Annotated in this window: 54 protein-coding genes and 3 tRNA genes (2 of these 57 only partly in view); 19 read left to right on the top strand and 38 right to left on the bottom strand. The window is 60.1% G+C overall.

The window, feature by feature from the left end; translation table 11 throughout:
• The 16 genes from lpxC to ACR0ES_RS05350 all read right to left on the bottom strand — a co-directional run.
• On the bottom strand, positions 1–721 hold the 5' portion of the coding sequence (gene lpxC / locus ACR0ES_RS05425) for a UDP-3-O-acyl-N-acetylglucosamine deacetylase (protein ID WP_480869803.1). It extends 200 nt beyond the left edge of the window; 721 of the gene's 921 nt are visible here — the first part of the coding sequence; its start codon is at positions 719–721; the stop codon falls past the left edge of the window.
• Positions 722–934: 213 nt separating this feature from the next.
• Positions 935–2,539: a cell division protein FtsZ gene (ftsZ, locus tag ACR0ES_RS05420; RefSeq protein WP_480869801.1), complete on the bottom strand. Its 1,605-nt coding sequence runs from the start codon at positions 2,537–2,539 to the stop codon at positions 935–937.
• A gap of 348 nt (positions 2,540–2,887) precedes the next feature.
• Positions 2,888–3,307 carry a hypothetical protein gene (locus ACR0ES_RS05415; protein ID WP_480506264.1) on the bottom strand — a complete coding sequence of 140 codons (420 nt, stop codon included), beginning with the start codon at positions 3,305–3,307 and terminating at the stop codon, positions 2,888–2,890.
• Entirely contained in the window at positions 3,294–4,628 is a 1,335-nt protein-coding gene (ftsA, locus tag ACR0ES_RS05410; RefSeq protein WP_480475961.1) for a cell division protein FtsA, read from the bottom strand. The genes ACR0ES_RS05415 and ftsA overlap by 14 nt, the downstream gene beginning before the upstream one ends.
• An 8-nt stretch (positions 4,629–4,636) precedes the next feature.
• Positions 4,637–5,644, bottom strand: a complete 1,008-nt coding sequence (locus ACR0ES_RS05405; RefSeq protein ID WP_480475959.1) for a cell division protein FtsQ/DivIB — start codon at positions 5,642–5,644, stop codon at positions 4,637–4,639.
• Complete coding sequence (locus tag ACR0ES_RS05400; protein ID WP_480869799.1) at positions 5,632–6,549, bottom strand: D-alanine--D-alanine ligase; 918 nt, start codon at positions 6,547–6,549, stop codon at positions 5,632–5,634. The genes ACR0ES_RS05405 and ACR0ES_RS05400 overlap by 13 nt, the downstream gene beginning before the upstream one ends.
• Positions 6,550–6,657: 108 nt before the next feature.
• On the bottom strand, positions 6,658–7,596 hold the full coding sequence (murB, locus tag ACR0ES_RS05395; protein ID WP_480869797.1) for a UDP-N-acetylmuramate dehydrogenase: 939 nt from the start codon (positions 7,594–7,596) through the stop codon (positions 6,658–6,660).
• Positions 7,593–7,886 carry a hypothetical protein gene (locus tag ACR0ES_RS05390; protein WP_209504519.1) on the bottom strand — a complete coding sequence of 98 codons (294 nt, stop codon included), beginning with the start codon at positions 7,884–7,886 and terminating at the stop codon, positions 7,593–7,595. The genes murB and ACR0ES_RS05390 overlap by 4 nt, the downstream gene beginning before the upstream one ends.
• A gap of 24 nt (positions 7,887–7,910) precedes the next feature.
• Positions 7,911–8,177 carry a DUF2484 family protein gene (locus tag ACR0ES_RS05385; protein ID WP_480869795.1) on the bottom strand — a complete coding sequence of 89 codons (267 nt, stop codon included), beginning with the start codon at positions 8,175–8,177 and terminating at the stop codon, positions 7,911–7,913.
• Positions 8,174–8,422 carry a DUF2484 family protein gene (locus ACR0ES_RS05380; RefSeq protein WP_480869793.1) on the bottom strand — a complete coding sequence of 83 codons (249 nt, stop codon included), beginning with the start codon at positions 8,420–8,422 and terminating at the stop codon, positions 8,174–8,176. Before ACR0ES_RS05380 ends, ACR0ES_RS05385 begins: the two co-directional genes overlap by 4 nt.
• A gap of 75 nt (positions 8,423–8,497) precedes the next feature.
• Positions 8,498–9,907, bottom strand: coding sequence for a UDP-N-acetylmuramate--L-alanine ligase (gene murC / locus ACR0ES_RS05375; RefSeq protein ID WP_480537423.1), 1,410 nt, complete (start codon positions 9,905–9,907; stop codon positions 8,498–8,500).
• Complete coding sequence (locus tag ACR0ES_RS05370) at positions 9,904–11,001, bottom strand: UDP-N-acetylglucosamine--N-acetylmuramyl-(pentapeptide) pyrophosphoryl-undecaprenol N-acetylglucosamine transferase (RefSeq protein ID WP_480869791.1); 1,098 nt, start codon at positions 10,999–11,001, stop codon at positions 9,904–9,906. The genes murC and ACR0ES_RS05370 overlap by 4 nt, the downstream gene beginning before the upstream one ends.
• On the bottom strand, positions 11,001–12,164 hold the full coding sequence (gene ftsW / locus ACR0ES_RS05365; RefSeq protein ID WP_209504524.1) for a putative lipid II flippase FtsW: 1,164 nt from the start codon (positions 12,162–12,164) through the stop codon (positions 11,001–11,003). Before ftsW ends, ACR0ES_RS05370 begins: the two co-directional genes overlap by 1 nt.
• Before the next feature lie 189 nt (positions 12,165–12,353).
• Complete coding sequence (locus ACR0ES_RS05360; RefSeq protein ID WP_480545752.1) at positions 12,354–13,967, bottom strand: S8 family serine peptidase; 1,614 nt, start codon at positions 13,965–13,967, stop codon at positions 12,354–12,356.
• Positions 13,968–13,988: 21 nt separating this feature from the next.
• Entirely contained in the window at positions 13,989–15,155 is a 1,167-nt protein-coding gene (locus ACR0ES_RS05355; RefSeq protein ID WP_480869789.1) for a phosphatase PAP2 family protein, read from the bottom strand.
• Between the two features lie 28 nt (positions 15,156–15,183).
• Positions 15,184–17,007, bottom strand: coding sequence for an adenylate/guanylate cyclase domain-containing protein (locus ACR0ES_RS05350; protein WP_480869787.1), 1,824 nt, complete (start codon positions 17,005–17,007; stop codon positions 15,184–15,186).
• 839 nt (positions 17,008–17,846) lie between these two features.
• Here ACR0ES_RS05350 and ACR0ES_RS05345 point away from each other — a divergent pair.
• Entirely contained in the window at positions 17,847–19,028 is a 1,182-nt protein-coding gene (locus ACR0ES_RS05345) for a BaiN/RdsA family NAD(P)/FAD-dependent oxidoreductase (protein ID WP_480869785.1), read from the top strand.
• A 24-nt stretch (positions 19,029–19,052) separates the two neighbouring features.
• Here ACR0ES_RS05345 and ACR0ES_RS05340 read toward each other — a convergent pair whose 3' ends face one another.
• From ACR0ES_RS05340 to mraZ, 9 genes are all read right to left on the bottom strand, one after another.
• Positions 19,053–19,427, bottom strand: a complete 375-nt coding sequence (locus tag ACR0ES_RS05340; protein WP_480475937.1) for a glycine zipper family protein — start codon at positions 19,425–19,427, stop codon at positions 19,053–19,055.
• A gap of 109 nt (positions 19,428–19,536) precedes the next feature.
• Positions 19,537–20,934: a UDP-N-acetylmuramoyl-L-alanine--D-glutamate ligase gene (gene murD, locus ACR0ES_RS05335; RefSeq protein ID WP_480869783.1), complete on the bottom strand. Its 1,398-nt coding sequence runs from the start codon at positions 20,932–20,934 to the stop codon at positions 19,537–19,539.
• A gap of 149 nt (positions 20,935–21,083) precedes the next feature.
• A complete protein-coding gene (gene mraY, locus ACR0ES_RS05330) occupies positions 21,084–22,166 on the bottom strand; it encodes a phospho-N-acetylmuramoyl-pentapeptide-transferase (protein ID WP_480506250.1) in 1,083 nt (360 codons plus the stop codon).
• Between the two features lie 36 nt (positions 22,167–22,202).
• Positions 22,203–23,597, bottom strand: a complete 1,395-nt coding sequence (locus ACR0ES_RS05325) for a UDP-N-acetylmuramoyl-tripeptide--D-alanyl-D-alanine ligase (RefSeq protein WP_480773189.1) — start codon at positions 23,595–23,597, stop codon at positions 22,203–22,205.
• A complete protein-coding gene (locus ACR0ES_RS05320; protein WP_480773188.1) occupies positions 23,594–25,093 on the bottom strand; it encodes a UDP-N-acetylmuramoyl-L-alanyl-D-glutamate--2,6-diaminopimelate ligase in 1,500 nt (499 codons plus the stop codon). The genes ACR0ES_RS05325 and ACR0ES_RS05320 overlap by 4 nt, the downstream gene beginning before the upstream one ends.
• Positions 25,094–25,115: 22 nt before the next feature.
• Positions 25,116–26,903 (bottom strand): peptidoglycan D,D-transpeptidase FtsI family protein, encoded by a 1,788-nt coding sequence (locus ACR0ES_RS05315; protein ID WP_480481879.1) that lies wholly within the window; start codon positions 26,901–26,903, stop codon positions 25,116–25,118.
• Positions 26,900–27,268: a cell division protein FtsL gene (gene ftsL, locus ACR0ES_RS05310; RefSeq protein WP_209504535.1), complete on the bottom strand. Its 369-nt coding sequence runs from the start codon at positions 27,266–27,268 to the stop codon at positions 26,900–26,902. The genes ACR0ES_RS05315 and ftsL overlap by 4 nt, the downstream gene beginning before the upstream one ends.
• Positions 27,265–28,257 (bottom strand): 16S rRNA (cytosine(1402)-N(4))-methyltransferase RsmH, encoded by a 993-nt coding sequence (rsmH, locus tag ACR0ES_RS05305; RefSeq protein ID WP_209504536.1) that lies wholly within the window; start codon positions 28,255–28,257, stop codon positions 27,265–27,267. The genes ftsL and rsmH overlap by 4 nt, the downstream gene beginning before the upstream one ends.
• Positions 28,258–28,261: 4 nt before the next feature.
• Positions 28,262–28,765, bottom strand: a complete 504-nt coding sequence (mraZ, locus tag ACR0ES_RS05300; protein WP_209504537.1) for a division/cell wall cluster transcriptional repressor MraZ — start codon at positions 28,763–28,765, stop codon at positions 28,262–28,264.
• Positions 28,766–29,654: 889 nt separating this feature from the next.
• Between mraZ and ACR0ES_RS05295 the strand changes: the two genes are divergently transcribed.
• Both ACR0ES_RS05295 and ACR0ES_RS05290 read left to right on the top strand, forming a co-directional pair.
• A complete protein-coding gene (locus tag ACR0ES_RS05295; protein WP_480869781.1) occupies positions 29,655–29,879 on the top strand; it encodes a DUF1127 domain-containing protein in 225 nt (74 codons plus the stop codon).
• 370 nt (positions 29,880–30,249) lie between these two features.
• Positions 30,250–30,540, top strand: a complete 291-nt coding sequence (locus ACR0ES_RS05290; protein WP_480506246.1) for a DUF1330 domain-containing protein — start codon at positions 30,250–30,252, stop codon at positions 30,538–30,540.
• A 4-nt stretch (positions 30,541–30,544) separates the two neighbouring features.
• Here ACR0ES_RS05290 and ACR0ES_RS05285 read toward each other — a convergent pair whose 3' ends face one another.
• Positions 30,545–32,941: an ATP-dependent helicase gene (locus tag ACR0ES_RS05285; RefSeq protein WP_480869779.1), complete on the bottom strand. Its 2,397-nt coding sequence runs from the start codon at positions 32,939–32,941 to the stop codon at positions 30,545–30,547.
• Between the two features lie 180 nt (positions 32,942–33,121).
• Between ACR0ES_RS05285 and ACR0ES_RS05280 the strand changes: the two genes are divergently transcribed.
• From ACR0ES_RS05280 to ACR0ES_RS05265, 4 genes are all read left to right on the top strand, one after another.
• A complete protein-coding gene (locus ACR0ES_RS05280) occupies positions 33,122–34,897 on the top strand; it encodes a sensor domain-containing diguanylate cyclase (protein WP_480869777.1) in 1,776 nt (591 codons plus the stop codon).
• A gap of 39 nt (positions 34,898–34,936) precedes the next feature.
• On the top strand, positions 34,937–36,064 hold the full coding sequence (locus ACR0ES_RS05275; protein ID WP_480869775.1) for an alpha-hydroxy acid oxidase: 1,128 nt from the start codon (positions 34,937–34,939) through the stop codon (positions 36,062–36,064).
• A gap of 154 nt (positions 36,065–36,218) precedes the next feature.
• Positions 36,219–39,656 carry a pyruvate carboxylase gene (locus ACR0ES_RS05270; RefSeq protein ID WP_480545757.1) on the top strand — a complete coding sequence of 1,146 codons (3,438 nt, stop codon included), beginning with the start codon at positions 36,219–36,221 and terminating at the stop codon, positions 39,654–39,656.
• Positions 39,657–39,734: 78 nt separating this feature from the next.
• Positions 39,735–40,118 carry an MAPEG family protein gene (locus tag ACR0ES_RS05265; RefSeq protein WP_480869773.1) on the top strand — a complete coding sequence of 128 codons (384 nt, stop codon included), beginning with the start codon at positions 39,735–39,737 and terminating at the stop codon, positions 40,116–40,118.
• Between the two features lie 15 nt (positions 40,119–40,133).
• Here the strand turns inward: ACR0ES_RS05265 and ACR0ES_RS05260 are convergent, their stop codons facing one another.
• Positions 40,134–40,286, bottom strand: coding sequence for a hypothetical protein (locus tag ACR0ES_RS05260; protein ID WP_267363306.1), 153 nt, complete (start codon positions 40,284–40,286; stop codon positions 40,134–40,136).
• Between the two features lie 150 nt (positions 40,287–40,436).
• Here ACR0ES_RS05260 and ACR0ES_RS05255 point away from each other — a divergent pair.
• The 3 genes from ACR0ES_RS05255 (at position 40,437) to ACR0ES_RS05245 (ending at position 41,571) form a co-directional block, all read left to right on the top strand.
• A tRNA-Gly gene (locus ACR0ES_RS05255) sits at positions 40,437–40,511 on the top strand.
• 33 nt (positions 40,512–40,544) lie between these two features.
• A tRNA-Gly gene (locus ACR0ES_RS05250) sits at positions 40,545–40,619 on the top strand.
• A gap of 85 nt (positions 40,620–40,704) precedes the next feature.
• Positions 40,705–41,571: a GNAT family N-acetyltransferase gene (locus ACR0ES_RS05245; RefSeq protein ID WP_480486312.1), complete on the top strand. Its 867-nt coding sequence runs from the start codon at positions 40,705–40,707 to the stop codon at positions 41,569–41,571.
• Here ACR0ES_RS05245 and ACR0ES_RS05240 read toward each other — a convergent pair.
• Complete coding sequence (locus tag ACR0ES_RS05240) at positions 41,568–41,807, bottom strand: Lrp/AsnC family transcriptional regulator (RefSeq protein WP_480482339.1); 240 nt, start codon at positions 41,805–41,807, stop codon at positions 41,568–41,570. The two genes, ACR0ES_RS05245 and ACR0ES_RS05240, sit on opposite strands and share 4 nt — an antisense overlap.
• Before the next feature lie 154 nt (positions 41,808–41,961).
• On the opposite strand from ACR0ES_RS05240, the gene hisB reads away from it, so the two are divergent.
• Both hisB and hisH read left to right on the top strand, forming a co-directional pair.
• Positions 41,962–42,549, top strand: a complete 588-nt coding sequence (gene hisB / locus ACR0ES_RS05235; protein WP_480481897.1) for an imidazoleglycerol-phosphate dehydratase HisB — start codon at positions 41,962–41,964, stop codon at positions 42,547–42,549.
• Positions 42,550–43,188, top strand: coding sequence for an imidazole glycerol phosphate synthase subunit HisH (gene hisH / locus ACR0ES_RS05230; protein ID WP_480537406.1), 639 nt, complete (start codon positions 42,550–42,552; stop codon positions 43,186–43,188).
• 3 nt (positions 43,189–43,191) lie between these two features.
• On the opposite strand, the gene ACR0ES_RS05225 is transcribed toward hisH, so the two are convergent.
• Positions 43,192–43,593, bottom strand: coding sequence for a DUF2147 domain-containing protein (locus tag ACR0ES_RS05225; RefSeq protein WP_480773178.1), 402 nt, complete (start codon positions 43,591–43,593; stop codon positions 43,192–43,194).
• 134 nt (positions 43,594–43,727) lie between these two features.
• Here ACR0ES_RS05225 and hisA point away from each other — a divergent pair, with 134 nt between their 5' ends.
• Entirely contained in the window at positions 43,728–44,447 is a 720-nt protein-coding gene (hisA, locus tag ACR0ES_RS05220; RefSeq protein WP_480773177.1) for a 1-(5-phosphoribosyl)-5-[(5-phosphoribosylamino)methylideneamino]imidazole-4-carboxamide isomerase, read from the top strand.
• Between the two features lie 4 nt (positions 44,448–44,451).
• On the opposite strand, the gene ACR0ES_RS05215 is transcribed toward hisA, so the two are convergent.
• Positions 44,452–44,898: a DUF302 domain-containing protein gene (locus tag ACR0ES_RS05215; protein WP_267363290.1), complete on the bottom strand. Its 447-nt coding sequence runs from the start codon at positions 44,896–44,898 to the stop codon at positions 44,452–44,454.
• A 117-nt stretch (positions 44,899–45,015) separates the two neighbouring features.
• Here ACR0ES_RS05215 and hisF point away from each other — a divergent pair, with 117 nt between their 5' ends.
• The 3 genes from hisF to ACR0ES_RS05200 all read left to right on the top strand — a co-directional run bounded on the left by hisF (position 45,016) and on the right by ACR0ES_RS05200 (position 46,733).
• Positions 45,016–45,777 (top strand): imidazole glycerol phosphate synthase subunit HisF, encoded by a 762-nt coding sequence (gene hisF, locus ACR0ES_RS05210; protein WP_209504552.1) that lies wholly within the window; start codon positions 45,016–45,018, stop codon positions 45,775–45,777.
• The gene (locus tag ACR0ES_RS05205) at positions 45,774–46,091 is read left to right on the top strand and encodes a phosphoribosyl-ATP diphosphatase (RefSeq protein WP_480481906.1); all 318 of its coding nucleotides are present in this window, start codon (positions 45,774–45,776) and stop codon (positions 46,089–46,091) included. Before hisF ends, ACR0ES_RS05205 begins: the two co-directional genes overlap by 4 nt.
• Positions 46,092–46,160: 69 nt before the next feature.
• Complete coding sequence (locus tag ACR0ES_RS05200) at positions 46,161–46,733, top strand: hypothetical protein (RefSeq protein WP_480481908.1); 573 nt, start codon at positions 46,161–46,163, stop codon at positions 46,731–46,733.
• Here ACR0ES_RS05200 and ACR0ES_RS05195 read toward each other — a convergent pair.
• From ACR0ES_RS05195 to rlmB, 3 genes are all read right to left on the bottom strand, one after another.
• A complete protein-coding gene (locus ACR0ES_RS05195; RefSeq protein ID WP_480481910.1) occupies positions 46,730–47,200 on the bottom strand; it encodes a CoA-binding protein in 471 nt (156 codons plus the stop codon). The genes ACR0ES_RS05200 and ACR0ES_RS05195 overlap by 4 nt on opposite strands.
• A gap of 196 nt (positions 47,201–47,396) precedes the next feature.
• Positions 47,397–47,855, bottom strand: coding sequence for a YHS domain-containing (seleno)protein (locus ACR0ES_RS05190; RefSeq protein WP_480492722.1), 459 nt, complete (start codon positions 47,853–47,855; stop codon positions 47,397–47,399).
• Positions 47,856–48,250: 395 nt separating this feature from the next.
• Positions 48,251–49,021: a 23S rRNA (guanosine(2251)-2'-O)-methyltransferase RlmB gene (gene rlmB, locus ACR0ES_RS05185; protein ID WP_480486329.1), complete on the bottom strand. Its 771-nt coding sequence runs from the start codon at positions 49,019–49,021 to the stop codon at positions 48,251–48,253.
• Positions 49,022–49,137: 116 nt separating this feature from the next.
• On the opposite strand from rlmB, the gene ACR0ES_RS05180 reads away from it, so the two are divergent.
• Positions 49,138–49,221 (top strand) — tRNA-Tyr (locus tag ACR0ES_RS05180).
• A gap of 231 nt (positions 49,222–49,452) precedes the next feature.
• Here ACR0ES_RS05180 and ACR0ES_RS05175 read toward each other — a convergent pair.
• From ACR0ES_RS05175 to ACR0ES_RS05155, 5 genes are all read right to left on the bottom strand, one after another.
• Positions 49,453–49,974: a DUF2478 domain-containing protein gene (locus ACR0ES_RS05175; protein ID WP_480582967.1), complete on the bottom strand. Its 522-nt coding sequence runs from the start codon at positions 49,972–49,974 to the stop codon at positions 49,453–49,455.
• Between the two features lie 70 nt (positions 49,975–50,044).
• On the bottom strand, positions 50,045–50,710 hold the full coding sequence (locus tag ACR0ES_RS05170; RefSeq protein WP_480869771.1) for an NnrU family protein: 666 nt from the start codon (positions 50,708–50,710) through the stop codon (positions 50,045–50,047).
• Between the two features lie 105 nt (positions 50,711–50,815).
• The gene (locus ACR0ES_RS05165; RefSeq protein ID WP_480869769.1) at positions 50,816–52,882 is read right to left on the bottom strand and encodes an ABC transporter permease; all 2,067 of its coding nucleotides are present in this window, start codon (positions 52,880–52,882) and stop codon (positions 50,816–50,818) included.
• Positions 52,879–53,928: a quaternary amine ABC transporter ATP-binding protein gene (locus tag ACR0ES_RS05160; protein WP_480481922.1), complete on the bottom strand. Its 1,050-nt coding sequence runs from the start codon at positions 53,926–53,928 to the stop codon at positions 52,879–52,881. Before ACR0ES_RS05160 ends, ACR0ES_RS05165 begins: the two co-directional genes overlap by 4 nt.
• Positions 53,929–53,938: 10 nt before the next feature.
• Positions 53,939–54,889, bottom strand: a complete 951-nt coding sequence (locus ACR0ES_RS05155) for an ABC transporter substrate-binding protein (RefSeq protein WP_209504562.1) — start codon at positions 54,887–54,889, stop codon at positions 53,939–53,941.
• 417 nt (positions 54,890–55,306) lie between these two features.
• Between ACR0ES_RS05155 and ACR0ES_RS05150 the strand changes: the two genes are divergently transcribed.
• The gene (locus ACR0ES_RS05150) at positions 55,307–55,969 is read left to right on the top strand and encodes a DNA-3-methyladenine glycosylase I (protein ID WP_480773174.1); all 663 of its coding nucleotides are present in this window, start codon (positions 55,307–55,309) and stop codon (positions 55,967–55,969) included.
• Positions 55,970–56,011: 42 nt separating this feature from the next.
• Positions 56,012–56,303, top strand: the beginning of a protein-coding gene (locus tag ACR0ES_RS05145; RefSeq protein ID WP_480773173.1) for a hypothetical protein. It continues 395 nt past the right edge of the window; only the first 292 of its 687 coding nucleotides appear in the window; the start codon lies at positions 56,012–56,014; the stop codon falls past the right edge of the window.

Genomic DNA, 56,303 nt, shown 5'->3' with positions numbered 1-56,303 from the left:
GAGCATCCAGCATCTTGTGGCGCACGGCTTCGTCGGCGCGGCGGAACCCACCGGGTGTCAGCACCTCGTTGCCCTGCACGACCACGGCGTTATCCAGGGTACCGCCAAGGGCCAGCCCGTTTTCGCGCATGGCTTCGACATCAATGCGGCGGCAGAAGGTGCGGCAATCGCTGAGTTCGCGCGCGAACGACCCGTTGCGCATATCCAGCGTCTTGGTCTGGCTGCCGATTGCGCTGTCTTCGAAATCGATGTGAAAGTCGATGATCAGCCCATCCGCGGGCGCGATGCTTGCGCTGGCGCCTTCCCGCGATGCGGTGACGGTCTTCAGCACCTCATAGGCCAGCACCGGGCTGGCCTGACGACGCACGCCTCGGGCCATGATACCGCGTACGAAATCGATCGAAGACCCGTCCATGATCGGAACTTCGGGGCCGTCGATTTCAATCAGCGCGTTGTGAACGCCGCACCCGGCCAAAGCAGCCATGATATGTTCGATGGTGGATACCGACACCCCGGCGTCATTGACCAGACGGGTGCAAAGCGGGGTCCGTTCGACCACGTGATAGATCGCCGGGATCATCGCATCGCCCAGATGGATATCCGTCCGTTTGAACCAGATGCCATGACCAACTGCCGCCGGTTTCAGGATCATGGTCGCAGGCTTGCCGCTGTGCAGCCCGACGCCTTTAAACGTGACCGGAGATTTGAGCGTATGTTGCAAAATGGGCCTCGGCGAGTGGTGTCCAGCCTTCTGGGGCTGTGTTGGACACTCAGTTAAGGAAGCCCGCGTCAAGGCTCAACTCACTCTTTGTAACCGAATGAAACATGTATGTAACAGATCGGCAAAACCCTGCTTACACGTTCGTAAGCCACTGTTTTAAAAAGAATTAGGGCCGCCAGATGGCGACCCCATGAGTGGATTTTGTTACCGCGATCAGTTGGCCTGACGGCGCAGGAAGGCCGGAATTTCGATACGATCCTGATCCGGGTCGGCCTCATCGTGAATCGGTGCCGTGGCCTCGGACTGGCGCAGAACGGGCTGCTGACGCGGCGGTTGGGCCGGTGTGTCAGAGGCGTGCCCGGTCATCCGGTCGATCAGCCGATTGAAGCCAAACCGCGAGCGTTCTTCGGGTTCGTGATGCGAAACCGCCGCTTGCGGGCGGGGCGCTGCGGCGCGCTGAACTGCCGAGGGAACCTTCTGAACCGCTGCCTGCAAACGCTGGAGTGCTTCGGGCGACGGGGTGCCTGCGACAGGCGCGCGCGGGGCAACAAATGCCTCGGGCGCCGGTTCGACATGCTCGGGCTGCGGCTCGAATTCGGCGACGCGCGGCTGATAGGCTGGGGGCGGCAGATCGTCCTCATCCCGCTCGTCAAGCGGCTGGAACTGCGGCTGGGCGGGCTCTTCCGCGGCTTCAAACAGCGAAGGTTCGCGGTTTTCTTCCATCTGCGGCGCGGGCTCTGCCATTTCGGCGGCTGCGGGTGCTTCTTCGCGACCATATTCTTCGGCCGAAACGGTGCGGGTCAGCGGCTCGGACATCGAGCGGCGCGCAACCGGGACATCAGCCGTTTTTTCGGTGGCGTCGATGCCGGTTGCAACAACCGACACGCGCATACCGCCTTCCATGGCAGTATCCAGCGTCGAGCCGACGATGATGTTCGCCTCGGGGTCCACTTCCTCGCGGATGCGGTTGGCGGCTTCGTCCAGCTCGAACAGGGTCAGGTCGTGCGAACCGGTGATGTTGATCAGTACACCCTTGGCGCCCTTGAGGCTGATTTCGTCCAGCAGCGGGTTTGCAATGGCTTTTTCCGCCGCCTGGATGGCGCGATCTTCGCCGGTTGCCTCGCCGGTGCCCATCATGGCTTTGCCCATCTCGTCCATCACGGCGCGCACATCCGCAAAGTCGAGGTTGATCAGGCCCGGACGCACCATCAGGTCGGTTACGCCTTTGACGCCCTGATACAGGACATCGTCAGCCATCGAGAACGCCTCGGTAAAGGTGGTCTTTTCGTTGGCGAGGCGGAACAGGTTCTGGTTCGGAATGATGATCAACGTGTCGACGACCCGTTGCAGCGCCTCAACGCCGTCTTCGGCCTGACGCATCCGCTTGGCACCTTCGAACTGGAAGGGCTTGGTCACGACACCCACGGTCAGCACACCCAGCTCACGCGCGGCCTGCGCGATGATCGGAGCAGCGCCGGTGCCGGTGCCGCCGCCCATGCCCGCGGTGATAAAGCACATATGCGCGCCTGCCAGATGATCGACGATCTGTTCGATGCTTTCTTCGGCAGCTGCGGCACCCACGGCCGGACGGGCCCCTGCCCCCAGACCTTCGGTGACCTTCACACCCAGTTGAACCCGCGCCGAGGACTGGCTTTGCTGCAGCGCCTGCGCGTCGGTGTTGGCGACGACAAAATCGACGCCGTCCAGCTGTTTTTCAATCATGTTGTTGACAGCGTTACCGCCCGCACCGCCAACGCCAAATACTGTAATCCGAGGCTTCAGTTCGTCTTGCCCGGGCATCGAAAGATTCAATGTCATGCTCTGTCCGCCTGTATTTATGTTCCGCCAAAGCGGTGTTTTTCTTACCTATCCTTGCTCGATTCTAGCGGGCTGATGCGAAAAGGTCACGTCAAAAATCGCGATTCACCACAAAATATGGAGGAAATAAGGCAGAAACCGGCGGCATTTCGCAGGTACTGCCAGATATAGCGGAAACGCCGGCGACCATCACAAGGCAGACGACCCCGGCGCGAGGACTCAGCCGTTCGTCACGCTTTGATCGACCATCATTTACACTGCGGAAAACTGCTCAGGTCCTGCCGCGAGGCCTCTGCCGGGCCTTGTGGATATCTTGAGGGATAAATCGACGCGCTGCAACCGGATTTTTCAACTGAGCGGTGCACTTGGACAGTTCAGGCTGGTTTCGGTGATGCTGCGCACCTCCTGGATTTCGCTTTCTGCAAACGAGGCCAGACGCACCATCAGACGGCCTTCGTGCAGGAAGGGCCACCAGCAGACGGGAATACCATCCGGGTCGTTGTCATAGAGAAAGCAGATCTGACCGTTTGGCGTGGTGATCTGCCCATAGACACAGCCCTGCCCTTCTTGCCGCCAGACCGAGATGTGACGGTTCAGAAATTGCTCGGTCCCGACGAAATAGCCGCTGCGAATCTCATGGAAGGTGAGCGTTTTGCCGACGGCGGCATCCAGAAATGCCTCGGGTGTGATGATGGTCTGGGCCGAAACCCACCCCGGCAACAGGGCCGCACACAAAGCGGCCCGGTACAGGGGGCTACCAATTGTCACGGAACCACCGGACGGCCCGCTTGAACGGGCGCGCGGCGTAGGTGTCGACCGGGATTTCGAAATCCCACCATTCGTCCTGCGGGTGCGCCGCAAATAGGCTGAGCCCCACAGAGGACGAGAACGCCGGACCTGTCGCCGATTGCGGCAGGCCATGCACCCGCAGCGGGCGGCCCAGACGCACGCGTTGACCAAGGATGCGGGTCGCCAGACCGTCCAGCCCCATGATCTGACTGCCGCCACCGGTCAGAACGATCTGCTGGCTTGGCATGTGTTCAAACCCGGCCGCATCCAGACGCACGCGGACCTCTTCTAGAATTTCCTCGACGCGCGGACGCATAATGCCGATCAGTTCGGCCCGACTGACTGTGCGGCGGTCGTGTTCCCAGTCACCGGTATCGCCGCCGATATCGATCATGTCGCGGTCATCAGCGCCGGTCGCATGAACGCCGCCATTGAACGTCTTGATCCGCTCCGCAACTGCTGCGGGCACACCCAACCCCATCGAGATATCGGCGGTCACGTGATCGCCGCCCATACGCACGCAATCGGCATAGATCATGTGTTTCTTCATGAAGATCGAAACGCTGGTGGTACCGCCGCCCATGTCGATACAGGCCGCGCCGAGTTCCTGCTCATCTTCGACCAGCGCGGAAATTCCCGAGACATAGGCCGAGTTCGCAATCCCGGCGAGTTCCAGATCGCAGCGTTTGATACAGCGCACGATGTTCTGGATCGCCATCGCATCGACGGTCAGCATGTGCATATCGACCGCAAGGCTTTGGCCCATCTGCCCGCGCGGGTCGATCAGGCCCGAGCGGTTGTCGAGCGCAAAGTTGACCGGCTGTGCGTGCAGCACCTCGCGCCCGTCGCCGTAATCCGGCACGTCGCATGCGTTCAGAACACGACCCACTTCGGCCTCGGTCACCAGCTGGCCATCCAGATCAACCTGTGCGTCCAGCCCGTAAGAGCGCGGGTTGGCCCCCGAGAAACAGGCGATGACGTGATCGACACGGATATCGGCCATCTTCTGTGCGGCCTGAAGCGCGGTGCGGATGGCGCGTTCGGTTTCCTGCATGGCGGTGACTTCGCCAAACTGTACGCCGCGCGAACGTGTCGTTGCGGCCCCGATCACCCGAAACCCCGTCTGCCCCGCCATTGAGCCGATGGTGTTATCTTCACTCAGCCGGCCCGATCCGTCAAAACGCAGAACGAGGCAGGCAATCTTGGAACTGCCCACATCCAGAATCGCGATCACACCGCGTTGCAATGCCTGGCGCCGCATTTGGCGCATGGCGCGTTGGGACTGATAAAGATCGGTCATCATGCTCGTTACTGCCCGTTACTCAGTGTCACTTTTGTATTCCACCAGTCTTCGCTGGCGGCTTTGGTCATTCGGATGGTGGGACGCTGGCCAAGGCGCATGTCGACCACGGCCACGTCGCGTTCCAGAAGGTCCTGCACCTCGTTCACCGCAAGCACGCGCTCCAGCGCGCGCACCGGGCGCTCGGTCGGCAGCATGATGCGCTGGCCACGGTCCAGGACCAGATCCCAGCGCCGTTCACCCACGCGCACCAGCCCGCGCACACGATTGCCTAGGCTGCGGGCGGTCTGAAAGATCTCGAGCGCCTGTGCCACATGGGCATCCGCGCCCGCGCCCGCGATCAGCGGCAGGTCGGCATGGTCCTTGCGAGAGGTGGTTTCCTTGACATGCGCGCCGGTCTCGTCGAGCAGTTCGAGCCCGTCATGCGTCCGCCAGACAATCACGGGCTGACGCTCGACCACGTTGACCTGAAGGATGCCGCCCGGACGGATACGTACGGTTGCCGATTTCACCGGATCAAGCCCGGTGATCGTGTCGCGCATCTGTTCGACATCCAGATCCCAGGAACTGATCGGGAAATCCAGAGGCACGACCTCGCGGATATCATCGGACAGGCTGGTGCCTGCCCCGTCGATGGCCATCAGGTTGACCATGAACTCGGGGCGTTCCTGAATCGAGGTGCGAATATCGGCAATATAGGTACCAAGCGCTTCGCGCCGTTCCTGAGAGGCAAAATAGACGCCAACTGCCGCGGCAATGGCGCAGATCGGCAGGCCAAGCTTGACGCCCAGACGGATACCCGGTGTCAGCATCCAGCGCTGAAGACGATAGCTGAGGCGCGACGGGGCCGGATCGCTGCGGCGTGCGGTGCGGGAAAACACCCGCGCCCCGCGCAGACGCAGAATGGGCTGGGTGTCATGCGGTTCCGTATCTGCCGAGGCAAAATCGGCATCCGGCCCGGCAAGGGGCTTGGTGCGATGGATTTCCAGAGAGCGGCTGGCGATTAACGGTTGCATGAGGCGTCCTTAACCATCCAGGCGCAGAGCTGACCAAATGTCATGCCCATATGCGCGGCCTGTTCCGGGGCCAGCGAGGTGGGTGTCATGCCCGGCTGGGTGTTGGTTTCCAGCAGAAACAGCCCATCAGCACCCGCGCTGTCATCCCAGCGAAAATCGGTGCGGCTGACACCCTTGCAGCCCAAAGCATCATGCGCAAGCAAGGCATAATCCATACAGCGATCAAAGATATCCTGCGGGATGTCGGCGGGGACCACGTGCCATGATCCGCCGGGTTTGTACTTGGCGTCATAATCGTACCAGCCGCCATCGGTCATGATCTCGGTCACGGTCAGGGCGCGGTCGCCCATGACGGTCACGGTCAGCTCGCGCCCGGCCACGTATTTCTCGACCATGATCTGGTCGGGCATGTCTTCGGACAGCTGCGGCGGGCCGTTGGCGTTTTCGTGAACGATGTAGATGCCGACACTGGACCCTTCGTTATTGGGCTTGGCCACATAGGGCGGTTCCATCACATGGGCGCGGGTCACCTCGGCCCGTGGAACGATCACGCTGGGAACTACGGGCAGACCCTCGGCCTGATAGACGTCCTTGCTGCGTTGCTTGTCCATCGCAAGGGCCGAGGCCAGAACACCCGAATGGGTATAGGGAATCCGCATCCATTCCAGCATCCCCTGCACGCAGCCATCCTCGCCCCAGCGGCCATGCAGGGCGTTGAAAACCACATCCGGCTGAATATCCAACAGGCGCGCATAGAGGTCGGGACCAGCGTCCAGTTCGACCACTTCAATACCTTCTCCCACAAGGGCGGCCGCGCATTCGCGCCCAGAGCTGAGAGACACCTCGCGTTCCGCCGAGGGGCCACCCATCAATACCGCCACTTTGGGGTTTGTCCTGCTCGACATACCCAATGTGCGCCTCAATGTCCCCGGACCTTATGTGGTGGTCCGTACTGCGTTTATGCCTTTGATCCGTCGCCTGAATTTGCCTGTTTTGGTCTGACGGTCGGGGCTTTATTCTTTTAGCGGATCACCGACCCGCATGATTTCCCACTCTAGCGTGATGCCGCTTGTTTCGTAAACCTTTTTTCGCACCTCTTCGCCCAGACCTTCGAGGTCATCAGCGGTGGCGGTGCCGGTATTGATCAGGAAGTTCGAGTGTTTCGGGCTCATCTGCGCCCCGCCGCGTGTCGCGCCGCGCATTCCCGCATCATCGATCACTTTCCACGCCTTGAGGTCATGCACGTCATCAGCCTGCCCGGTCGAGGAAAACCCGGCCGGGTTGCGGAAGGTCGATCCGGCACTGCGGTCTTTGGTGGGTTGGGTTTCGTCACGCTTTTTCAGTTGCGCTTCCATTCGGGCATGAAGGTCATCGGGATCGCCGGACGGGCCTTCGAACGTGGCCGAAATCAGAACGGCGCCTTCGGGCAGGTCGGACTGGCGATAGCGAAAGTTCAGATCCTCGGGCGTCAGGTCCCGCAGGTCGCCCTGCCGGGTGACAATGGTGGCCTTGCGCAGCACATCCGCCGTGTAGCTGCCATAACAGCCCGCATTCATCCGCACCGCGCCCCCGATCGAGCCGGGGATGGTGCGCAGGAAGGTCAGGTCCACGCCCGCATCCGCCGCCTTGCGCGCAACATGCGCGTCCAGCGCGGCAGCTCCCGCGGTGACGGCGTTGCCCTCAACCGAGATGGCGTTGAACCCGCGCCCCAGCCGGATCACAACGGCCCGCAAGCCACCATCGCGCACGATGAGGTTCGAGCCGACCCCCATCGGAAAGACCGGCACATCATCCGGCAGATCGCGCAGGAAGACCTGCAAGTCTTCGACATCGGCAGGTTGAAACAGGTAATCCGCCGGCCCACCGACGCGGAGCCATGTGAGGTCAGACAGGTTGCGCGCTTTGGACAGGCGGCCCCGGACATCGGGAAGAACAGGGGGAAGCAGAGTCATGTAGTCGCGCGCACCGCCAGGCTGCGCCCACCGACCCCGCCCATGATTGCGGCGAAAAGGAAGGGAAGAACACCGGCAGTCAACCAGACCAGCGGGCCGAACGCCTTGTCTTCTTCACCCGTTCCGACACCAGCCAGCACGACGATCAGCCCCAGACCAACCGCGGATGTCAGCCCGATCAGCCACAATAGACTGCGCAGGCCAAGCCAGCGGCCCGCTGTAAACCCGGCAGCGGCACCCAGAACGAAGGAAACAAGCGGCAGATAGGCAAATGTGGCGATTGTCGCCATGACAGACCTCCTGAAGTTGGCCGGTTATTCTTTGGCCGCCTTCATGCCCTGCATTTTCACCTTTGTCCAACGGGTCAGATAAATCAATGGCCAGCGCAGCACGGACATGCCCATTGCCAGCACCAGCAGCCCGATCCAGGGGCCGTTTTCATAGGTGACATAGCCGACGATGGGAATGCCCACGATGATCAGGATATAGGCGCGCGTCCAGTGGTTGTCGGTGCTGGGGATCAGCGCAAGGACGTTGGCAGCAAAGCCCCAGAGGGCTGCCAGAGCGATAGACCATGTCATTCTGCGACCTCGCGCCCTGTCCATTTGCGCCAGTAATACCGGATGGGGTTGCGGAACATCGACACGAACCCTGCAAATGCCGCGACCGACCAGAACCAGCCGTGGACATACCCAAGCCACACGACCAGCATTGGTGCGCAGACCAACAGGACAAACCCCGGCGGGAATTGCAGCCGCATCGGCAACATTGCCACGATGGTGGCGCAGATCACCCAAAGCGCTGCAAAGATCATCGAATAGTCCATTCGCCCCTCCGAGGACACGCGACTGTTGCGGTCAGAGTATCACACTTTTAAGTTGTGCGACAAACAAATGACGCGTCAAACAGCTTGTTTTCTTTGCAATCTCTCGGGCAGGCCATTGGCCCAGGCGCTGATCGTACCGGCGCCGAGGCAGACGACCATATCGCCGGGACGGGCCTGTTCGCGGACGAGGCGTTCAAGGTCGTCTTCATCCAGCAGCGCGCGGGCGTGGCGGTGGCCGTGACGGATCAGGCCCTGCACCAGATCGTCGCGTGACGCGCCTTCGACCAGGTCTTCGCCAGCGGCAAAAACCTCGGCAATGGCCACGACATCGGCGTCGTTGAAACAGGTGCAGAAATCGTCAAACAGGTTGGACAGGCGCGAATAGCGGTGCGGCTGATGCACGGCGATCACGCGACCTTCGGTCGCCTGACGGGCGGCCTTGAGAACGGCGGCGATTTCGACCGGGTGGTGGCCGTAATCGTCGATGATGGTGACACCGTCGATTTCCCCGACCTTTGTAAAGCGACGGTTGACGCCGCCGAAATTGGCCAGCGCGTCGCGGATTTCCGCAGCTTTCATACCCAGATGACGGGCGACGGCAGCGGCGGACAGCGCGTTTGAGACGTTGTGATCGCCGGGCATCGGCAGGGTGCAGCCTTCGATCATCTTGTCTTCGTATTGCAGATGGATGTCGAAATGCGCCACGCCACCTTTGTAGGTCAGGTTCACAGCCCGCACATCCGCCTGCGCGTTGAACCCATAGGTTCGCACACGGCGGTCGGTGATGCGGCCGACAAGGGCCTGAACCTCGGCATGATCGGTGCAGCAGACGGCCAGACCGTAGAATGGCAGGTTCGAGACGAATTCGTAAAAGCCGTCGCGCAGCCTGTCGAAATCACCCCAATGCTCCATATGCTCGGGGTCGATATTGGTGACAATGGCAATGGTTGCGGGCAGGCGGTTGAACGAGCCATCGCTCTCGTCGGCTTCGACCACCATCCATTCGCCCTGCCCCATCCGCGCGTTCGATCCATAGGCGTGGATGATGCCGCCATTGATCACGGTCGGATCGAAATCGCCTGCCACCATCAGTTCGGCCATCATGGTCGTCGTGGTGGTCTTGCCGTGTGTTCCGGCAATGGCAATGTTCGAGCGCAGGCGCATCAGTTCGGCCAGCATGTCGGCGCGGCGGACAACCGGCAGCCCTCGGGCGCGGGCTTGGTCAAGCTCCGGGTTGCCCGGTTTGATCGCAGTCGAGACCACCACGACGGCCGCGTTTTCAAGGTTTTCGGCGCGCTGGCCGACGAAAATCTCGGCCCCCAAACTGGCCAGACGGTCAGTGATCTTCGAGGCTTTCAGATCGGAGCCCTGCACCTGATACCCCAGGTTCAGCAGCACCTCGGCGATGCCCGACATACCAATCCCGCCGATGCCCACGAAGTGGATCGGCCCTACGTCCTGCGGTAGTTTGGTTGCTGGGTTCATGTGGTCTCCTTCTGCGCCAGCTGCTCGACCAGAGCGACCAGACGCTGGGTGGCATCGGGCGCCCCGACCGACAGAGCGCCATGGGCCATTTTCTGTGCGGCTTCGGGGTTCGTAAGAACCGTGGTGATTTGCTGTGTCAGCGTGGGAACGTCAAGCGCATTTTCCGGGATCATGATGGCCCCGCCGGCCTGCACCAGCCCGCGCGCGTTGGCGGTCTGATGATCCCCGGCGGCAGCAGCAAACGGGATCAGGATCGAAGGACGACCGATGACCGAGATATCGGCCACGCTGGACGCGCCCGAGCGCGAGATCACCAGCTGCGCATCCGACATGCGGCGGGGAATGTCATCGAAGAAGGGCTGAACGTCGGCGCGGATACCATGGTCTTGGTAAAATGCGCTGACCCGTTCGCCATCTTCATCCCGCGCCTGATGCGAGACACGGATATGCGCGCGAAGGTCTTCGGGCAGCGCGGCAATCGCACCGGGCACTATATCGCTGAGGATGCGCGCGCCCTGCGAGCCACCCATCACCAGAACCGACATCGGATAGTCACCCGGCGGGATATACCCGGCGGCGGCACGGTCCAGAACCGCGGCACGCACCGGGTTGCCGGTGTGAATGCCATGCGCGCCTTCGGGCAGATCCGTCGGCCAGACGCCGCAGGCCACTTGCGCAACGCGGGTTGCAAACAGCTGGTTCACGCGGCCCAGTACCCCGTTCTGTTCATGGATCATCCGCGGTATTTTCAGCAGGGACGCGGCGCCCAGCGCCGGGATCGACGGATAACCGCCAAAGCCCACGACAACATCGGGTTTGTCGCGCATCATCTGGAAGATCATGCTGGTGACACCACCAGCGATAATCGGGCCAACCATCGCCTTTGCCGCCAGACCGCCACGGGCGAAGGTGGCCGAGGACGCCTCGACAATTTCGGTCGAATGGGGAAAGCCACCGGTATAGCGCGCGCCGCGCGGGTCGGTGGACAGGCGCACGCGCCAGCCCTTGTGCAGCATCGCCTCGGCCAGCGCCTGAGCGGGGAACATATGGCCCCCGGTGCCGCCAGCCGCAATCAACAGGTAAGGGTTCCCCATTATCCTCGTCCGCGCAGAATATCGCCTAGTTCGCCCTGTGGGCGGTTTCGGGTGAAGGCCAGCAGCATGCCAACGGCAATACCGCCAGCAATCAGGGACGAGCCGCCATAGCTGACGAACGGCAAAGTCATGCCCTTGGCGGGCAGCAGACGCACCGCAACACCCATGTTGATCATCGCCTGAACGCCAAACATGCAGGCCAGACCGGTACCGGCCAGACGAATGAACATGTCGCGTTCGCGCATCAGCCGCAGCAGCGAGCGCACGACGATCAGCGCATAAAGCGCAATGATGATCATGACGAGGATCAGGCCGTATTCCTCGGCCGCGACGGCGATGATGAAATCGGTATGGGCATCGGGCAGCGACCATTTCACCTGCCCTTCCCCCACGCCGACGCCGAACAAGCCACCTTCGCGGATGGCGTTGGTGGCATAGCCCAGCTGGGTGGTCGGATCGACCTCTTGATTCAGAAAGCCGTCGATGCGGCGGGCAAAGTGTTCAGAATTCGAATAGGCCAGCATCCCGCCCAGAACGACAACACCGGCCATGCCCAGCAACAGCAGCATCGGGGCCCCGGCTACGAAATACATGACGCCCCAGCCGAACAGGATCAGGCAGGCCTGACCGAAATCGGGTTGCATCACCAGCATGGCCACGATGGCCATGCAGAGCGCAAAGGACCACAACCGCCCCGGAGGGCCATTGATTTCCTGTGAGGCCGCCAGCAGCCAAGCGGCCACGACGACAAAGCCGGGTTTCAGAAACTCGGACGGTTGCAGCGAGGCAAAGCCCAGCGAATACCAACGCACCGCACCCTTGCCGAAATCCGTTCCAAACACCGGCAGGAAGACCAGAGCGACGAAGGCCCCCAGAAAACCCAGAACGGCCAGACGCCGCACCAAGGTTGGAGACATCATCGAAGTCAGCAGCATCGCGATCAGCGCCAATCCGCCGAACAAGGCCTGACGCTCGACATAATGGAAGGGGTCGAACCCGTTGCGACCGGCCAGTGGCGGCGAAGAGGCCAGCCCCAGCAACAGCCCGATGGTAAACAGGATCAGAACGCAGGACATCGTCCAGCGATCGATAGTACGCCACCACTTCGGTAGAATCGGTTCTCCGCGCTGGTCCTGGACCGCGCCATACACCATCTCAGTCATGAGATACCGCCACTCTCTGCCTCGTTAACGCCCCGTTTTCGGGGTCTGGCTACGAGTCTACATGCAATTTGGCGATCAGGCCAGCCTGTTCGCGGGCAAATCGGGATTTCCCGCGCAAGACCCGCGCCGCAGACCCAGACCACCTGTCAACCGTGTTGCGACGGCCATCGGGCGGGAGGCGGCGGGCTGTCAGACTTTGGTCAGCAGCAGCGGCACATCCAGCAGCCCCGCCACACCGAACAGTTCGGCCCTGGGGGGAGGCGTGTAACCGTTGATCGCATCAGCTTGCAGGGTTCCTGCGGCCGAGGACCAATACCAGTGGGCATTATTGAAACGCGTTGCAGATGTTTCGAGGTTCTTGAAGATGGCTTTGATCTGCACCCCATTGAGAACATTGGGCGACTTTCGTTGCATCATCGCGATTGCCCCGGCAACAAGGGCCGAAGCCCCCGAAGTGCCGCCGAATTCGGTATACAGACCAGCAGGATCGTCCACGGCCTTTTTTCGGGTTTCGACAGCCGCGGCAAGGCTGCCTTCGACATAACCCCGGGGGCCCGGCACGTCCAACGTCACCAACCGTTGAGGTGCGAAATCGACAATCGGGATCGCGTCACCACTGCCATCGCGTTTGAGGTGATGTTTGGGAAGAGCGGCCCGATCCTCCAGATGGAAATCAGTGGCCGAGGCTGCATCACGGTCCAGACGAATTTGATAGCGGTTGTATATCTCACCGTCATCCGAGGGGGCGGACACGGTCAGATCAGCAGAATAGTTCGAATACCCGGACCGGTAGCCATTATAGTTGACGGCCCCCACGGAAATGATCCCGTTGGCTGGATCACCGGACAGGCTGGCGGGGTAAATCAATTCACTTCGACCGTCATTGCCAGCCGCGCAGACCACCGGAATTTTCGTGCTGACCCATTCGACGACCTTGTGGAGCGTCGACCACGCCACTGAAATATCGCGCGCGTCACCGTCGGGTTCATCGCGCATCGTCTCGTGCAGGCGCGTCTTTTCGTGCCTGTCCAGACCCGGATAGAACGGTTCGGTAACAGTGGCAGGACGGTCATCATACCCGGGCCAATGGTCCGGGTTCGCTATGTCGCGCGGAAACAGGATGACATGAACATCCTTTTCATGAGCATAAAGAAACGCCGCAATCAACTCTTCCGGGCTGGGTGAGATCGACGTCGTGATCGGAATAATCCTGCTTTTGGGATCAACCCCGTAATACGCCGCGATATTGCCGGTATTGCCGAATTGGTCCGCCGCAAAGCTGGTTCCGCAAGCCAGCCCGGCACAGCTGGTGCCGTGCCCGGCATAGCGATCATCATAAGCATCGATGTAACGCTTAACACCAAACCCCGATCTCAGCCCGGCAATCACCCGCTGTTCCTGCGACGTCAGGCCCGGAATGCCCAAGGGGTTCTGAATGCCCGACAGATGTTGCACATGTTCTTCGATATGTTCTGCCCCTGCCCCAACGGCCGACCGGTCGATGTATTTGACACCGAACGGGTGGCTGGCCAGATCAAGGGCTTCGTCCCGAATGACCCTGTCCGCCGGAACCGGTCCGGTGTCCGGCGCTTTCAGGTTTGGGTGATGCGGGGCCACGCCCATGTCGATCAGGGCGATCTTCGCCTCGGCCAGAGCAGGGCCTGTGAAATCCCAGATCGCGCTGTCGATTTCCGGGCAGGTCTCTCCGTCAGCGGGCGGGGGCGCCTTGACGGTCAAGGCTTTGATCGCGACCAGATGCCAGAGATAGTAATATCGTGCGTAGTCTTCGTTTCCTGCGGTCATTTCGTCACCTCGCGTTGATCCTTAACCCAGCCATTCGTCTTGTGCTTCGTCCATCAGTTCGTCCAGAACCTCGGTCAGGTAAGCCACGGTTTTTCTGGCCAGACTTCGTCCGGCGGCTGTGTCGCTTGGGTAGTGCAGACCAGCCCATTCGCGGTTTTCAGCAATCCGCTGGGCGCGGTGGAACAAAGCGACAGTGCCCGGATGTTCAGGGATCAGCCGCGAGAACAGTTCGGCAATTGCGAAGGATTGGTAGGAATGGTTCGAGGGGTAAGCCGCATGAAAAGGCACCGGGATAAAGGGCCGGATCAGCGGCTGGATGATATTGGGTCTGGGCCGACTGAAGCGGTTCTTGTAGGTCAGGCCAATCTCATTCGTCAGTTCCAGCAGGATCGTCATCAGCGCACGTGTCGCATCAAAGCCACCCTGCTCGTCAATGCCCAGCGGGCTGAGATAGTCATCAATACCAAAGCCAGCCTGCGCCACGATTTCCTCGCGCCGTGTCGCCTGATTTGACCATTTGAGCCGACCTTGCAGGATCAGCAGGTATTCGGTTTCCTTCATGCTTTCGTCAGGGCCCGGGGGCGGCAGAAGGTCGATGTTTTCCCAGACCTTGCCCAGCAGACCGGATGCGGGCAGCATTCCGATCCGGCACAGATCGCGCATCTCGCGCCAGCCGAAGGAGGCATCACTACCGCCAAAGTCAAAATCGCTGCGGTTCCGGTTGCGATTGCGATTTCTGTTTCGGTTGCGGTTTCTGTTGCGATTGCGGTTTCTGTTGCGATTCCTGTTTCGATTCAAAGCAAACGCCGAAGATGCGCTCATCGCGATTGAGGCCGCGCCGAGGGCAGAACGTTTCCCGATCTCATCGTCTTTTGCATCTTTTACGCGGCTTTCGGATCTGAAGGGATCAATGAACTCTTCGTTCTCCATGAAATCAGTAAGGTCGCGCAGTTTCCTATTATCCACCAAATCGGGATTCAGTTCATGGATAACATTGAGGTATTCAATAAAGGTTTTCCGCTGCGCGTCGTAAATGAAGTTGTCCAGCGCTGATCGGTTCTCTCCCGATGTGGTGCTGAGGCCTCTGGAGTTTCTGGCAAGGTTCATCAATCTGATTACTTTGCACGAGATCAGCTCACCACGTCGGACCATCATGCCAAAACCGTTGAGCGTGGAAACGTAAGACATAAGTAAACCCCCTACTTTTACCCCTACTTCAAGCGTGTTGCGGCAATCCGATCCTGGACAGGCCGCTTTCCATCAGTTGCGCGCTGAACCGTGTTGGCACCGGGAACCGGTCCTGCTGGATGCAGGCCAGCGACATGTCCGGTTCCAGATTGGTCAGCCGCTGCAAGGCGAACTCGCCTCGCTGCTGGTCACCTGCGTGCCCGTAAGCCGCAGCCAGATAGCGCATGACGGTCTTGAACTGCGGTTGAACCTCCATCACGGATTCGCCGAACCTGATGGATTTCTCGAACTCGCCATTGACCAGCGCGGCGACACATCCTGCCCCGTCAAACAGATGCCGGTACGGGCTGTGCCGTCCGATAAGCCGTGCCTTCTGCGCAGCTTCCACTGCCAGCGCCGGACGATCCGTGTAGCAATAGAGCATGGCGGCGGAATCCCAGCTCATCGCACGATACGGGCTGAGCTCGAGCGCACGGTCGACCAGATCCTGCGCCACCGAAAACTCTCGGAACACGTAGGAATGCACGTGGGCGACAAGGCCCAGAACAGTGCCGTTATCCGGGTCAGCCTCGACAGCGCGGCGGGCCAGATCGCGCGCCTGCGCTTCCAGTGTAGCATCCCAGGTTCCGTACCGTTCGCCGACCTTGAATGTTGTGACATAAGCCAGCCACGCAAGGTAGACCGGCTTGGGATCAAGCTCGTAAGCCGCCAGAATATCCGCCTCGAGCTGGTCCAGCCCCGGCCCCGTCATCGTCAGCAGGTGATGCACGGCGGCAACGGCGGTTTTCGCCGCGTGATGGGAGGCCGGGTCGCGCATGTGACGCCCGTTCAGCAAAGCCGTCAGCAAAGCGTCGGTGGCATAGCTGATGAACGATGTCAGACCCGAGCAGTTTTGCCCCAGAAAGTCACCCTGATCGGCCACCACATTCTGGCTCCAGATCACTTTTCTGTCTTCTGACCGCATTGCGGTGGCGGACACTTGCAACATGCTGCCACAGGTCGAAGCGCGACACTGAAGGAAAAGATCAGGTCCAGCCGACAGTGGTTCCTTTGGAAGCGCGACCTGCGGCACCCGGTAATCCTGAACCTCGAGCGCTTCGGTTTCGGTAAGGGATTTGGACAGCTGTTCCGCGACGATGTTGGACACGAATGTCGCGGTTTCGGAACTGCCACCGACATCCGGAGACAACAGACCTATCACGAAATTCGGGCGCGGTATGGAGAACGACATCTGCTCGGACCGGAAGGCCGTTGGTTTGGTGGGAACGGGAACCGGCTGTGCTTTTCCGTCCTTCTCATAGGGGACGTCGATGGTTGCGCGGGCCACTTTGAACAGCTCGAGCGTGGCACCGATATTCTTGAGATTGGGCCGCCCGATCGAGTTGAACAGGAAATCCTGTCGTCCGCGCAGCGCATTGCGCACAACGCTTGAGACCAGAACCTCGCCGGATGAGCCGACGCTTTCGATCCGGGCCGCCGTATTCACAGCGTCGCCGATGATCTGCTGGTCAACCTCGAACGTGTCGCCCAGATGTATCCCAATTCGATACCCTTTGGCGTACCGGTCGGGGGCATGGGTCAGGACATCCTGCACCCCCAGCGCAGTTTCGACGGCGGCACGCGCGCTTGGGAAAACGGCGCACAGCCCGTCACCGGTCAGGCCGGTCACCCGGCCCCGAAAGCTGTTAACCAGATCGCTGACGCAATTCAGATCGCGGCGGATTCTGGCCAGTGTTTCAAGCTCGGCCTCGCGGACGGCGGCAGAGTAATCACATGCATCAAGGAACAGGATCGCCCTGAGCCGCGCCTTGGGAAGGTCGCTTGGATTGTTCAAATTCAGAGTAATACCCATGATCGTGTCTCGGAACTCTTTAACTTGTTGAAATGTGCCACCCCGAAAACAGGCGGGCTGGCACGCATCAGAGGCGTGTTGTGATTGCAGATGCAGCCGACGGGTGTGAATGGCGCTGCATTGCGCGGGACGGGCCACGGGCCTGAATGGAAATCACGAGGCATTAATCGGCCCGCTGATGAGATTTGGTTTCTAAAATGCGTTAAGTTCAAAATAATAAGGGTTATTGTATTGTTTTAGTGAACTTCCGTCGACATATTTTTATTTTTGCACATATTTTTCGGTGCAATTTGGCGAATTTACCCGGCATCTGTGGCGCTTTGTGCTTGGCGGGAAAGACGGGCTGACGCGGCAAGACTTCCCGTTAGGAGTGCGCGAGGGCTGACCCCGGTCAAGCCTTTGGCATTGGAGCTTCCTGTTGCCGCTAAACCGGGCGGACGGCATGACACGACAGCGGCTGACTGGTACCGGAAATCGATTCTCCAAAAAGTATCTGAACGTTGCCCGGCCCTCGCCGTTTCAGCCGGTCAAGCCAGTCGCCACCCTGTTCGGTGGCCCCACACGTGGCGGGACCAGGTGCCTCGCACAACCTGAACGGTGCCGCAATTTGACCGGACTCGGGAGTGGTTTTCTGTGATCTGCACGCTTCCAATCCCGCCCCGAGACGCGCGCGCAAAATCCCGACAACCAGCCCAAACCGGCCCCCGCGCAAGGGTGTCACCGCCCGCAGGCCCCGATTTTCCGGGAATCATTCACCTGACAACTAAATCCTTTGCCTCTGGCCCGATGCGCCGGGTTTCACCCTTGTCATCGCCGAAAATCCACGCCAAGGGCGGTGCATGAGGTTCGATACGATCATATTGGGCGCCGGAGCGGCAGGCATGATGTGCGCGGCCCGTTGCGGTGGGCGGGTGCTGGTGATCGACCACGCCAAGGCGCCGGGCGAGAAAATCCGCATCTCGGGCGGAGGGCGGTGCAATTTCACCAATATGTATGCAGGCCCGGACAACTTCCTGTCGCAAAACCCGCATTTCTGCAAGTCCGCGCTGGCCCGGTTTACGCAGTGGGATTTTGTCGATCTGGTGAACCGGCACGGCATCGGATGGCATGAGAAAACGCTGGGGCAGTTGTTCTGTGATGGCTCTTCAAAGCAGATCATCCAGATGTTGCTGGACGAGATGAGCCGCGCCGGTGCCGAGCTGTGGGTGCAGACCGCGCTGCGTGATCTGCGCAAGGATGGCACCGGATTCGCGCTGGAGGTCGAGCGTGAGGGGCAGCGCCTGCATCTGACCTGTGCCAATCTGGTGCTGGCCACGGGGGGCAAATCCATCCCCAAGATGGGCGCGACCGGGCTGGCCTATGACATTGCCCGGCAGTTTGGCCTGCGGGTGACCGACACCCGCGCGGCGCTGGTGCCATTCACCTTTTCGGATGGCCGGTTCAAGGACCTGTCCGGTGTTTCCCTGCCCGTGCGGCTTTCCAACAAACGCACAAGTTTTGACGAAGCGCTGTTGTTCACCCATCGCGGCCTCAGCGGGCCGTCCGTTTTGCAGCTGTCCTCTTATTGGCGCGAAGGTGAGGAGATCGGCGTGAACCTGATCCCCGAACTGCCCCTGTTCGATCTGCTGCGTGCGCAACGGCAAAACGCCGGGCGCAAGGCGCTGACAACGGAACTGGCGCGGCATCTGCCGTCCCGGCTGGTCGAGTATCTGAGCCAAGTCATTCCGATGTCCGGCAATCTGGCCGATCAGTCGGACGCGAAGCTGTCTGAACTGGTCGCGGCCCTGTCTGACTGGCGGCTGGTACCGTCGGGAACCGAAGGGTATCGCACTGCCGAGGTCACACTGGGCGGAATAGATACCGATGATCTGTCGTCGAAAACGATGGAGGCCAAGGATGTCCCTGGCCTCTATGCGATTGGCGAAGCGGTGGATGTCACCGGGTGGCTGGGCGGCTACAACTTTCAATGGGCGTGGTCATCAGGCCATGCCGCAGGTGTTGCCATTGCCGCCAAGATTTAACCTACACTTCCGTTTTGCGCGGCATTAGCCGACGACGTTATACCCGCGACCGCGCATGCAGTTGCGCACGATCACTTCCTGGTTCTGGGTGTTGCTGATCGCGCTGGCACCCACACCGACCAGAGCACCGGCGGCCGCCGCACGGCCCAGATCGCTGGCGCTGTTGTCGATAATTGCCGTGGTTGCCGCAGCACCGGCCGCGCCGATGGCGGCAGCGCCTGCGGTGTTGCTGTCCAGCGTCGGGCGGGACCGCGCCAGCGCCTGACAATTGGCCAGATCGGACTGGTAGTTCGGCCCCACAGGCCCGTCGATGATAGGAACATAATTCGCCCCGCTATTGGCACAGGCCCCGGCCAGCGCAACGACGGGAAGGATGGAGAGAATTTTGCGTGCAGACATTTCCGCTTCCTCTTTATTGAACTTAAGGTGACGCAACCTCAATTCCAACAAAGTGTCAATCTGACTGAAAAATGTCCACACGTACCGGCAGGCTGTTGCAGGTGCGGTGTTAGCCCAGCCGTTTTTGCACCTGCGCCGTGAAGTCGTCGCCACGCTGTTCGAAATTGTCATATTGATCGAAACTTGCCGCCGCCGGAGCGAGCAGAACGGTCTCCCCCGCCTGGGCTTCCGCCATGGCATGCGCCACTGCTGCCTCCATCGTGGTACAGACCTGCGCGTCGACCGTCAGCTGCATCGCAAAGCCCGCCGCCTCACGACCGATGACATAGGCTTTTATCACTTGATCCGCTGCTGCGTTCAGGGCTGCGACGCCGCCTTCTTTCTCAAGCCCGCCACAGATCCAGCGGATCTTTTTGAACGCCATAAGCGCTTTCAGGGCGCTGTCGACATTGGTCGCCTTGGAGTCGTTGACATAGGTTACTCCGCCCGCCTCAGCGATGATCTGGCTGCGGTGGGGCAGGCCCGGGAACGAGTGCAGCGCGTCTTCGATCACGCGCGGCGCAAGGCCCAGCGACCGGCAAGCCGCATAAGCCGCACAGGCGTTCTGGTGGTTATGGGCACCGGGAAGGCCCTTGATCGCGCGCAGGTCGATAGACCCGGCCTGCCGCCCCTTGCGGTATTCCGACAAAAACCCCTTGCGCGCAAAGACCTGCCATCCCGGCCCGGTCAGCTTCCGCGCTACCGAGATACGGATTACACGGTCATCCGCCGGCCCTTCGGCCAGTTGCCCGGCCAGAAACGCACCTCCGGTTTCGTCGATGCCGACAATCGCGCGGTCCGGGCCGCCTTCGGCAAACAGCCTTCGTTTAGCCGCGAAATATCCGCCCATGCCACCGTGGCGGTCCAGATGATCTGGCGAAAGGTTGGTGAACACCGCCACATCCGGGGTCAGCGCGCGGGCCAGTTCCGTCTGATAGCTGGAAAGTTCCAGCACCACGACCGAGCCATCGCCACCCGGATCGATATCCAAAACACCGCGCCCGATATTTCCGGCCAACTGCGCCTCGCGCCCGGCCTCGGTCAGGATGTGGTGGATCAGAGCAGCAGTGGTTGATTTCCCGTTCGAGCCGGTGACCGCAATGACCCGTGGAGGCGTGTCATAGTTGTTCCATTCCGGTCCGGCGAAGGAGCGGAAGAACAGGCCGATATCGTTGTCGACTGGCACGCCTGCATCCAAGGCTGCGGCAACCACGGGGTTGGGTTCGGGATAAAGATGCGGAATGCCCGGTGAAACGATGAGCGTGGCAATAGTGTCAAAAGCCCCCTGTTTGCGCAGGTCGGCACAGGAGAATCCTTCGCCTTCGGCTATGGCGCGGGTTGTCGGGTTGTCATCCCAGCAGACCGGCTCCGCCCCGCCTGCGCGCAAGGCGCGTGCGGTTGCCAGACCGGACCGGCCCAATCCCAGAACCGCAACTTTCTGCCCTGAAAAGCCTTTGACCGGGATCATTCTACACACCTTCTTTGATTTGGATTTGGAGGCCACACTGCACTGAAGAAAATCACAATGACAAGGGGCGTGTCAGGCTCGCGCTGCGGCGCGAGCCGGGCCCAACAGGTGGCAGGAGGGCCGCAGGCCCACCGAACCTGGCGGGAGCCTTACCGCACCTTCAGCGTTGCCAGACCGATCATCGCCAGGATCAGCGAGATGATCCAGAAGCGGATGACGATGGTCGGCTCGGCCCAGCCTTTTTTCTCATAATGGTGATGGATCGGGGCCATCAGGAAGACCCGCTTGCCCGTGCGTTTGAAGTAGAGGACCTGAATGATCACGCTCAGCGCCTCGACCACGAACAGGCCGCCGACAACAGCCAGAACAAGCTCGTGCTTGGTGGCCACGGCAATAGCGCCTAGCGCGCCGCCCAGCGCCAGCGATCCGGTGTCGCCCATGAATACCGCCGCCGGGGGGGCGTTATACCATAGGAACCCGAGACCCGCGCCAAAGAGCGCTGAGGTGAAGATAAAGATTTCACCGGTGCCGGGCACGTAATGCACGTCGAGATATTCGGTAAAGTCGACGCGGCCCACGGCATAGGCGATCACGCCCAGCGTCGAGGCGGCGATCATCGCTGGCATGATGGCCAACCCGTCCAGACCGTCGGTCAGGTTTACCGCGTTGGCGGCCCCTACGATCACGACAATCGCAAACGGGATATAGAAGATGCCCAGATTGACCAGCGTGTCCTTGAATACGGGTACAGCCAGCTGGTTCTGCAACGCTTCAGGATGGTGCAAAGTCGCCCAAAGCGAAGCCAGCACGGCAATAATCACGCCCAATGCGAGGCGCATCCTGCCTGAAACCCCCTGCGTGTTCTGTTTTGAGACCTTCGCGTAGTCATCCGCGAATCCGATGGCCGCATAAGACAGGGTCACGAAAAGCACCATCCAGACATAAGGGTTGTCCAGACGCGCCCAGACAAGGGTCGAGGTCACAAGTGCCCCGACAATCAGCAACCCGCCCATTGTTGGCGTGCCTGCCTTGGAAAAATGCCCCTCGGGGCCATCATTGCGGATCGGCTGGCCCTTGCCCTGCTTTCTGCGCAGCACGTTGATCAGGGGTTTTCCGAAGATGAACCCAAAGATCAGTGCCGTCATGAAGGCACCGCCTGCGCGGAAGGTGATATACCGGAAGAGGTTCCAGAAATCCCCGCCATCCGACAGGGCGGTCAACCAGTACAGCATGACAATACCTTTCTTACACGAGGCGCATGGGCGTGATCACCCATCAAGCGCGCCCCCTTGCCCCATTTTGCGCAGACCGTCAACAATCGAGGCCAATCCCATGCTGAGAGAGCCCTTGGCCAGCACAGTATCGCCATCCCTGACCAGCGAAGGCAACCGTTCGGCCATCTCGGTGCTGGTTTCAGACCAGAGGCCGCGTTTTGCCGGGGGCAGCGCGTGGTGCAGTGCCCGCATCAACGGGCCTATACAATGCACCTGATCAACATGTGCCATCGCTTTGGCATCGGCCATGGCGGCGTGCATCGCCTCTTCCTGCACGCCCAGCTCTTTCATATCGCCCAGAAAGGCGATGCGGCGTTTGCCTTGTGAGGCGGCGAGCACATCCAGCGCGGCCTCCATCGAGGTCGGGTTGGCGTTATAGCTGTCATCTAGCAGTTCGATCTGCCCGCCGCCGGGCAGAGGAATGCTTTCCCGTACACCGCGCCCCTTGACCGGGGACCATACGCGCAGGCCCGCAATGGCCTGATCCAGATCGACACCCAGTTCCACGCAGGCAGCCAAGGCCCCCAGCGCGTTCATGGCGAAATGCGTACCGGCAGAGTTCACCGCAAAGCGGAATACCTGATCACCAACGGCAGCTTCGGCAATCACGGTGTTCGCCCCCTGCTGAACGTCGGTCAGCCGGTAATCCTTTGCGCCTTGGCCGAAATCCACGATCCCGGCCCCCTGCCCAAGTGCCGTTTGGCGCAGGATATCCGCGTGGTCGATATCTGCGTTGACGATTGCCGCGCCACCGGGTTCGAGCCCTTCAAAGATCGCTGCTTTTTCATGGGCGATGCCAGCGACTGACTCGAAGGCTTCCAAATGCACCGCCGCCACGGTTGTAACCAGCGCCACATGCGGGCGGGCCTGTCGGGCCAGCGGGGCAATCTCGCCCGGATGGTTCATGCCAATCTCGATCACCGCGAATTCAGTGTCGCGCGGCATCCGTGCAAGGGTCAGCGGAACGCCCCAGTGGTTGTTGTAACTGGCCACGCTGGCATGGGTATTGCCTTGCGTTTCAAGGATCACGGCCAGCATTTCCTTGGTCGACGTCTTACCGACACTGCCGGTCACCCCTACCACACGTGCATTCGTTCTGGCGCGTGCTGCCTGCCCCAAAGCCTCGAGCGCCGCCTGCACATCATCAACGATCAGCAGTGGTGCGTCTGGCGATACGTTGTCGGGAATATGCGAGACCAAAGCCGCGCCTGCGCCTTTCTCAAGCGCTTGGGCAACGAACTCATGCCCGTCCCGCGCCGCTTTCAGCGCAACAAACAGATCACCGGGTTGAAGGGTGCGCGTGTCGATGGAGACACCATCAGCGGTCCAGTCGGTCGTGACCCGTCCACCCGTTGCCTGAGCGGCCTCGGATGCTGTCCAGAGCGTCATGCGACCCTCCCGTCCAGCGCGGCGACGGAAATGCTGGCCTGTTCGGCATCATCGAAGGGCAGCACCTGATCGCCAACGACCTGCCCGGTTTCGTGGCCCTTGCCCGCAATCAGCAGTGCGTCGCCGGGTTGCAGGGCATCGATGCCGCGCAGAATGGCTTCGGCGCGGTCGCCGACCTCGGTCACGCTGACGTCGCCCGCTGCCTCGAGCGCACCTGCCATGACAGCGGCGCGTATGGCGGCGGGGTCTTCGCTGCGTGGGTTGTCGTCGGTGACGAAAACCATATCTGCGTGGTTGGCAGCTGCCTTTCCCATCAGCGGGCGTTTCGTGGCATCGCGGTCGCCGCCCGCGCCGACAATGGCGATCAAACGACCCATCACATGCGGACGCAGCGCCTTGAGAGCGGTGGCCACGGCGTCGGGGGTGTGCGCGTAATCCACAAAAACCGTCGCGCCGTTTTCGCGGGTTGCGGCCAGCTGCATACGCCCGCGCACGGTGGTCAGATGCGGCAGCGTTTCAAAAACCCGTTCGGGGCTGTCGCCCGCGGCAATCACCAGCCCGCAAGCCAGCAGGATGTTTTCGGCCTGGAACCCTCCGATCAGGTTCAGGCGGGTCTGGAAGGTCCGGCCCTGCCACGCAAATCGCAGATCCTGCCCGGTGGCATCGAACCGCTGGTTGATCAGGCACAGATCGGCGTCGCCCAACCCGACGGTCAGCACCGATTGACCGCGCGCCTGGGCGATCCGGCGGACCCGAGACCCCTTGGGATCGCTCAGATTGATGACCGCGGTGCCATCCTGCGGCAGAACCCGGTCGAACAACCCAGCCTTGGCTGCGAAATACGCTTCAAAAGTCTCGTGGTAATCCAGATGGTCCTGCGTGAAGTTCGAAAACCCGGCAGCGGTCAGGTGCACGCCATCCAGGCGGCGCTGTTCGAGGCCGTGGGACGAGGCCTCCATCGCGGCGTGGGTCACACCGTTTTCGGCGGCTTCCGCCAGACAGCGATGCAGGGTGATCGGCTCGGGCGTGGTATGGGCCAGCGGTGCGGTCCATGCCCCTTCGACCCCGGTTGTCCCAAGGTTGACGGCGGCGTGGCCCAGTTCGGTCCAGATCTGGCGCACAAAGGTGGCAACCGAGGTTTTTCCATTGGTTCCGGTGACCGCAACAATGGTCTGCGGCATCGCGCCGAACCACAACGCGGCGGCCCCGGCCAGCGCCTGACGCGGGTCTTCGACAACCACCAGCGCCGCATCCGACGCTGCAAGATCAGCTGCTGCGATTTTCGCCCCTTCGGCATCGGTCAGGATGGCGGCGGCCCCCATGCGCAGGGCGTATTGGATGAACGAACCACCATGAACCCGCGTGCCTGGAAGGGCTGCAAACAGGAAACCGTCTTTCACCTCGCGGCTGTCAACGGCCAGACCGGTGATCTCGGGGTTAACCCCGCCTCGCGCGGTCAGGGCCAGTTGGCTGAGTTTCTTTGTCCTTGTGCCCATGACCCACCTCTTGCCGGACAGCCTAGTTTGAGGTCAGCGTTATAGCAGCGCCCGCCTCAGGCTCAAGCCGGGGACGCAAGCCCAGCAGAGGTGCCACGCGACCAATAAGTTCGGCAGCTACTGGCACCGCGGTCCAGCCTGCGGTGCGGCGTTTTTCGCCGTAAGCCACGATTGAAGGTTCATCCAGCGTGACGATCAGAACATATTTCGGATCGTAGGCCGGGAAGAGCGTTGCGAAAGTGGCGATGACCTTGTCTTCGTAATACCCGCCGCGTGGCTTGGGCTTGTCTGCCGTGCCGGTCTTGCCAGCCACGTCATACCCTTTCACCTCGCCAAAGCTGGCGGTGCCATCCGTCACCACTTTGCGCAGCATCTTCTGCGCCTGACGCGCGGTTCCCTGCGACATCACGCGCGGGCCGTATTGCGGGCCGTTCTGGCGCAAGATGGTCGGGCTGACATAGTGCCCACCGTTGGCAATCGCGGCATATCCCGCCGCCAGATGCATCGGGCTGGTTGACAGGCCATGGCCGTAGGAAATGGTTACGGTGCTCAGCTCGCCCCATTTCTTTGGCTTCAGCGGCACACCTCCCGTGGCCTCGACAATCTCAAACGGGGTCGGGTCGAACATGCCGAGCGCATTCAGAAAATCCTGCTGCCGCTGCGCGCCGATCTGCAACGCCAGACGCCCGGTGCCACGGTTCGAGCTGTGGACGATCACATCCGCCACGCTGATCTTGCCGTAATTCTTGCCGTTGAACTCTCCGATCGGGAAGCGCCCGATCTTCATCGGGCCGGATGTATCGATGATGGTGTTCGAGTTCACCAGCCCAAGGTCAACCGCCTGCGCGGCGGTGAAAATCTTGAAGACCGACCCCAGTTCGTACACGCCCTGCACATAGCGGTTGAACAGCGGGCTGTCCGAGGGATCAAACCCCGAGGTCGGCGGGCGCGGACGATCATTGGGATCGAATGAGGGCAGCGAGGCGGCGGATACAACCTCGCCCGTATGCGCATTCATCAGAACCGCCGATGCGCCCTTGGCGTTCATGATCTTCATACCGCCGTAGAGCACCTGTTCGACCGCGGCCTGAATGGTCAGGTCCAGCGACAGTTGCAGCGGCTTGTTGCCATTGGCCGGGTCGCGCAGATAGTCGTCAAACTGCTTTTCCACCCCGGCCACACCGATCACCTCGGCGGCGCTGACGCCCTCGCGGCCAAAACCGGAGCCGCCCAGGATGTGCGCGGCCAACTTGCCGTTGGGATAGAGGCGCATCTCGCGCGGGCCAAACAGGATGCCGGGATCACCGATGTCGTGCACGGCCTGTTTCTGTTCGGGCGAAATGCGTTTCTTGATCCACAGGAACTTGCGCTTGCCAGTGAAATCCTTGACCAGACGCTCTTTATCCAGATCGGGGAAGATCGCGACCAGCTGATCTGCTGCCGCAATCGGATCGATCATCAGTGGCGGCTGCGCGTAGACGGAATAGGTATCCAGATTGGTGGCCAGAATGCGCCCTTCGCGGTCGACGATATTGGCGCGCTGCATAGCAATCGCGGCCCCCGGCGCATTGGCCAGTGGCTCCTGCACCTCGGACGTTGCCAACATGCCCATGCGGACGCCAACCACCGAGAATGCGCAGAAGAAGAACAGCCCCAGCACCAGCAGACGCCCTTCGGCGCGGGCGCGGGCGCGGTCTTTCATGTCTTCGTGGCGCTTGCGGATGTTTTCACGCTCGATCGCCTTTGGGTTTTCGCCACGGGCGCGGGCGTCAAGGATACGGGCCAGTGGACGAAGGGGCGTGCGTGTCATGGGATCTGCACCTCGCCCAATGCCTGAATGTCGGTGATGGCCTGCAATTCAATCGGGTCAACGATGGGCAGGTCCGGGTCTTCGGCAAAGGCAATCTGATCGGCGCGCCCGAACTGTTCGGCCCGCAGAGGCAGCAGACCAAGGCGTTCAAAATTCAGGTCCGCCAGTTCTCGCAGCCGGTCGGGGCGGTTCAAATAAGCCCATTCTGCGTTCAGGACCGCCAGCCGCACCTGCGCCATGCCGATCTCGCGTTGCAGGGATTGCGTTTCCTTCACCACCTGTTGGGTGCGATAATTCTCCTGATAGGCCCAAAGCGCCAATCCGAACACGGACAGAGCAGTCAACACATACAAAACACTCTTCATCTTGCCCTTCCCCCAAGTTGAGGCATTCCAATGGCGCGGGCCTCAATTTCCCCCGCCGGAGCATCGGTGCGGATCGCGACACGCAGCTTGGCCGAGCGCGCGCGCGGGTTTTCCTGCAATTCCTGTTCGTCGGGCCCAACAGCCTTGCGGGTCTTCAGCGTGAATTGCGGCTGGTCCTGTTCCATCTCGGGCGCATAGCGGTTCGCACGCCCTGTTTTGCCCGCGCGCGACTGAAAGAACCGTTTGACCATCCGGTCCTCGATGGAATGGAAGGTGACAACAGCCAGCTGCCCACCGGGTTTCAGCGCACGTTCGGCGGCCATAAGGCCCTGAAACAGCTCTTCATACTCGGCATTCACCGCGATCCGCAGACCCTGAAAACTGCGCGTTGCGGGATGCGATTGCCCCGGTTTCGGGCGTGGCAGACAGGATTCGACAATCTCGGCCAGACGCAGGGTGGTTGTGATCGGCGCCTCGGTTCGCGCCCGGACAATCGCCTTGGCAATCCGGCGGCTGGCGCGTTCTTCGCCATAGTGGAACAGGATATCGGCCAGTTGCGCCTCGGTCGCTGTGTTTACCAGATCGGCGGCGCTTTCGCCTTGCTGGCTCATCCGCATATCCAGCGGACCGTCCTTCATGAAGGAAAACCCGCGCTCGGCCTGATCCAGCTGCATCGAGGACACGCCAAGATCCAGCACAACGCCATCCAGATCCTGCGCGTATTCGTCCATGCGCGAGAATACGCCGGGCTGCATCACCAGCCGGTCGCCGTAATCCTGCGCCCAATCTGCCGCCATTTCAAAGGCCAGCGGGTCACGGTCTACACCGATTACCTTGTCTGCCCCGGCCTCCAACAGCCCGCGCGTATAGCCGCCCGCGCCAAACGTGCCGTCCAGCCAGATGCCCGTGACCGGCGCAACCGCAGCCAGCAAGGGGCGCAGCAGAACGGGGATATGTGGTTTTTCAGATGAGGACGCAGCGCCGGCCATGCCGTTACGCATCCCCGGTGCCGTCTAGGAACTGCATCGGGTCAAAATCGTCCGGCAGATCATCCATCCATTCTTCGGTCTTGGCCAGTTCCTCGACCTCGTAGGTCTCGGGCTTCCAGATCTGAAAGGTGTCGCCTGCGGCGATAAAGAACGCCTCGCCTTCGAGGCCGATCTTGCTGCGCAGCTTGGCGGGCAGCACAAGGCGCCCGGTTTCGTCCACGTTGGTCGGGAAGGACTGACCATGGAACATGCGCTGCAACATCCGCCGCTGCATCGAGCCGCGCGGCAGGGCATCGATCTTGGCATCAACCTCGTCAATCGCCTGCATGGTATAACATTCAAGGAACTTGCGGCGGTGGTCACCATAGACAATCACCAGTTCGGGGTTGTCACCGGGCTGCCAGTTGGGATCGGACGATTCAAGCACACGGCGAAACGAGGCCGGGATCGACACCCTGCCCTTCGTATCCACCTTATGGTGGCTTTCACCTCTAAACCTGCGCGCCAAGACGACTGTCCCTTTCGCTTGCGCCCCACCTTGAATTCACGTTCCCCCCGGATGAAAAACGGCGGGTTGATCTGCTGCCACTGATCAACCCGCCGCATTGACCCGCCTTGCGGGATGTCCAGCTGCGCGCGCCACCTGGGGGGATGTCTGCTCGCCCGCGCGCCGGATCTCTTGATTGATGAAAGCGAGATGCCTGTATGAAACCTGAATATTTTTGGTCGGGGTCGTTTGGCGCCCCTGCTGCCTCGTCCTCATCGGATGTATTAGGGATGACATGGGATTTCATGGAAATCAATAGGAATTTTGCGCAGCGTGTCATGCGGAACACGGCCAGAGCGGAATATAATTGAAGGATTCGAGGCCCGTGACACCAGTTTTAGCGGATGATGAAAAAGCAACCCCTATATATAGGAGAATTTTTCAGCTTAAATTTTTCCCGCAATTTCCCAAGAATTTTGCCGGATTTTCTTTTGGACTGGAAATATTGGCCTCAAATGCACAATCAGCCCTTCGAATCGTTCAGAATTTCGGGTCGTTTTCCAGCAATCTCCCCCACGCGACCACATCGCCCCATGATTTCCCACGAGCGATTCACCCAAGCCTTGTCAACATCAGAACGGATATGTTTTGCCCATTTTCCCGCCGAGTGCGCTCAATTCAGAGGCAGACCATCGGGAAGGGCCAGATGCCGCCGACAAAGCTGACCTAGGGTCGACCCCATATTTTCAAGGCGCATCGCGGCAAGAAGAAAAAACTGAGCCAATCTATGCATTTGCTGCATAGCAGCATTGATGTCGCGACCTATTGTGCAATTGCAGCATTTGCCTATCTTCAATCTCAAGCAAGGGCCGGACGATACCGGCAAGACAAAAAGATACGGATGATGAGCATGGCAGTCGCAAGCACGCATACAGCAGTAAAGAACGCACCGGCGTTCGGTTTTGGCGCAGTTCTGGAAAACGCAAAGAACCGGTTCGTGCGCTATCGCCTGTACCGCCAGACCGTCAATGAACTGTCTGCTCTGTCGAACCGCGAGCTGGCCGATCTTGGCCTGCACCGCTCGATGATCCGCCGCGTTGCCCTGCAGGCGGCAAACGAACAAACCGCGCGATAAGCGCAACACGCATACTGAGATCAGGCCCTTCCTCCTCCCTTAGGGTCTGTAATCAGCGGCAACGTCTTCCTCCTCCCTGACGTTGCCGCACCTTATACCGGCCTCAACCCGCCGGACACGGATACATCGGGGCGTCCTCCTCCCTGCCTTGATGTTGAAAGCGCGCGGCGATGTCTTCCTCCTCCCTGACATCGCCGCGTCTTCCTCATACCGGGTTCAAACCCGGGCTCGCATACATCAGGGCTCTCCTCCTCCCTGCTCTGATGTTGACAAGACGGCGGTTCCCTCTCCTCCTCCCTGGGAACCGCCGTTTTTTGTTTTTCGGACACTGGTGTAGGATGGCGTCCTGACTTCTGATGCGGAGGATGCCATGGCCGCCTATTTCATTGCACAGATCAACATTCACGACCCGGACGGGTACCAGGCCTATCTGGCGGGTTTCATGCCGATCTTCGACCGCCACGGCGGTCGCCTGCTGACGGTCTCATCCAAACCGGTCGAACGGATCGAAGGCGATTGGCCCGAAGGCGGGATTGTGTTGATGGAGTTTCCGGATCTTGCAGCAGCGAAAGCCTGGAAGGACGACCCGGATTACATTGAGCTGGCGAAGATCCGACAGGCCACCGCAACCACCAATCTGGTTCTGGTCGACGGGATATGACGGTTCAGAACGGGACGTCATCCTTGTTGGTCAGAAAACGCGAGACCACTTTCTTGATGCCCGCCTTGTCGAAATCGACCTCGACCTTGTCACCTTCTATCCCGATCACCGCGCCGTAGCCGAATTTCTGGTGAAACACCCGTTCGCCCAGCGTGAAACTGGCCAGTGCGGTGGCGTCGATCACCGTGTTGCGGCTTTCGCGGGGTTGCGACATGCCATATTGGCCCTGCCGCGCCTGCAACCGTCTCCAACCCGGCGAGTTATAGACGTTGGCTTCGGCCGCGCGGGTTTCTATGCCTGCCGTCTGATGACCGCCGCCATAAAGGCCCGGAGGTGTCAGCACCTCGACATGGTCTTCCGGCAACTCGTCAATGAAGCGCGAGGGCATCGAGTTCTGCCATTGCCCGAATACCCGCCGGTTGGCGGCGAAGGAAATCGTACAAACCTCTTCGGCACGGGTGATGCCGACATAGGCCAGACGGCGTTCTTCCTCGAGCCCTTTGAGGCCGGTTTCGTCCATCGACCGCTGCGAGGGGAACAGCCCGTCTTCCCAGCCCGGCAGGAAGACGACGGGAAACTCCAGCCCCTTGGCCGCGTGCAGGGTCATGATCGAGACCTTGGCCCCGTCACCGTCCTGTTCATTGTCCATGACCAGGCTGACATGTTCCAGAAACCCTTGCAGGTTCTCGAAATTGTCCAGTTGGTTGACCAGTTCCTTGAGGTTTTCCAGACGCCCCGGCGCTTCGGGGGTCTTGTCGTTCTGCCAATGGGCCGTGTAGCCGGATTCGTCGAGGACGATCTGTGCAAGCTCAATATGCGTATGCTCGGGCGCGCCATAGCGGATCGGCGAAACCCCGTCATCAATAACCGTGTCATCATCGACTTCAATCCGGGGACCGCGTGTCATCGCATTCCACCGGGCCAACCCGTCGATCAATTCGCGCAGGGCTTTGCCGCCCTTGCCCTTAATCAGCCCGTTTTCGACTGCAATCCGCGCACCTTCGACCAGAGACACGCCATTCTCACGCGCCACAATCTGAATGGTCTGCTGCGCCTTGTCGCCCAATCCGCGTTTCGGCGTGTTCACGATCCGCTCGAAGGCCAGATCATCTTCGGGGCTGACCACCAGCCGGAAATAGGCCATGGCATCGCGGATCTCCATCCGCTCGTAGAAACGCGGGCCGCCGATCACCTTGTAGGGCAGACCGATGGTCAGGAACCGGTCCTCGAACGCGCGCATCTGGTGGCTGGCGCGCACGAGAATCGCCATCTCATCAAGGTTCATCGGACGGATACCGCGCGTCCCGCCCTGCATCGCGTCGATTTCCTCGCCGATCCAGCGGGCCTCTTCCTCGCCATCCCAATGGCCGATCAGGTTGACCTTGTGGCCGTCTTTGGCATCGGTCCAAAGCTCCTTACCCAAACGGCTTTCGTTCCCCCGAATGACGTTCGATGCAGCCGCCAGAATATGCGGGGTCGAGCGATAGTTCTGCTCCAGCCGCACCACGTAGGCACCGGGAAAGTCCTTTTCGAACCGCAGGATGTTGCCGACCTCGGCCCCGCGCCAGCCATAGATCGACTGGTCGTCATCGCCCACGCAGCAGATGTTCTTGTGCCCCCCGGCCAGCAGGCGCAACCACAGGTACTGGGCGACGTTGGTGTCCTGATACTCGTCCACAAGGATGTAGCGGAACCAGCGCTGGTATTGTTCCAGAACATCCGGGTGGGTCTGGAAAATCGTGACCATGTGCAGCAGCAGGTCGCCAAAATCCACCGCATTCAGCTCGCGCAGGCGGGTCTGGTACTGGGCATAAAGTTCGATGCCCTTGTTGTTATAGGCCCCGGCATCCGCCGCTGGTACCTTGTCGGGCGTCAGCGCACGGTTTTTCCAATCATCGATGATCCCCGCCAGCATACGCGCGGGCCAGCGTTTGTCATCGATATTGGCGGCGCGAACCAATTGCTTGAGCAGGCGCAGCTGGTCGTCGCTGTCCAGAATGGTGAAGTTCGATTTCAGATCGACCAGTTCCGCGTGGCGGCGCAGCAGTTTGACGCAAATGGAATGGAAGGTGCCCAGCCATGGCATCCCCTCGGCGGGCTCGCCAAGCAGGCGGCCTACTCGTTCCTTCATCTCGCGCGCGGCCTTGTTGGTGAAGGTCACCGACAGTATCTCGTTCGGGCGCGCGCGCGCTGTGTTGAGCAGATGCGCAATCCGGGCCGTCAGCGCCTTGGTCTTGCCGGTCCCCGCCCCGGCCAACATCAGAACCGGGCCGTCCAGATGTTCGACCGCGTCACGTTGCGCCGGGTTCAGTTCATCCAGATAGGGCGAAGGGCGCACGGCCATAGCCCGCGCCGACAGCGATGCGCCTTCGAAGGCGTCCATTTCGTCAAAACTGCTCATGACCCCAAACTACGCCGGATAGAGGCCGAGGGAAAGAGTTTGTTCACGGCTTGTTCGCAAGGATTTTTGACGTCTTTTTGCATTCAATTCTAAACAAAGATGCCGCTGCCCTGTGGGGCTGTTAACCCTCTGTCAAGTCCTGGCCCGGATGCTGGCCCCATTGCTGCGGGAGTGGAACAGATGGAAGCGAAGGAACTGACGGGCGGGTCGTCACGGCTGAAACTTGTGGGCGTTACCCTGATTCTGATCGCGCTGACAGCGGCAGCAGGATGGGGCATCTATGCGGCCCCTGCCCCGGTTGTGGACCGCATGTTGGAATCGGATTTGCGAAAAGACGCCATGCAGCTAAGCCGTCAGGTCGAAAGCCATCTGGACAATCTGGAAGCAACGTTTCGGTACCATGAGCTGCACGAGCATGACGCGGAATTCCTGATGCTGCTGCCCGAAACCTCGGACATCTACCGGTTCAAACTGTTTGATGCGTCCGGTCAGGTGTTCTGGTCGACCCGTGCCAGCGATGTCGGGGCGGCGAATACAAAACCGTACTTCCAGTCGGTCGTCGCCGCCGGAAGCATTTATTACAATCACGCGGAAAAACCCGCGGCAGAGGTTGACTCGATCGACAATGACCCAGCCAGACATGTGGGCCCAAACACCCGACATGTGGCCGAGGTTTATACACCGATCATCAAAGACGGCGTTTTCCTTGGCGCTATCGAGTTTTATTCGGACATCACCAATCTCAGAACCCTGTTCATCACGCGCGTGCGTCTGTCGCTGGCGTTGCTGAGCAGCGTCGCGTTGCTGGCGCTGGCCACGGTCATCCTGATTGTCCACCGCACCAACCGCCGTCAGATGCGTGATCTACACAAGCGCGCCGTGAAAGAACGCGAACTGATGGGAGAGCAGCTTCGCCTGGCTCGTGAGGTGCGCCTGCTGGGCGAGTTGAACGAGTGGCTGCAATCAAGCCGCTCACTGGATGAGCTTTTCGACATGGTCGCGCGCTTCATGACCCATATCCTGCCCGAGGCCGAGGGGAGTGTGTACGTCTATTCCAACTCGCGCGATGTGCTGGACGGGTGTGCCAGTTGGAACGGGGGAACGCATAAATCTCATATCCATCCGGAAGGATGCTGGGGTTTGAGGCGCGGCCGGACTTATGAGTTCGGTGCTTCTGAGATCGATTTTGTCTGCGAACATGCCGAACCGCATGACAGGCGGCCCTATTTCTGTTTTCCCATTCTGGCCCACGGGGAAACCGTTGGTCTGTTGCATCTGCGTGCAGCTGAGGGGCGTGAAGCCTGTTTCCATAAAAGCCGCAAGCTGGCGCAGCTGTGCGCCGAACAGATCAGCATGGCAATCGCCAATGTCCGTATGCGCGATCAGCTGCATGACCAATCGGTGCGCGACCCGCTGACCGGGCTGTTCAACCGCCGCCACATGACTGAGACATTGCGCAAGGCCATCAGCCGCAGCCAGCAGACCGGCGCCGCGCTGAGCCTGATTGCCGTGGACGTCGATCACTTCAAGAAATTCAACGACACGCATGGTCATGACGCCGGAGACATGGTGTTGCGCGCGGTCGGCGCGGCGCTGGAACAGGGCTGCGACCGGGACGAGATCGCCTGCCGCATCGGCGGTGAGGAATTCATGCTGATCCTGCCCGACAACAGCCCCGACGATGCCATGACCCGGGCCGAGCAGTTGCGCCAGTCGGTCGAGGCGGTCATTGTCCGCTATGGCGAAAAGGCCCTGCCCCGTATCACAATCTCGGTCGGGGTCGCGCATTACCCCGCCCACGGCACCATGCCGCAGGATCTGATGCGTGCCGCGGATGATGCGCTGTATGTCGCCAAGGACAAGGGGCGCAATCAGGTTCACGTCGCCGCCGGGGCGCTGGAGCAGGCCAGGCGCGTTCCCGCAACGGATAAACGCCCATCGCCGGAAGCCGCTTGAAAACCTTGCCGAATCGCCCCGCAGGCCGGATCAATCCTTATGGACCTGCACAGCACCTATCCCGGTATTCCCGATCTGAAACGCCGCGCACGCCGTCGGCTGCCGCACTTCGTGTGGGAATATATCGACAGTGGCACCGGGATTGAAACGACGCGGCATCGCAATCGCAAGGCACTGGATGATGTCCGTCTGAGCCCCTCGATCCTGCATGGGGACCTTGAATTCGATACGTCGGTGAAAATCCTGGACGGCACCTGTCCTTTGCCCTTCGGTATTGCGCCGATCGGGATGTCCGGGCTTGTCTGGCCTGATGCAGAGCGGCTACTGGCACAGGCCGCCGCCAAGGCAGGCATTCCCTATTCGCTATCGACGGTGGCCAGTCAGAGCCCCGAAGACCTGGCCCCCTATCTGGGCGAGACCGCGTGGTTCCAGCTGTATCCGCCAAGGGACCCAGAAATTCGCATGGACATGCTGAACCGGGCGCGCGGGGCGGGATTTCGAACTCTGGTTCTGACCGCTGACGTCCCGGTGGCATCGCGCAGGGAGCGGCAGACGCGCTCGGGCCTGCGGCAGCCACCGAAACTGACACCGCGCCTGCTGGTACAGATCGCTCAAAGACCCGCCTGGGCTTTGGGTATGCTGCGCAGCGGTGTTCCGCACATGCGCACTCTGGACAAATATATCGATGACCCTGGCGATCTGCCGCCGACGGCCCATGTCGGATACCTGCTGCGGACTTCGCCGGATCTGGATTACGTCAAATGGCTGCGCGATCATTGGGATGGGTCGTTTGTCGTGAAAGGCATCCTGCGCCCCGAGGATGCGGACAGGCTGGAACAGGTGGGTGTGGACGCCCTGTGGGTGTCGAATCACGGGGGCCGACAGTTCGATGCAGCCCCGGCCAGCGTCGAGGTTCTTCCCGCAATCCGGAGCGCGACCCGCCTGCCGCTGATTTTCGACAGCGGTGTCGAAGGCGGGCTGGATATCCTGCGTGCGCTGTCGCTGGGCGCGGATTTTGTCATGCTGGGGCGTGCTTTTTTGTACGGTCTTGCGGCACTTGGCGCTAAAGGCCCTGCGCATGTGATCGATATCCTGAGGCAGGATCTGCACGCGAATATGGGTCAGATGGGACTGGCCGATCTATGTCAGTTTGAGACGAAACGCTAAATTATTGATGCTGCAACGCGGCATCCCTATAAGTGTGCCGAGGCCAAAGGGCGTTTGCGAGCGATAACATGCCGGTTCTACCCAGAAGAACGGATGTACCTGTGCGTATTCTCCGCCCAATAAGACGCCCAAACACCAAAGACCGGGACCTGATATGACAGACTTCAACAAGATCCTGATCGCCAATCGCGGCGAGATTGCCATCCGCGTCATGCGCGCAGCAAACGAGATGGGCAAACGCACCGTCGCTGTTTACGCTGAAGAAGACAAACTGGGCCTGCACCGGTTCAAGGCGGATGAGGCCTATCAGATTGGCGAGGGCATGGGTCCGGTCGCGGCGTATCTGTCGATTGACGAGATCATCCGCGTGGCCAAGCATTGCGGTGCGGATGCGATCCATCCGGGCTATGGCCTGCTGTCCGAAAACCCCGATTTCGTGGATGCCTGTGTCAAGAACGGCATCACCTTCATCGGCCCCCGGGCCGAGACCATGCGCGCATTGGGCGACAAGGCCAGCGCGCGGCGCGTGGCCATCGCGGCCGGTGTGCCTGTCATTCCGGCCACCGAGGTCCTGGGTGATGACATGGACGCGATCCGCAAGGAGGCCGCCGAGATCGGATACCCGCTGATGCTCAAGGCGTCCTGGGGTGGCGGCGGACGCGGGATGCGCCCGATCCAGTCGGAAGACGAGCTGGAAGAAAAGGTTCTGGAAGGCCGCCGCGAGGCTGAGGCCGCCTTTGGCAATGGCGAGGGTTATCTGGAAAAGATGATCACCCGTGCCCGCCATGTCGAGGTGCAGATTCTGGGCGACAAGCATGGTGAGATCTATCACCTTTATGAACGCGACTGTTCGGTCCAGCGCCGGAACCAGAAGGTCGTCGAACGCGCCCCTGCCCCTTACCTGAGCGAAGAACAGCGCGCCGAGATTTGCGAACTGGGCCGTAAGATCTGCGCCCATGTGAATTACGAATGCGCAGGCACTGTCGAGTTCCTAATGGATATGGAGACCGGCAAATTCTACTTCATCGAGGTGAATCCCCGGGTCCAGGTCGAACACACGGTCACCGAAGAGGTCACCGGCATCGACATCGTTCAGGCGCAGATCCTGATCGCCGAGGGCAAAACGTTGGCCGAAGCCACCGGCGCCGCCAGCCAGGCCGAGGTGCATCTGAACGGTCACGCGCTGCAAACACGGATCACCACAGAAGACCCGCAGAACAACTTCATCCCCGACTATGGCCGGATCACCGCTTATCGCTCGGCCACGGGCATGGGCATTCGTCTGGATGGCGGCACGGCCTATGCGGGCGGTGTCATTACGCGGTATTACGACTCGCTGCTGACAAAGGTCACCGCCTGGGCGCCGACGCCCGAGAAGGCGATCAGCCGGATGGACCGCGCCCTGCGCGAGTTCCGTATTCGCGGCGTCAGCACCAATATCGATTTCGTTATCAACCTGCTGAAGCACCCGACCTTCCTGTCGAATGAATACACCACCAAATTCATCGACACGACGCCGGATCTGTTTGCCTTTAAGCGCCGCCGCGACCGGGGCACCAAGGTTCTGACCTATATCGCCGATATCACGGTGAATGGTCATCCCGAAACCAAGGACCGCCCCGAGCCGCGCGCCGACCTGAAAGTCGCCAAGCCCCCCGCGCAGAAGGCCGAGCCGCGGATGGGCACGCGCAACCTGCTGGAGCAGAAAGGCCCGCAGGCCGTGGCGGACTGGATGAAAGCGCAGCGGCAGCTGCTGATCACCGACACCACCATGCGCGACGGGCACCAGTCGCTGTTGGCGACCCGGATGCGGTCGATCGACATGATCAAGGTGGCGCCAACCTATGCCGCTAACCTGCCGCAGCTGTTCTCGGTCGAGTGCTGGGGCGGTGCGACGTTCGACGTGGCCTACCGGTTCCTGCAGGAATGCCCATGGCAGCGTCTGCGCGACCTGCGCGAGGCAATGCCGAACCTGATGACACAGATGCTGCTGCGGGGCGCAAACGGGGTTGGGTACACCAATTATCCCGACAACGTGGTGCAGGAGTTCGTGCGCCAGGCATCGAAGAACATCGACGTCTTCCGCGTCTTCGACTCGCTGAACTGGGTCGAGAACATGCGCGTTGCGATGGATGCTGTAATCGACAGCGGCAAGATCTGCGAGGGTACCGTTTGTTATACCGGCGATATTCTGGACCCTGACCGCGCCAAATATAACCTGAAATACTATGTCGGAATGGCCAAAGAGTTGCGCGACGCAGGTGCGCATGTTCTGGGTCTGAAGGATATGGCGGGCCTGCTGAAACCGGCCTCGGCCAAGATTCTGATCCGGGCGCTGAAGGAAGAGGTTGGACTACCGATTCACTTCCACACCCATGACACGGCCGGTATCGCCAGCGCGACCATCCTTGCCGCCTCTGAGGCGGGAGTGGACGCGGTGGATTGCGCGATGGACAGCTTCAGTGGCAACACGTCCCAGGCAACGCTGGGCACTGTGGTCGAGGCACTGCGCCATACCGACCGTGACACCGGGTTGGACATCAAGGCGATCCGCGAGATCAGCGATTACTTCGAGGCTGTGCGTGGCCAATATGCGGCCTTCGAATCAAGCCTGCAGGCCCCGGCGTCCGAAGTGTATCTGCACGAAATGCCGGGTGGTCAGTTCACCAACCTCAAGGCACAGGCACGCAGCCTGGGTCTGGAAGAGCGCTGGCACGAGGTCGCGCAGATGTACGCCGATGTGAACCAGATGTTCGGTGATATCGTAAAGGTAACGCCCTCGTCGAAGGTTGTTGGTGACATGGCGCTGATGATGGTCAGTCAGGGCCTGACCCGCGAGCAGGTCGAGGATCCGGCGACAGATGTGGCCTTCCCCGACTCGGTCGTCGACATGATGCGCGGCAATCTGGGTCAGCCTCCGGGCGGCTTCCCGAACACCATCATCAAGAAGGTGCTGAAGGACGAGGCCCCCAACACCCAGCGCCCCGGCAAGGACGTGCCTGCCGTCGATCTTGAGGCCACCCGCGCCGAGCTGTCCAAGCAGTTGGAAGGCAAAGAGGTCGATGACGAGGATCTGAACGGGTACCTGATGTATCCCAAGGTGTTTCTGGATTACATGGGCCGTCACCGGATTTATGGCCCGGTCCGCACCCTGCCCACACGCACCTTCTTTTACGGCATGGAGCCCGGCGAAGAGATCACGGCCGAAATCGACCCCGGCAAGACGCTGGAAATCCGGTGTCAGGCCATTGGCGAAACGGATGAAAAAGGCGAGGTCAAAGTGTTCTTCGAACTCAACGGCCAGCCGCGTGTGATCCGGGTGCCGAACCGGATGGTCACATCAACCACTCAGGCGCGCCCCAAGGCCGAGGTCGGCAACCCCGATCATGTCGGTGCGCCGATGCCGGGTGTTGTGGCCACTGTTGCCGTGACCGCGGGCCAGCAGGTCAAGGAAGGCGACATGCTGCTGACCATCGAGGCGATGAAGATGGAAACCGGCATCCATGCCGAGCGTGATGCGACCGTCAAAGCCGTGCATATCCAGCCCGGCGGCCAGATTGACGCAAAGGACCTTCTGATCGAACTGGAATAAGACGGAAAACAACCTAATGTTCATCGGGCCGTGTGGGAGACCGCACGGCCTTTTTCTATGATTGAGCGGAGACCCATTATGCTTGCAATCACCCCGATCTATGCGGCCCTGATCGCAATTCTCTACGTCACACTCAGCGTCAAAGTGATCCTGCAACGGCGCAGCGACAAAATCTCGGTCGGGGATGGTGGCAGCAAGCTGATGATCAAGGCGATACGGACACACTCGAACTGCGCCGAATACGCCCCGATTTCCCTGTTGCTGATTGCTATGGTCGAGTTGCAGGGCGCGGCCGGGGTTTTGGTCCATCTGCTGGGGCTGATGTTGCTGGCGGGGCGTCTTTTGCATGCGTACGGATTTGGACGGACGCCACAGATCGTCATCCTGCGGCAGGCCGGCATGAGCCTGACATTCCTCGCCATTCTGGGCGCGGCCTTGGCAAACCTGATTCTGGCGCTTTAGGCCGTCTGGCGGGTGTTACCCTGCCAGAACGGTTGTTTCGATCTGCGGTGCACCCAGCAGAACCGGTATGAACCGGTCATGTTCGTGCCGGTCCGGTTTCAGGATGGTAGCGCCGATCAGAATCATCGCGGCAAGCATCACGATCTTCAGGTCTGCAACGGATATCATGACGGCACCTCCTGCCTGTGTTTTGTTGATTTGAGTTACGGGTTGAACGGGTCACGGGCCGGATTCCGTCGAAAAGATTTTTCCCGCTTTTTGTGTTTTTCCGCTTGCAGCCCCGCGTGGGAATTTATACATCCCTCCTCACTCAACGGCGCGGGCGTAGCTCAGGGGTAGAGCATAACCTTGCCAAGGTTAGGGTCGGGCGTTCGAATCGCCTCGCCCGCTCCATTGAGAGGTCTTCGGACCATATATGTATCTGATGCGGGCGTAGCTCAGGGGTAGAGCATAACCTTGCCAAGGTTAGGGTCGGGCGTTCGAATCGCCTCGCCCGCTCCAGATACCAAGTTTTCCCAAACATATGGTTCTTTCGTTGGCATTGCGCCATTGTGGCTATGGTTTCAATCACGCACGGGAAATGCTTATGTCCGACTATGTCATTCGCCCCCTGACTGCGGATGAAATGCAGACCGCTGTCGACTGGGCAGGCCAAGAGGGCTGGAACCCCGGCCACCACGACGCCGCCTGTTTCTACGGCACCGACCCCAACGGGTTTCTGGGCGGGTTTCTGGACGATGAGATGATCGCATCAGTGTCTGTGGTGGACTATGGTGATGCGTTTTCGTTTCTGGGATTTTATATTGTACGTCCGGAATTTCGGGGGTCGGGTTACGGGCTGAAAATCTGGCATCAGGCTTTGGCGCAACGAACCGGGCGCAATATCGGGCTCGACGGGGTCGTTGATCAGCAACACAATTACCGCAAGTCTGGTTTCACCTTTGCCTATAACAATTACCGCTTCACCGGCACTGTCAGAGGCATTCTCGACACTCTAGGGCAGAGCGATGACGCATCAATCAGCCCGCTCAGTCAGCCATCGCCGGAGCTGTTCGCCTATGACCGGCAACTCTTCCCTGCGCAGCGCGACGCGTTTCTAACAGGTTGGCTGAGTGCGCCGAATCATATCTCACGGGTGTGTACAGTGGAGGAGCAGATCAGGGGATATGCCACCTTGAGACCGTGTAAGACAGGGTACAAGATCGGGCCGCTTTTCGCAGATGACGCCGGTGTCGCACGGGGCCTGCTTGCCAGTCTTTTGACTGCCGTATCAGCAACAGCCAGCGACCAAGCGGTTTTCATCGACATGCCACAGCCCAACGCGGCTGCTTTTGCTTTGGCGGATGCGCTGGGTCTTACGAAAGTGTTCGAAACCGCCCGGATGTATTCCGGCGATCAGCCGGATATCGACCTGTCCCGCATCTATGGCGTGACCACCTTTGAACTGGGTTAAAACGCCTTGAACGTCATCGTCGTCAGCGAGCGTTCGATATTGGGAATCACCAGCAGGTGTTCGTTGATGAAATGGCCCACATCCTCGGTTTCGGGGATGTAGAGCTTGAGCATCAGATCAAACTCACCGCTGGTAGAATAAAGCTCTGAGTGTATTTCGCGCAGGGCGATTTCCTCGGCGACCTTGTAGGTGGTGCCGGGTTTGCAGCGGATCTGGATGAATACGCAGGTGGACATGGCTTGGCCCTGTTGGTTCATGTTGTCTGCAAGCTGACATGGTGCCGGGCCGGGTGCAATCCCTTGCAACAGTTTGCAGCGATTGCAACGCATGGTCTGGATCAACCCACCCCACCCCGTCTATAAGCGCGCCTGTAGCAAAAGGAATTTGCCCATGCGCACCGCTTCGATCAGCCGCAAGACTGCCGAAACCGAAATTTCGGTCTCGGTCAATCTGGATGGCACCGGTACATATGACAATCAGACCGGCGTCGGGTTCTTTGACCATATGCTGGACCAGCTGGCGCGCCACTCGTTGATCGATATGACAATCCGCGCCAAGGGCGACTATCACATCGACGATCACCACACGGTCGAGGATACCGGCATCGCGCTGGGTCAGGCTTTGACACAGGCCCTGGGCGACAAGAAGGGTATCCGGCGCTATGGCGAATGCCATCTGCCGATGGATGACGCGCAAGTGCGCTGTGCGCTGGACCTGTCGGGCCGCCCGTTCCTGATCTGGAATGTCGATCTGCCGACGCAAAAGATCGGTACGTTCGACACAGAACTGGTGCGCGAGTTTTTTCAGGCGCTCAGCACCCATGGCGGCATCACCCTGCATATCGACCAGTTGCACGGCTTCAACAGTCACCACATCGCCGAGGCCGCGTTCAAGGCCGTTGCACGCGCGTTGAGGGATGCGGTTGAGACCGATCCGCGCAAAGCGGATGCGATTCCGTCGACCAAGGGCGCGTTGTAAATGCTCACAGCCATAATTGATTACGAAAGCGGCAATCTGCATTCAGCGGAAAAGGCGTTTCAGCGCATGGCGCAAGAGGTCGGCGCTGGTGACGTTGTTGTCACCTCGGACGCGGATGTCGTTGCGCGCGCGGACCGACTGGTTCTGCCCGGTGATGGTGCCTTCCCGGCCTGTGCTGCCGAGCTGCGCGGCCACAAGGGTATTTATGACGCGATGGTCGAAGCGGTCGAACAGAAGGGCCGCCCGTTTCTGGGCATCTGCGTTGGCATGCAACTGATGGCAACCAAAGGCCATGAATACACCGAGACCGATGGTCTGGGCTGGGTGGCAGGCGATGTTGTTCGAATCGAACCGTCAGATGCCGCTTTGAAAGTGCCGCATATGGGCTGGAACGATCTGGTTCTGGAAAGCGATCACCCGATCTTTGCCGGGGTGAAATCAGGCGATCACACCTATTTCGTCCATTCCTACCATTTTCGCGTGTCCGACCCGGCGCAGCGATTGGCTTATGTGGAATACGGGCAGGACGTCACGGCCGTGATTGGCCGCGACACGATGGTTGGGATGCAGTTTCACCCCGAAAAAAGCCAGGATGTTGGCCTGCGTATGCTGGGCAACTTCCTGACCTGGAAGCCCTGAGGCTTACTGAACCCGCGTCCAGGTTTGCCCGCGACAGATCAGACCGCCCGCCACGCAGCCCTTGACGGTCAGCTTGTTCTGGCCGTCCAGAGACATTTTCGAGTTGTAGGTTTTGTCCCGGTCGGGGGCCCAGATCTTACCGCTGTCATAGCTGCCGCCCCCTTCGGGGACCATGTCCCAGATGATCTTTTTGCCAAGGTTCTCATATTCCAGCTGCTGGTTGCCATCCGCGTCGAACGCGCTGTCGATGGTGCCGCAGATCGCACTACCGCATTCGGAAATCGTCACATGCAGATAGCCACCCGTGTCGCCCGGCGCGGTTTTCCACAGGCCGTCAACCGGATCGTCTGCAAAAGCAGCTGTAGCAAGCAGCATCAAGCCCGCTGAAAGAGTAGAAGTCTTCATGATTTTCTCCCTGTTTTGTGGGCAGTCTGACCCGCTAATGGGCGGCGGGCAAGAATGACCCAGCGTCGCGTTGCATCCCCTGCCCTGCTTGTGCGATATCCCGCGCGTGTAACAGTGATATAGGGCCGCCCGACATGATCCTCTACCCCGCCATCGACCTCAAAGACGGCCAGGCCGTACGCCTGCTGCGTGGTGAAATGGACAAGGCCACCGTGTTCAACGAAGACCCGGCCGCTCAGGCCCGTGCCTTTGTCGAGGCGGGGTGCGAATGGCTGCATCTGGTCGACCTGAACGGTGCATTCGCAGGCGAGCCGGTCAACGCAGCACCGGTTGAGGCAATTCTGAAAGCGTGCAAGGTGCCTGCGCAACTGGGTGGTGGCATCCGCGACATGGCCACGATCGAAACATGGATCGAGAAGGGGCTGGCACGGGTCATTTTGGGCACTGTCGCTGTCGAAAATCCAGATCTGGTGCGCGAAGCAGCCAAAGCCTTTCCCGGCAAGGTCGCTGTCGGCATCGACGCACGCAATGGCATGGTGGCCACCAAGGGCTGGGCCGAAGAGACCAATGTTCAGGTCACCGATCTGGCCCGTAGTTTCGAAGACGCGGGCGTTGCGGCAATCATCTACACCGATATCAATCGCGACGGTGCCATGCAGGGCCCGAACATCGAAGCGACCGCTGCCCTGGCACAGGCCGTTTCCATCCCTGTGATCGCCTCGGGCGGTGTCAGTTCGCTGGACGACCTGATCGCCCTTCGCGATTGCGGCGTTGCGCTGAACGGCGCGATTTCAGGCCGGGCGCTTTATGATGGCGCAATTGACCTGGCCGAGGCCATCCGCGCCCTGTCGTGATCGGTTATTGCGCGGCTGCGGCGGTCAGCTTGGCCAGTGCACCGCGCATCTTTTCGATGACCGGTGATTTGTCGACATCGTTCAGGTCGTCCAATGTCTCTTTCGGGTCTTCATAGATCAGCCAGACCTGGCCATTGGAGTCTTCGTACGCCTGCACCTTGAGAGGCAGAAACAGCCCGGCGCGCGGGTCGATCTGCATGGCTGGCGTACCCAGCGCCGGGTTGCCGAAGATCAGCACCTGATTGGCAGGAATGGACGTACCGATCTTTTCCGCCCCGGCCGCGTGGTCGATGCGGGCAAACACGGTTGCGCCTGCATTTCCGACGGCGGCTTCCAGCGCGTCCAGCGCCTCGGCCACGGATTTGTCGGTTTGAACCTTGATCAGATCATCTGCCATTGCGGTCAGCGCGCCTCCGATTGAAAAAACACAAGCCAGTATCAGTCTACGCATATCGATATTCCTTCTGTGAAATTCACCCCAGTTTTCACAGAATAGAGACCTCTCACAATCACAAGTCTGGCATCGGCAGGGCTTTGCCGCTAGAGGTGCGCCCATAAAGGATATCCTATGCTGAAAACCCGGATCATTCCCTGCCTTGATGTTGCCGATGGCCGAGTGGTCAAAGGCGTGAATTTCGTGGGACTGCGCGATGCAGGCGACCCGGTGGAATCGGCCAAGGCCTATGATGCTGCCGGAGCGGACGAGATCTGCTTTCTCGACATTCACGCGACCCATGAGAATCGCGGCACCATGTTCGATGTGGTGCAGCGTACGGCGGAACAGTGTTTCGTGCCACTGACCGTGGGCGGTGGGGTGCGAACAAAAGACGATGTGCGCGCCTTGCTGCTGGCGGGGGCGGACAAGGTCAGCTTCAACTCGGCCGCGGTTGCCAATCCGGATGTGATTGCCGAAGCGGCAGATCAGTTCGGCAGTCAGTGCATTGTCTGCGCCATCGACGCCAAGACCGTCAGCCCCGGCAAGTGGGAGATCTTTACCCATGGTGGGCGCAAACCCACCGGCATTGACGCGGTTGCCTTTGCAAGAACCGTGGTCTCCAAGGGGGCCGGTGAAATCCTGCTGACCTCGATGGACCGCGACGGCACCAAATCCGGGTTCAACCTGCCGCTGACCCGCGCCATTTCCGACGCGGTGGATGTGCCCGTGATCGCCTCGGGCGGTGTTGGTACTTTGGACCATCTGGTCGAGGGCGTCACCAAGGGCGGTGCAAGCGCCGTGTTGGCGGCATCGATTTTCCATTTCGGCGAATACACCATCCGCGAGGCCAAGGAACATATGGCCGCAGCTGGCATCCCCATGAGGCTAACATGAGCATCTTGCACGATCTGGCCGCCACGATCGAGGCACGCAAGGGGGCTGATCCCGAAAGCAGCTGGACGGCCAAGCTGCTTGCGAAAGGCCCTGAGAAATGCGCCGAGAAATTCGGTGAAGAGGCCATAGAGGCCATCATCGAAGCCGTAAAAGGGGATCAGGTTAAGCTGACCTCGGAAGCGGCGGACGTGTTGTATCACCTTCTGGTCATGCTGGCCGCGCGGGACGTGGCGCTGGATGATGTTCTGGCCGAGCTGGACCGCCGTCAGGGCACCAGCGGTATCGCCGAAAAAGCTGCCCGCCCCAAAGGGTAACGTCCGGGTTCCGCACTGGCTCCTGGGCCGTTATACTCGGATGCCAGACTGTCAGGGCGAAGGCGCGTTATGATCCGAATTTTGATGCTTGTGGCAACCCTTGCCATCGTCGCTGGCTGCGCCGCGCCGCCGCGCTCGACCGGGGATGAGGTGCAGCGGCTCGCCACGGAGATTCAGGGCCTTGGCCCGGATATCGACCCTGAGGAGGCCCGACGCGCAGCGGGAATTGCTTACGCCTATACCGCTCAGCTGGTCGAGGAATACCAGATCACAGACCCGCCCCTGATCCATAACATGAAGGTCAACAAGGGGCTGCGCCCGCGTGGGCTGTGCTGGCATTGGGCCGAGGATATCGAGCGGCGGCTGAAACAGGAAAACTTCCGGACACTGGAGCTGCACCGTGCCATTGCAAACGCGGACAACCCGACGCGGATCGACCACAGCACCGCAATCATCAGCGGTAAAGGTGCGACGCTGTATGACGGTGTCGTATTGGACCCGTGGCGTTATGGCGGCGTGTTGTTCTGGTCTCCGCTGGTCGAGGATACCCGGTATGACTGGGTTCCGCGCGACGTGGTGCTGGAAAAGCGGCGGAAGGAACAGGTCGCCCGTCTGAAACCTTACGTCCCCGCCAAACCCTAAAGCTTGGACGAGATGATCCCCGTCGAAAATCCGCCCATGCGCAATTCGCCAAACAGGCGCTGATATTCGATCTTTGGGCAACGGTTCATCACCACATCCACGCCACGGGCCTGAGCCTTTACCGCCGCTTCAGGGTGTTCCACGCCAATCTGCATCCAGATCGTACCGAGCGACGGGAAAGCCTCCAGCGCCTCATCTACAATGGGTGGCACGGCCTCGGACCGCCGGAAAATGTCCACCATGTCTACAGGCTCGGAGATCTCTGACAGGCTGCCGCGAACCGTCTGACCAAACAGGTCTTTGCCCGCGTGGCCCGGATTGACGGGAATCACCTTGAACCCTTTCAGCGACAAATAGCGCGCCACGTAATAGCTGGGTCGCACAGGGTTCATGGAAACGCCGACAACGGCCACCGTCTTGGTGCGTTGCAAAATAGCCTTAAGGTACTGATCGGAATAGTCTGGCATGCCCTATCCTTAACAGGGTTCCAAAAAGAAAAAAGCGCCCAAGAAAGCTTGGGCGCCAGTTGTTGGAACGAGGGACAGTGAAATGACCCGCGGCAGTTCCGTTCCGCGGTCACTGTGACATTTAAGCATGGATCTGTTAAAAAAAAGAGGGGTGGCGCATTTTTGTGATGACTTTTCACAATTAGCTGAACCCTGCCTACTCCCCATAGAGAATTGCGGGCCAGTTTTCTTCTGCCATCGCAATGTATCCTGTTTGATTCTGCTGCCAGATTTCCTCGACCGCGGGTGAATGCGTCAGGTAAAGACGCCCATCGACCACCTGCCACGTATTCGGATCCGTGCTTTTCAACACACCCATCGCCATCCCGTACGAGCAATAACCACCGAACTGCGGCGCAAAGGCGCGCGGGTTGCCTTCAAAGAGCTCGCGATTTGCCTGCGATTTGAAATGCCACCGGGCGCCCTTCCACATGACCGCGTTTTCGGGTGCCCCTTTTGAAGGCGCGTCGCTGTCAAAATAGGACACGGGATCATACCCCGCCAACGCCACACCGTCAGTGGCGTAATACACGGGATTGTCCTGCGCAAACACGGCAGGAGCCAGCAATACAGTGCTCAGCGAGCTCATAAAAGTACGTCGGTTCAGCATCGTCATATGGGAATCTGCACATTCAAGACCATCAAGATGCAACTTTTCGCGTTTTTCGGAACCCCTGTTGACGCGGATGTGAACGAGTGTTCGCCAGTTGAAACTTAGTCAAAGATGTCTTCGATCACGTCCCATGCTTCGTCGAACACGCGCGCAAGCATGGTCTTCTTCCTCTTTTTGCGCTTTGTTTTCCGCGGGGCAGCATGAGACACAGCTACGCGCAGCGGTTCGGGTTTGTGTACTTTCCGCGCGGGCAACATCTTCAGGTTGTGCAGCGGCGCTCCACAGCTGGAGCAGCTAAGCTCGTGCCGTTCCTTGCCTTTCAGGATCAAGGCAGCCCGGGTGCCGCAATAGCAGCAGGTCGCGATTTTGGCAGGACCGGGAATGACGCTCTCCTTTGCTCAGGGTCGCGATGCATATAAGGCGATTGCCGCAGCATTTGAGACGTTCAGCGAACCAAATCCCCCGGCTGCGTCAATTTTAACCAACTGATCCACGGTTTCCTTTGTCTTCTGCCGCAAGCCCGGACCTTCCGCGCCCAGCACAAGCGCGACAGGGCGGTCACGGCCATCGCTTAGCGCACCTTCGATTGTCATGTCGGCTTCTCCGTCCAGCCCAAGGACCAGAAAGCCCATGCCCTGAAGCTCGACAATCGCGTCCGCAAGGTTGCGCACCCGCAGATAAGGCTGCCGCTCAAGCGCACCGCTGGCGGTTTTTGCCAGTGCCCCGGTCTCGGGCGCGGAATGGTGGCGTGTGCCGATCACAGCACTGGCCCCCAGAACTTCGGCCGAGCGCAGAATCGCCCCGACATTGTGCGGGTCGGTGACCCGGTCCAGCAGAATGACGCGAGGGTTTTCGCGACCGATGCAGTTATCGGCCAAACTGCCCCATTCCAACGGCTTGACCTCCAGCGCTGCGCCCTGATGCACTGATCCAGCATCAATGGGTGCAGAGAACTTGCGCGGGTCGACCATCTCGGCCTCGATCCCCGCAAATTCAATAGCTTCCGCCAGTTTATCGCACGCGTTCCGCGTCACCATCAGGCGTAATTTTTGCCGTTTTGGGTTCATCAGCGCATCGCGAACCGCGTGCAGGCCAAACAGCCAGACTGTTTCCGCAGCAGCTGCTTTGCGCGCTTGTTCCTTTTCGACGACCCATTTGGGTTTCTTCATTTCAAGGGCCTCCGGGCCGGGAATTCGGTTTCCTGCGCCAAAGGGAAATTTTCCTGTTGACGCTCCTTTGGTGCGCTAGTAATCACGCCTCCACGTCAGGTGCAACGCCTGACAGTGGGCGACAGGCCGCAAGGTGTGGCAGGGGACTGTAACTCCCTCGCGGAGACGCACGCCTGGTTCGATTCCAGGGTCGCCCACCATCTTTCCAGCGTATTCCGAAGATGGTGAGGACGCGTGTCCCGCATTGTGTTATTGTCTGTCAGCTGTGTTATTGCTGTTGGTCTGCCGTCATTCTCAGATTCAACAGACCTGATCCGTTTTACACATCTTAAACCGGCGCTAACGCGACCGGATTGTGAACGAAAGGTGCCGCGTGGCCTTCGCCACCGCATGTCATGACGTTCAGATCAACGCGCCAGTCGATTGCGCACCTATTCCGCAGCCGGGCGCATCTGCGCTATGCGGTTGAACCAGCCTACGATGTCGTCCAAATCCGCAGGCAGCTCTTCGGCCGCACCTTCGGCGAAGGTGTTGAACTTTTCGGCGTTCAGCCCGTTAACGCCGACCAGCACCGGAATATCCAGCGCCAGTGCTTCGCCGATTACGGGGCGAAAACCGCGCCCATCGGACTCATGTTTGCCGAATTTGTTGATAATCAGCAGGTCCGGTGCGTTCGCAAGCGAGGCGGTCACATACCCAACCGCCTGTTCCAGTGCTGCGGGGTCCAGACGGCAGCCGCGCGACTGGGTGCCCAATGATTGTGAGATTCGGATGGTTTCACCATCCGGCAACACGCGGACATCCATGTCGCACTTGCTGCTGTCGGTACATTCCGTGTTCGTTTGCACGACACCGGCCAGTTTCGCGCCAGACGCCAGCAGACGTTCAGCAACAGCGCTGAGCAGGCGATCCGTCGCGCCGCGGTCGGTGGTGGTGACATAGGCCAGATGCATCTTGGACCTCTTGTAAATCGATTGTGACGTTTCAAATAGCACGCAAGGTGCTGCCCGACCACTCCCCCAGTCAAGGCAGCGGCGACAGACCGATCACAGGTGCGTGCAGGTGAAGAAGAACCGCGTAAGCGGCCAGTGCGGTTAGCCAGATCCAAGGGCGTGGCCATGGACGCGGTAAACGCAGTGAGAACCGCGCCGTATTTCGCGACAACCGGACCCATTCAAAGCCAATCTCACGCGATTTACGCCTGTCGATCAGGGCCATGCCCATAACGGAAAATCCGGCAAACAGGCCGAACAGGATCACATGTGACAGGCTTCCATTGGCCAGAAGATGCGCCAAGGACCACAACAGCAGCGCGGCTAGGATCGGGTGGCGGGTGGTGCGCAGAATACCGGGGTGTTCGGGGTCAAAAGGCCTTTTGCCCATCCCACCGAAAGAAAACGGGTTCTGGATCGCAAGCCCGGCCACAGCCAGCCAGCACACCACGGGCATGATCAGTATTGGCACCCAGCGCAAGACTGCGAACGGCGGAATGACCTCGACATAGGGGGCGTTTGCAGCGGCGACAATCAGCCAGGCCAGCACGGCCAGCGACAGAAGTGAATAGGCCGCGAAATACCCCCGGCGCCCGAGCGTGCCGATCAGCCAGCCCCGCACGGTGGGCCGTACAGGAATTGCATGGCTGAGCAGGAAAACGATGAGTGCTGCAAGAAATAGGCCCCAACCGGTCATGATATTCTCCAACGTGTTGGGGTCGGTCTAGAGTGAGAGGGCAGCGACTTCCTTGCCCGAAATCAAGTTGGGTCACAGGGGCGAATACACCGCCCCTGCCCTGTATTACAGCCCAAGCGCCGCGCGGCGTTCTTCGGCAAAGCCCTGAACGATGCGGTCGGCGATCAGTGCCAGAATCGCCATCGCGGCCCCGGCAGATATGCCCAATCCTACATCCGCCTGACCCAGCGCCAAATATATCGACTGGCCCAGACCGGTGGTCCCGATCAGTGCCGCGATGACCAGCATAGCAAAGGCATAAAGGATGGTCTGGTTCAGCCCAAGCAGGATGGTCGGGGCCGCATAAGGCGCCCTCACATCGCGCATGATCTGCCACTCAGTCGCGCCGCTTGAAATTGCGGCCTCCATCATCTCATCCGGTGTATTGACCAGCCCGTGCCGCGTGTAGCGGATCATCGGGACAATCGCATAGGCACAGATGGCCAGAAAGGCCGAGAACTCACCAATCTGGAACACCATCAGCACCGGGATCAGGAACACGAAAAGGGGGATCGTCTGCAACATGTCACAGATCGGGCGAACCACGTTCCACACAGGCTGCCATACCGCGCTGGCAAGGCCGATCAGCCCACCCGCCAAAGCGCAGGTAAACACCGCTGCACCGCTGAGATAAAGCGACAGCAGCGCCCTTTCCCACAGGCCCGAGACGAGGATGGTGCAGAGCAGCCCCACGCAGAGCGCGGCCAGACGCCAGCCCCCGGCAACCCAGCCCAGCGCGGCAGCGCCAGTCAGGACGAAGGGCCACGGCATGTTCGCGATACCGGTTTCCAGCATTCCAATCAGAATCAGAACGACCAGCCCACCAGTCAGCCGTCCGCGCCACGCCATCAAAAGCGCAATCCCGGCACCGGCCGCAAACAGGCCAAAGCTCATGCTCGACGTCCACTGGAAACCCCATGTGAAGGGCAGCACCGCCTGATCCAGCCCGATCCGCAGCGGCAGCAGTACATAGAACAGCGAGTTGTTTTTGAGGGCGTCCAGCCACTGGCCATTGGCCTGCGTGAATGCGGTCAGGCCGCTGTCCACGGCTTCGGCCATCGGGTCCAGCAGGGTCAGCTCCGCAGGGTTTGGCAACCACGCCCAGAAGGCCGCCGTGAAGACAACAGCAAAACCCAGCATCGCCCAGACAACACGGCTGTCATAGCGTTTACGCTCGGTCGCCAAAGTGCCGCTCATCCGGTCGATCACCACGGCAAAGACCACGATAACCAGACCCGCCATCAGCGACTCGCCGAACTGCGCCTTGCGCATGGTCAGCAGAACCTCCCAGCCGATATCGTTGAACCCGCCGATGACGGCGGCGATGATAACCATCGACAGAGCAGCCATCAGGCATTGGTTCACACCGACCATGATCTGAGTGGTGGCGGCAGGGATTTCGACCTGGAACAGTTGCTGGAACCGAGTGCCGCCGGACATGATGGCCGCCTCTTTGATCTCGGGCTCCACCCGTTCCAGCCCCAGCATCACATTGCGCGCCATGGGCGGTGCGGCATAGATGGCCGAAGCAATCAGACCAACAACAGGACCAAATCCAAACAGCAGCAGCAGCGGTGTCAGATAGGCAAAGGTCGGCACCGTCTGCATGATGTCCAGCACGGCCTGCACAAAGGATTTCACCTTTGGCACTTCGTTGGCGAGGATGCCGATGCCGCCCCCAATGACCAGCGCCACAGGGACAGACACGGCGACAAGCGCCAGCGTATTCATGCTTTCGGCCCAATAGCCCGAGGCCAAAACAAAGCTGAGGCCCAGAAAGCCAAGTGCGGCCATGGACAAGCCGCCCAGATACCAGCCCAGCGCGGTCACGATCCCGATCAGGATGGGCCATGGCGTATTGCCCAGCACGAAATTCGCCCAGTTCATTGGGTGGGTCATCAGGTCCGAAAACAGCCGCATTGCCGGTTTGATCAGGTTCAGAAACCAGTCCAGAAACGCGCCAACCCATTGGGTTGCAGGCAGTTCCCACGCGGTGGGCCATTTGACCAGCCACGGGGCGATACCCTCGAGCGCAAGGCAAACTGCACCGACGATAACCGTTATCAGGGCGGCCTTCGCACCTGCCGTCAACTGCGCACTGCGCCGTGTCGGGAGGTCGGTTATGGCGGTCATGTCTCGTCCACCTGGAGAGCTGCGGCCAGATCGGACGGATGCACCGTGCCGACGACATTGCCCGCCTCATCCCGCACGGGCACGGGTTCATACAGCTCCATGCAATGCGCAAGGGCTGCGTCCAGCGTCATCGAGGTGGTGAGGCCGGGGTCATCCGGGCCACATTCCGCCTTGCTCCGCATGACCGAGGCGACCTTGGCGTGCTGACCTTTGGCGACATCCTTCGAGAATTCGCGCACGTAATCATCCACCGGGCGCAACACGATATCTGTGGGCGTTCCGATCTGAACAATCTTGCCGTCGCGCATGATTGCTATGCGGTCGGCCAGCTTCAGCGCCTCTTGAATGTCATGGGTGATAAAGACGATGGATTTCTTCAGCGTCGCCTGAATGCGCAGGAATTCATCCTGCAACTGGCGGCGGATCAATGGGTCGAGAGCCGAGAACGGTTCATCCAGAAACCAGATATCGGGATTTACGGCGAGGCTGCGGGCAATGCCCACACGCTGGCGCTGGCCACCTGAAAGCTGGCGCGGAAAGCTGTCTTCGCGCCCTTCCAGACCGACCAGTGAGATCACCTCCTGTGCGCGCGCCAGCCGTTCCTTCTTGCCCACACCCTGCACGCGCAGCGGATAGGCCACGTTTTCGGAAACGGTCATATGCGGGAACAGGCCGAAATGCTGGAACACCATGCCCAGTTTTTTGCGGCGCAACTCGGTCAGGGCCTTCTTCGAGGCTCCGATGACATTTTCGCCGTCCACCCGAATCTCACCGCCCGTGCCGGGCAGTAGCTGCGAAATGCAGCGGATCAGCGTGGATTTGCCCGAGCCCGACAAGCCCATGATGACGAAAAGCTCGCCCTCCTGAACTTCGAAATTGGCATCCTGAACGGCAGGGATCAGCCCCTGTTCCCGAAGGGCGGCGGCAGCCTTGTCTGCGTCATTCCCTGACCGAGACAGCGCGTCGGTCAGGGCTTTGTCAGCGCCGGGGCCAAACACCTGCCAGAGATTCCGGCAGGCGATGGCTGGCATGGTCGTGTCCGTCACTTACGCGGGCTCACTGGGTTGCCGCGTCTACAACCGGACGCCATTTGCCTTCGTTTTCAGCCATCCATGCGGCGACAACTTCTTCGACCTTTCCACCGTCAACGTCGATCGCGCCCATCATCGGCTGCTGGTCTTCAACCGCCAGCTGATAGTTGGTCAGAATTTCAAAGGCTGCCGGCCATTTCTCTTCCATACCGCTCCAGCCGGCTTTGAAGATGCGCGAGGGAGAGAAGTCGCAGTCATTGACAGCGTTCGGGTTCGGGCCCCAGGCCGGATCACTGAAGCACGCCTCTTCACCAGCGGGCAGTTCAACGAACTGAACGTCATAGGCCGACATCGCCCAATGCGGCTGCCAGAAGGTGATCAGCAGCGGCGATTTGCGTTCGGTCGAAGCGCGCAATTCCGCGATCAGCGCCCCTTCGGACCCTGCTGGTACGGCTTTGAACGGCAATTCCAAACCGGTCATGCGATCCGCGCCCGGAGTTCCCCAGTCGGCCGGGTAATCGACAAGACGACCACCGGGCAGAGTTTCCGCCGTCGCAAAGACCTGAGCGCAATCTTTCAGCGCTTCCCATGCGGGCAGGCCCGGGCACAGATCGGCCACATGCGCCGGGTACGCGATGCCTTCCTTGGCATCCAGACCCAGATCACCGATTTCAACCACAGTGCCTTCACCGATTTTCTTGGCGTATTCATCGGAAACGTTGGAAGACCAGATTTCCAGTGTCGCGTCGATGTCGCCATCGGCCAGCGCCTGGAACTGGTTCATCATGCCAGCGGTCACATATTCGACGTTGTACCCGGCTGCCTTGAGCATCTCACCCGCCACATGCGTGGTGACGTGCTGGCCGGTCCATTCGTTGATCGCCAGTTTGATCGGTTCATCCACGGCGCCCATATCCGCCGCCTGCGCCGCGCCTGCAACGCTCAGAGCCATTAGGCTTACACTTAGTTTTTTCATGGACTTAACTCCCTGTCATATTTGTTTTGCCCATCCCGGCAAGGATTTTCCCGCCGGTCTTTCTGTCTGATGACAATGCCATGCCGCAGCATGCACAAATTTGGCTGGAAAAGAACAGTGATCCGTTTCCAAATTGTGGAAAAGATCTTTCTGCCAGATTGTTCCCCCCTCCCGGCTCCCTTTACGCATCCAACCCGGCTTGCCTTGTTCCATTTCGCTAAGACGGGACGTTGACTGACGAGTCAATCAGAAAACATTTTGCCACCTTTTGTCGAGAACTTCTTTCGAAAATCCGCATTTTTCTGCGAATCCAGTTATTCGTTGGGCTGCCTCAAATCTGGACACGGTCAGATTTTTCATTGCCAAACAAGAACAAAAGATAAACATTTATAGTCGGGCAACATCAAGGTTAGACAGATGCGAACGTTTGACGAAATCTTTGAAATCGCAGCCGCGCGCCACGGCGGTCCAGAAGCACTGGACGCAAAACTGAGCAAACCGAAAACCCCCGCGGAACTGGCAGCGATGCCCGAGGATCGCTGGCTGTCGGTCATCACGAAATGCATCTTTCAGGCTGGCTTCAACTGGAAAGTCATCGAAAACAAATGGGACGGGTTCGAAACAGCCTTTAACGGGTTCGACGTGGGGCGATGCGCGTTCATGGATGATGAGAAGTTTGACACCCTTTTGCAGGATACGCGCATCGTAAGGAATGGAACCAAGATCGCGGCTGTACGGGATAACGCTGCATTCTTGCTTGAACTGCGTGAGGAAGGCGGCGCGGGTAAAGTGTTAGGCGGCTGGCCATCTGATGACTACGTCAACCTTCTGGCAATGCTGGCAAAACGCGGGGCCCGACTGGGCGGCGCTTCGGCGCAGTACGCAATGCGGTTTGCCGGGCGGGACAGTTTCATTCTGTCTCAGGATGTCACCGCCCGGCTGATTGCTGAAGGTGTGATCGACAAGCCTGCCACCTCGAAGAAAGCGATGGAGGCGGTTCAGAACGCCTTTAATACATGGATGGGTCAGTCCGGGCGATCACTTACGGAAATCAGCCGGGTTCTGGCCATGAGTCTGTGAAAACGGTTTGCGGAATACCCGCAGCGGAATAAGATTCAACTTATGGTTCTGCGTGTATTCATTGCTTCACTTTTGTTGCTGGCCGCCTGCGGTCGTGAGTTGACTGAGCAGGAGCGCGATTTTGCGGAAACCATTCAAGGGGAAACCCTGGAACTGGATCACATCCGTCTGGTCGAAGGTGCCCCGGTTACCAACGTGACGTATTTCCGCGAAGAACGCCCGCGACTGGCCTGCCGCGAGCGCATTCTGCCCCCGGTGGACCCCGGGCCGGTGACGGGCAAACCTGCCGCCGTGGCCCTGTTCAACAAAGTCTACTTTGCCCGCGACTGGTATC

It is taken from the genome of Ruegeria sp. N7 (assembly GCF_056531345.1).
This window is presented reverse-complemented; position numbering and strand designations above follow the sequence as displayed.

Bases quoted from the DNA above. Each gene is read 5' to 3' on its own strand.
- ftsZ (WP_480869801.1), bottom strand. From the start codon at position 2,539: ATGACATTGAATCTTTCGATGCCCGGGCAAGACGAACTGAAGCCTCGG.
- ftsA (WP_480475961.1), bottom strand. From the start codon at position 4,628: ATGACCGATCTTTATCAGTCCCAACGCGCCATGCGCCAAATGCGGCGC.
- ACR0ES_RS05405 (WP_480475959.1), bottom strand. From the start codon at position 5,644: ATGCAACCGTTAATCGCCAGCCGCTCTCTGGAAATCCATCGCACCAAG.
- ACR0ES_RS05400 (WP_480869799.1), bottom strand. From the start codon at position 6,549: ATGTCGAGCAGGACAAACCCCAAAGTGGCGGTATTGATGGGTGGCCCC.
- murB (WP_480869797.1), bottom strand. From the start codon at position 7,596: ATGACTCTGCTTCCCCCTGTTCTTCCCGATGTCCGGGGCCGCCTGTCC.
- ACR0ES_RS05390 (WP_209504519.1), bottom strand. From the start codon at position 7,886: ATGGCGACAATCGCCACATTTGCCTATCTGCCGCTTGTTTCCTTCGTT.
- ACR0ES_RS05385 (WP_480869795.1), bottom strand. From the start codon at position 8,177: ATGACATGGTCTATCGCTCTGGCAGCCCTCTGGGGCTTTGCTGCCAAC.
- ACR0ES_RS05380 (WP_480869793.1), bottom strand. From the start codon at position 8,422: ATGGACTATTCGATGATCTTTGCAGCGCTTTGGGTGATCTGCGCCACC.
- murC (WP_480537423.1), bottom strand. From the start codon at position 9,907: ATGAACCCAGCAACCAAACTACCGCAGGACGTAGGGCCGATCCACTTC.
- ACR0ES_RS05370 (WP_480869791.1), bottom strand. From the start codon at position 11,001: ATGGGGAACCCTTACCTGTTGATTGCGGCTGGCGGCACCGGGGGCCAT.
- ftsW (WP_209504524.1), bottom strand. From the start codon at position 12,164: ATGACTGAGATGGTGTATGGCGCGGTCCAGGACCAGCGCGGAGAACCG.
- ACR0ES_RS05360 (WP_480545752.1), bottom strand. From the start codon at position 13,967: ATGACCGCAGGAAACGAAGACTACGCACGATATTACTATCTCTGGCAT.
- ACR0ES_RS05355 (WP_480869789.1), bottom strand. From the start codon at position 15,155: ATGTCTTACGTTTCCACGCTCAACGGTTTTGGCATGATGGTCCGACGT.
- ACR0ES_RS05350 (WP_480869787.1), bottom strand. From the start codon at position 17,007: ATGGGTATTACTCTGAATTTGAACAATCCAAGCGACCTTCCCAAGGCG.
- ACR0ES_RS05345 (WP_480869785.1), top strand. From the start codon at position 17,847: ATGAGGTTCGATACGATCATATTGGGCGCCGGAGCGGCAGGCATGATG.
- ACR0ES_RS05340 (WP_480475937.1), bottom strand. From the start codon at position 19,427: ATGTCTGCACGCAAAATTCTCTCCATCCTTCCCGTCGTTGCGCTGGCC.
- murD (WP_480869783.1), bottom strand. From the start codon at position 20,934: ATGATCCCGGTCAAAGGCTTTTCAGGGCAGAAAGTTGCGGTTCTGGGA.
- mraY (WP_480506250.1), bottom strand. From the start codon at position 22,166: ATGCTGTACTGGTTGACCGCCCTGTCGGATGGCGGGGATTTCTGGAAC.
- ACR0ES_RS05325 (WP_480773189.1), bottom strand. From the start codon at position 23,597: ATGACGCTCTGGACAGCATCCGAGGCCGCTCAGGCAACGGGTGGACGG.
- ACR0ES_RS05320 (WP_480773188.1), bottom strand. From the start codon at position 25,093: ATGGGCACAAGGACAAAGAAACTCAGCCAACTGGCCCTGACCGCGCGA.
- ACR0ES_RS05315 (WP_480481879.1), bottom strand. From the start codon at position 26,903: ATGACACGCACGCCCCTTCGTCCACTGGCCCGTATCCTTGACGCCCGC.
- ftsL (WP_209504535.1), bottom strand. From the start codon at position 27,268: ATGAAGAGTGTTTTGTATGTGTTGACTGCTCTGTCCGTGTTCGGATTG.
- rsmH (WP_209504536.1), bottom strand. From the start codon at position 28,257: ATGGCCGGCGCTGCGTCCTCATCTGAAAAACCACATATCCCCGTTCTG.
- ACR0ES_RS05295 (WP_480869781.1), top strand. From the start codon at position 29,655: ATGGCAGTCGCAAGCACGCATACAGCAGTAAAGAACGCACCGGCGTTC.
- ACR0ES_RS05290 (WP_480506246.1), top strand. From the start codon at position 30,250: ATGGCCGCCTATTTCATTGCACAGATCAACATTCACGACCCGGACGGG.
- ACR0ES_RS05285 (WP_480869779.1), bottom strand. From the start codon at position 32,941: ATGAGCAGTTTTGACGAAATGGACGCCTTCGAAGGCGCATCGCTGTCG.
- ACR0ES_RS05280 (WP_480869777.1), top strand. From the start codon at position 33,122: ATGGAAGCGAAGGAACTGACGGGCGGGTCGTCACGGCTGAAACTTGTG.
- ACR0ES_RS05275 (WP_480869775.1), top strand. From the start codon at position 34,937: ATGGACCTGCACAGCACCTATCCCGGTATTCCCGATCTGAAACGCCGC.
- ACR0ES_RS05270 (WP_480545757.1), top strand. From the start codon at position 36,219: ATGACAGACTTCAACAAGATCCTGATCGCCAATCGCGGCGAGATTGCC.
- ACR0ES_RS05265 (WP_480869773.1), top strand. From the start codon at position 39,735: ATGCTTGCAATCACCCCGATCTATGCGGCCCTGATCGCAATTCTCTAC.
- ACR0ES_RS05260 (WP_267363306.1), bottom strand. From the start codon at position 40,286: ATGATATCCGTTGCAGACCTGAAGATCGTGATGCTTGCCGCGATGATT.
- ACR0ES_RS05245 (WP_480486312.1), top strand. From the start codon at position 40,705: ATGTCCGACTATGTCATTCGCCCCCTGACTGCGGATGAAATGCAGACC.
- ACR0ES_RS05240 (WP_480482339.1), bottom strand. From the start codon at position 41,807: ATGTCCACCTGCGTATTCATCCAGATCCGCTGCAAACCCGGCACCACC.
- hisB (WP_480481897.1), top strand. From the start codon at position 41,962: ATGCGCACCGCTTCGATCAGCCGCAAGACTGCCGAAACCGAAATTTCG.
- hisH (WP_480537406.1), top strand. From the start codon at position 42,550: ATGCTCACAGCCATAATTGATTACGAAAGCGGCAATCTGCATTCAGCG.
- ACR0ES_RS05225 (WP_480773178.1), bottom strand. From the start codon at position 43,593: ATGAAGACTTCTACTCTTTCAGCGGGCTTGATGCTGCTTGCTACAGCT.
- hisA (WP_480773177.1), top strand. From the start codon at position 43,728: ATGATCCTCTACCCCGCCATCGACCTCAAAGACGGCCAGGCCGTACGC.
- ACR0ES_RS05215 (WP_267363290.1), bottom strand. From the start codon at position 44,898: ATGCGTAGACTGATACTGGCTTGTGTTTTTTCAATCGGAGGCGCGCTG.
- hisF (WP_209504552.1), top strand. From the start codon at position 45,016: ATGCTGAAAACCCGGATCATTCCCTGCCTTGATGTTGCCGATGGCCGA.
- ACR0ES_RS05205 (WP_480481906.1), top strand. From the start codon at position 45,774: ATGAGCATCTTGCACGATCTGGCCGCCACGATCGAGGCACGCAAGGGG.
- ACR0ES_RS05200 (WP_480481908.1), top strand. From the start codon at position 46,161: ATGATCCGAATTTTGATGCTTGTGGCAACCCTTGCCATCGTCGCTGGC.
- ACR0ES_RS05195 (WP_480481910.1), bottom strand. From the start codon at position 47,200: ATGCCAGACTATTCCGATCAGTACCTTAAGGCTATTTTGCAACGCACC.
- ACR0ES_RS05190 (WP_480492722.1), bottom strand. From the start codon at position 47,855: ATGACGATGCTGAACCGACGTACTTTTATGAGCTCGCTGAGCACTGTA.
- rlmB (WP_480486329.1), bottom strand. From the start codon at position 49,021: ATGAAGAAACCCAAATGGGTCGTCGAAAAGGAACAAGCGCGCAAAGCA.
- ACR0ES_RS05175 (WP_480582967.1), bottom strand. From the start codon at position 49,974: ATGCATCTGGCCTATGTCACCACCACCGACCGCGGCGCGACGGATCGC.
- ACR0ES_RS05170 (WP_480869771.1), bottom strand. From the start codon at position 50,710: ATGACCGGTTGGGGCCTATTTCTTGCAGCACTCATCGTTTTCCTGCTC.
- ACR0ES_RS05165 (WP_480869769.1), bottom strand. From the start codon at position 52,882: ATGACCGCCATAACCGACCTCCCGACACGGCGCAGTGCGCAGTTGACG.
- ACR0ES_RS05155 (WP_209504562.1), bottom strand. From the start codon at position 54,889: ATGAAAAAACTAAGTGTAAGCCTAATGGCTCTGAGCGTTGCAGGCGCG.
- ACR0ES_RS05150 (WP_480773174.1), top strand. From the start codon at position 55,307: ATGCGAACGTTTGACGAAATCTTTGAAATCGCAGCCGCGCGCCACGGC.